General features: G+C 71.3%; 49 protein-coding genes (2 of these 49 cut by a window edge). 5 read left to right on the forward strand and 44 right to left on the reverse strand.

All coding sequences use genetic code 11. From position 1 onward, the window contains the following. The 8 genes from OEB99_RS08180 to OEB99_RS08215 form a co-directional block, all read right to left on the reverse strand. On the reverse strand, positions 1-1,746 hold the 5' portion of the coding sequence (locus tag OEB99_RS08180) for an NAD(P)/FAD-dependent oxidoreductase (protein WP_263509542.1). The gene continues 342 nt to the left of window position 1, outside the view; 1,746 of the gene's 2,088 nt are visible here — the first part of the coding sequence; its start codon is at positions 1,744-1,746; its stop codon lies beyond the left edge, outside the window. Between the two features lie 230 nt (positions 1,747-1,976). Then, positions 1,977-3,263 carry an MFS transporter gene (locus OEB99_RS08185; RefSeq protein ID WP_263509543.1) on the reverse strand — a complete coding sequence of 429 codons (1,287 nt, stop codon included), beginning with the start codon at positions 3,261-3,263 and terminating at the stop codon, positions 1,977-1,979. A gap of 50 nt (positions 3,264-3,313) precedes the next feature. Beyond that, positions 3,314-4,522, reverse strand: coding sequence for a CoA transferase (locus tag OEB99_RS08190; RefSeq protein WP_263509544.1), 1,209 nt, complete (start codon positions 4,520-4,522; stop codon positions 3,314-3,316). A gap of 20 nt (positions 4,523-4,542) precedes the next feature. Then, complete coding sequence (locus OEB99_RS08195) at positions 4,543-5,781, reverse strand: CoA transferase (RefSeq protein ID WP_263509545.1); 1,239 nt, start codon at positions 5,779-5,781, stop codon at positions 4,543-4,545. A 198-nt stretch (positions 5,782-5,979) separates the two neighbouring features. After that, positions 5,980-7,962, reverse strand: coding sequence for a S9 family peptidase (locus OEB99_RS08200; RefSeq protein WP_263509546.1), 1,983 nt, complete (start codon positions 7,960-7,962; stop codon positions 5,980-5,982). Between the two features lie 598 nt (positions 7,963-8,560). Next, on the reverse strand, positions 8,561-9,499 hold the full coding sequence (locus tag OEB99_RS08205; RefSeq protein ID WP_263509547.1) for an aldo/keto reductase: 939 nt from the start codon (positions 9,497-9,499) through the stop codon (positions 8,561-8,563). 143 nt (positions 9,500-9,642) lie between these two features. Beyond that, complete coding sequence (locus OEB99_RS08210; protein ID WP_263509548.1) at positions 9,643-10,374, reverse strand: hypothetical protein; 732 nt, start codon at positions 10,372-10,374, stop codon at positions 9,643-9,645. 116 nt (positions 10,375-10,490) lie between these two features. Further along, the gene (locus OEB99_RS08215; protein WP_263509549.1) at positions 10,491-11,249 is read right to left on the reverse strand and encodes a phosphatase PAP2 family protein; all 759 of its coding nucleotides are present in this window, start codon (positions 11,247-11,249) and stop codon (positions 10,491-10,493) included. Between the two features lie 168 nt (positions 11,250-11,417). Between OEB99_RS08215 and OEB99_RS08220 the strand changes: the two genes are divergently transcribed. After that, positions 11,418-12,086 carry a TetR/AcrR family transcriptional regulator gene (locus OEB99_RS08220; RefSeq protein WP_263509550.1) on the forward strand — a complete coding sequence of 223 codons (669 nt, stop codon included), beginning with the start codon at positions 11,418-11,420 and terminating at the stop codon, positions 12,084-12,086. Here OEB99_RS08220 and OEB99_RS08225 read toward each other — a convergent pair. From OEB99_RS08225 to buk, 13 genes are all read right to left on the reverse strand, one after another. Beyond that, positions 12,083-12,628 carry a MarR family winged helix-turn-helix transcriptional regulator gene (locus OEB99_RS08225; RefSeq protein WP_263509551.1) on the reverse strand — a complete coding sequence of 182 codons (546 nt, stop codon included), beginning with the start codon at positions 12,626-12,628 and terminating at the stop codon, positions 12,083-12,085. The genes OEB99_RS08220 and OEB99_RS08225 overlap by 4 nt on opposite strands. Positions 12,629-12,631: 3 nt before the next feature. Then, positions 12,632-15,568: a glycosyl hydrolase gene (locus tag OEB99_RS08230; RefSeq protein WP_263509552.1), complete on the reverse strand. Its 2,937-nt coding sequence runs from the start codon at positions 15,566-15,568 to the stop codon at positions 12,632-12,634. 146 nt (positions 15,569-15,714) lie between these two features. Next, entirely contained in the window at positions 15,715-16,677 is a 963-nt protein-coding gene (locus OEB99_RS08235) for a Gfo/Idh/MocA family protein (protein WP_263509553.1), read from the reverse strand. Between the two features lie 183 nt (positions 16,678-16,860). Next, entirely contained in the window at positions 16,861-18,963 is a 2,103-nt protein-coding gene (locus OEB99_RS08240; protein ID WP_263509554.1) for an oxidoreductase, read from the reverse strand. Between the two features lie 133 nt (positions 18,964-19,096). Beyond that, positions 19,097-20,137 carry a zinc-dependent alcohol dehydrogenase gene (locus OEB99_RS08245; RefSeq protein ID WP_263509555.1) on the reverse strand — a complete coding sequence of 347 codons (1,041 nt, stop codon included), beginning with the start codon at positions 20,135-20,137 and terminating at the stop codon, positions 19,097-19,099. Beyond that, the gene (locus OEB99_RS08250; protein WP_263509556.1) at positions 20,134-21,390 is read right to left on the reverse strand and encodes an L-lactate MFS transporter; all 1,257 of its coding nucleotides are present in this window, start codon (positions 21,388-21,390) and stop codon (positions 20,134-20,136) included. Before OEB99_RS08250 ends, OEB99_RS08245 begins: the two co-directional genes overlap by 4 nt. After that, the gene (locus OEB99_RS08255) at positions 21,387-22,079 is read right to left on the reverse strand and encodes a 3-oxoacid CoA-transferase subunit B (RefSeq protein ID WP_318011396.1); all 693 of its coding nucleotides are present in this window, start codon (positions 22,077-22,079) and stop codon (positions 21,387-21,389) included. Before OEB99_RS08255 ends, OEB99_RS08250 begins: the two co-directional genes overlap by 4 nt. Continuing rightward, complete coding sequence (locus OEB99_RS08260) at positions 22,069-22,764, reverse strand: CoA transferase subunit A (RefSeq protein WP_263509557.1); 696 nt, start codon at positions 22,762-22,764, stop codon at positions 22,069-22,071. The genes OEB99_RS08255 and OEB99_RS08260 overlap by 11 nt, the downstream gene beginning before the upstream one ends. A 9-nt stretch (positions 22,765-22,773) precedes the next feature. Continuing rightward, positions 22,774-24,075, reverse strand: coding sequence for an acetyl-CoA C-acyltransferase (locus OEB99_RS08265; protein WP_263509558.1), 1,302 nt, complete (start codon positions 24,073-24,075; stop codon positions 22,774-22,776). A gap of 14 nt (positions 24,076-24,089) precedes the next feature. Next, positions 24,090-25,094 (reverse strand): phosphate acyltransferase, encoded by a 1,005-nt coding sequence (locus OEB99_RS08270; RefSeq protein WP_263509559.1) that lies wholly within the window; start codon positions 25,092-25,094, stop codon positions 24,090-24,092. Next, complete coding sequence (locus tag OEB99_RS08275; protein WP_263509560.1) at positions 25,091-26,083, reverse strand: phosphotriesterase family protein; 993 nt, start codon at positions 26,081-26,083, stop codon at positions 25,091-25,093. The genes OEB99_RS08270 and OEB99_RS08275 overlap by 4 nt, the downstream gene beginning before the upstream one ends. Continuing rightward, positions 26,080-26,913: a beta-keto acid cleavage family enzyme gene (locus OEB99_RS08280; protein WP_263509561.1), complete on the reverse strand. Its 834-nt coding sequence runs from the start codon at positions 26,911-26,913 to the stop codon at positions 26,080-26,082. The genes OEB99_RS08275 and OEB99_RS08280 overlap by 4 nt, the downstream gene beginning before the upstream one ends. A 47-nt stretch (positions 26,914-26,960) precedes the next feature. Then, positions 26,961-28,085 (reverse strand): butyrate kinase, encoded by a 1,125-nt coding sequence (buk, locus tag OEB99_RS08285; protein ID WP_263509562.1) that lies wholly within the window; start codon positions 28,083-28,085, stop codon positions 26,961-26,963. A 242-nt stretch (positions 28,086-28,327) separates the two neighbouring features. On the opposite strand from buk, the gene OEB99_RS08290 reads away from it, so the two are divergent. Further along, on the forward strand, positions 28,328-29,233 hold the full coding sequence (locus OEB99_RS08290) for a LysR family transcriptional regulator (RefSeq protein ID WP_263509563.1): 906 nt from the start codon (positions 28,328-28,330) through the stop codon (positions 29,231-29,233). A gap of 424 nt (positions 29,234-29,657) precedes the next feature. On the opposite strand, the gene OEB99_RS08295 is transcribed toward OEB99_RS08290, so the two are convergent. Next, positions 29,658-30,650, reverse strand: a complete 993-nt coding sequence (locus OEB99_RS08295; RefSeq protein WP_263509564.1) for an enoyl-CoA hydratase/isomerase family protein — start codon at positions 30,648-30,650, stop codon at positions 29,658-29,660. Between the two features lie 325 nt (positions 30,651-30,975). Between OEB99_RS08295 and OEB99_RS08300 the strand changes: the two genes are divergently transcribed. Then, complete coding sequence (locus tag OEB99_RS08300) at positions 30,976-31,737, forward strand: SDR family NAD(P)-dependent oxidoreductase (RefSeq protein WP_263509565.1); 762 nt, start codon at positions 30,976-30,978, stop codon at positions 31,735-31,737. 63 nt (positions 31,738-31,800) lie between these two features. On the opposite strand, the gene OEB99_RS08305 is transcribed toward OEB99_RS08300, so the two are convergent. From OEB99_RS08305 to OEB99_RS08325, 5 genes are all read right to left on the reverse strand, one after another. After that, a complete protein-coding gene (locus OEB99_RS08305; protein WP_263509566.1) occupies positions 31,801-32,952 on the reverse strand; it encodes a thiolase family protein in 1,152 nt (383 codons plus the stop codon). Positions 32,953-33,106: 154 nt separating this feature from the next. Next, positions 33,107-34,465 (reverse strand): MFS transporter, encoded by a 1,359-nt coding sequence (locus OEB99_RS08310; RefSeq protein ID WP_263509567.1) that lies wholly within the window; start codon positions 34,463-34,465, stop codon positions 33,107-33,109. A 129-nt stretch (positions 34,466-34,594) separates the two neighbouring features. Further along, positions 34,595-36,100, reverse strand: coding sequence for an FAD-dependent oxidoreductase (locus OEB99_RS08315; protein ID WP_263509569.1), 1,506 nt, complete (start codon positions 36,098-36,100; stop codon positions 34,595-34,597). A 37-nt stretch (positions 36,101-36,137) separates the two neighbouring features. Next, entirely contained in the window at positions 36,138-36,797 is a 660-nt protein-coding gene (locus tag OEB99_RS08320; RefSeq protein ID WP_263509570.1) for an NADH-ubiquinone oxidoreductase-F iron-sulfur binding region domain-containing protein, read from the reverse strand. Continuing rightward, positions 36,794-38,872 (reverse strand): FAD-dependent oxidoreductase, encoded by a 2,079-nt coding sequence (locus OEB99_RS08325; protein ID WP_263509571.1) that lies wholly within the window; start codon positions 38,870-38,872, stop codon positions 36,794-36,796. Before OEB99_RS08325 ends, OEB99_RS08320 begins: the two co-directional genes overlap by 4 nt. Before the next feature lie 511 nt (positions 38,873-39,383). Between OEB99_RS08325 and OEB99_RS08330 the strand changes: the two genes are divergently transcribed. Further along, on the forward strand, positions 39,384-41,294 hold the full coding sequence (locus tag OEB99_RS08330) for a hypothetical protein (protein ID WP_263509572.1): 1,911 nt from the start codon (positions 39,384-39,386) through the stop codon (positions 41,292-41,294). A gap of 97 nt (positions 41,295-41,391) precedes the next feature. Here the strand turns inward: OEB99_RS08330 and OEB99_RS08335 are convergent, their stop codons facing one another. The 9 genes from OEB99_RS08335 to OEB99_RS08375 form a co-directional block, all read right to left on the reverse strand. Further along, a complete protein-coding gene (locus OEB99_RS08335) occupies positions 41,392-42,285 on the reverse strand; it encodes a glycoside hydrolase family 43 protein (RefSeq protein ID WP_263509573.1) in 894 nt (297 codons plus the stop codon). After that, a complete protein-coding gene (locus OEB99_RS08340; protein ID WP_263509575.1) occupies positions 42,282-43,589 on the reverse strand; it encodes a family 1 glycosylhydrolase in 1,308 nt (435 codons plus the stop codon). Before OEB99_RS08340 ends, OEB99_RS08335 begins: the two co-directional genes overlap by 4 nt. Further along, complete coding sequence (locus OEB99_RS08345; protein ID WP_263509576.1) at positions 43,586-44,422, reverse strand: carbohydrate ABC transporter permease; 837 nt, start codon at positions 44,420-44,422, stop codon at positions 43,586-43,588. Before OEB99_RS08345 ends, OEB99_RS08340 begins: the two co-directional genes overlap by 4 nt. Continuing rightward, positions 44,412-45,335: a carbohydrate ABC transporter permease gene (locus OEB99_RS08350; protein WP_263509578.1), complete on the reverse strand. Its 924-nt coding sequence runs from the start codon at positions 45,333-45,335 to the stop codon at positions 44,412-44,414. The genes OEB99_RS08345 and OEB99_RS08350 overlap by 11 nt, the downstream gene beginning before the upstream one ends. Positions 45,336-45,406: 71 nt before the next feature. Continuing rightward, positions 45,407-46,702 carry an ABC transporter substrate-binding protein gene (locus OEB99_RS08355; protein WP_263509579.1) on the reverse strand — a complete coding sequence of 432 codons (1,296 nt, stop codon included), beginning with the start codon at positions 46,700-46,702 and terminating at the stop codon, positions 45,407-45,409. Between the two features lie 59 nt (positions 46,703-46,761). After that, positions 46,762-47,820 (reverse strand): LacI family DNA-binding transcriptional regulator, encoded by a 1,059-nt coding sequence (locus tag OEB99_RS08360; protein WP_263509581.1) that lies wholly within the window; start codon positions 47,818-47,820, stop codon positions 46,762-46,764. Positions 47,821-48,024: 204 nt separating this feature from the next. Continuing rightward, the gene (locus OEB99_RS08365; RefSeq protein ID WP_263509582.1) at positions 48,025-49,014 is read right to left on the reverse strand and encodes a hypothetical protein; all 990 of its coding nucleotides are present in this window, start codon (positions 49,012-49,014) and stop codon (positions 48,025-48,027) included. Beyond that, positions 49,007-49,822, reverse strand: a complete 816-nt coding sequence (locus OEB99_RS08370) for a cytochrome b N-terminal domain-containing protein (RefSeq protein ID WP_263509583.1) — start codon at positions 49,820-49,822, stop codon at positions 49,007-49,009. Before OEB99_RS08370 ends, OEB99_RS08365 begins: the two co-directional genes overlap by 8 nt. Beyond that, positions 49,819-50,013, reverse strand: coding sequence for a hypothetical protein (locus OEB99_RS08375; RefSeq protein ID WP_263509585.1), 195 nt, complete (start codon positions 50,011-50,013; stop codon positions 49,819-49,821). The genes OEB99_RS08370 and OEB99_RS08375 overlap by 4 nt, the downstream gene beginning before the upstream one ends. Before the next feature lie 139 nt (positions 50,014-50,152). Between OEB99_RS08375 and OEB99_RS08380 the strand changes: the two genes are divergently transcribed. Continuing rightward, the gene (locus OEB99_RS08380) at positions 50,153-50,644 is read left to right on the forward strand and encodes a MarR family winged helix-turn-helix transcriptional regulator (protein ID WP_263509587.1); all 492 of its coding nucleotides are present in this window, start codon (positions 50,153-50,155) and stop codon (positions 50,642-50,644) included. A 72-nt stretch (positions 50,645-50,716) separates the two neighbouring features. Here the strand turns inward: OEB99_RS08380 and OEB99_RS08385 are convergent, their stop codons facing one another. The 8 genes in view from OEB99_RS08385 to OEB99_RS08420 are tightly spaced (at most 27 nt apart) and all read right to left on the reverse strand, a layout consistent with a single transcriptional unit that may run on beyond the window. Further along, positions 50,717-51,733, reverse strand: a complete 1,017-nt coding sequence (locus OEB99_RS08385) for an amidohydrolase family protein (RefSeq protein ID WP_263509588.1) — start codon at positions 51,731-51,733, stop codon at positions 50,717-50,719. Beyond that, entirely contained in the window at positions 51,730-52,632 is a 903-nt protein-coding gene (locus OEB99_RS08390; protein ID WP_263509591.1) for an NAD(P)-dependent oxidoreductase, read from the reverse strand. Before OEB99_RS08390 ends, OEB99_RS08385 begins: the two co-directional genes overlap by 4 nt. Then, on the reverse strand, positions 52,629-53,648 hold the full coding sequence (locus tag OEB99_RS08395; protein ID WP_263509592.1) for a VOC family protein: 1,020 nt from the start codon (positions 53,646-53,648) through the stop codon (positions 52,629-52,631). The genes OEB99_RS08390 and OEB99_RS08395 overlap by 4 nt, the downstream gene beginning before the upstream one ends. A 27-nt stretch (positions 53,649-53,675) precedes the next feature. After that, complete coding sequence (locus tag OEB99_RS08400) at positions 53,676-54,725, reverse strand: 4-oxalomesaconate tautomerase (RefSeq protein ID WP_263509594.1); 1,050 nt, start codon at positions 54,723-54,725, stop codon at positions 53,676-53,678. After that, positions 54,725-55,432: a 4-carboxy-4-hydroxy-2-oxoadipate aldolase/oxaloacetate decarboxylase gene (locus OEB99_RS08405; protein ID WP_263509595.1), complete on the reverse strand. Its 708-nt coding sequence runs from the start codon at positions 55,430-55,432 to the stop codon at positions 54,725-54,727. Before OEB99_RS08405 ends, OEB99_RS08400 begins: the two co-directional genes overlap by 1 nt. After that, positions 55,432-56,295: an ABC transporter ATP-binding protein gene (locus OEB99_RS08410; RefSeq protein WP_263509783.1), complete on the reverse strand. Its 864-nt coding sequence runs from the start codon at positions 56,293-56,295 to the stop codon at positions 55,432-55,434. The genes OEB99_RS08405 and OEB99_RS08410 overlap by 1 nt, the downstream gene beginning before the upstream one ends. Positions 56,296-56,302: 7 nt before the next feature. Next, positions 56,303-57,088: an ABC transporter permease gene (locus OEB99_RS08415; protein ID WP_263509597.1), complete on the reverse strand. Its 786-nt coding sequence runs from the start codon at positions 57,086-57,088 to the stop codon at positions 56,303-56,305. Beyond that, positions 57,085-57,671, reverse strand: the 3' portion of a protein-coding gene (locus OEB99_RS08420) for an ABC transporter permease (RefSeq protein WP_263509598.1). It continues 247 nt past the right edge of the window; the window shows 587 of its 834 coding nt (coding positions 248-834); the start codon falls outside the window, past its right edge; its stop codon occupies positions 57,085-57,087. The genes OEB99_RS08415 and OEB99_RS08420 overlap by 4 nt, the downstream gene beginning before the upstream one ends.

Raw genomic sequence — 57,671 nt, forward strand, 5'->3', positions numbered from 1 at the left:
GACGATCGTGGTGGTCCGCCCGGAGTGCATCGCGAGCTCGCCGAGCTCGCAGCCGGGCAGCCCGCCGCCGATGATCGCGAGCGACCGGGACAGCGGCCACGGGCTGAGCCTCGTCACTCGCCGCGCGAAGCCCGGCGTGTAGTAGAAGCGCAGGAACGTCGCCCCGGCGGTCCACAGCAGCCGGTCGAGCAGGCGCTGCTTGCGCGGCGGGGTCGAGTTGAGCATCTGCAGGAAGTCGTGCGACGTGACCACGTTCGGGCCGTCGGCGCCCGGCACGTCGATCCCCTTGGGCTCGCCGCCGATCGCCACGACCACGGCGTCCGGCTTCACCCGGCGCACCAGCTCGGGCGTCACCGGGGTGCGCAGCACGACCTTGACCTCGGGGTGCTTGGCGAGCTTGGTCCTGTAGTACCGGAGCAGCCGCTCGTGCATCGGGCTGAAGATCGCGCTCATCTTGGTCGACCCGCCGACCCGCGGGCCGGCCTCGTAGACGACCACGTCGTGCCCGCGCTCGGCGGCCGTGAACGCGGCCGAGAGCCCGGCCGGGCCGGAGCCCGCGACCAGGACCTTCTTGCGACTGGTCGTGCGCGGTACCTCGAGCTCGTCCAGCTCGGCGCCGAGGCGCGGGTTCACCGCGCAGCGCTCCAGAGGGAGCCCCTTGGAGACCACGTCGTCGATGCACCGGTTGCAGCAGATGCACATCGCGATGTCCTCGGGCCGGTCCTCCATGACCTTGCGCGGGAAGGCCGGGTCCGCGATCGAGTAGCGCAGGCCGCCGATGACGTCGGCCTTGCCCTCGCGCAGCACGCTCTCCATGACCTCCGGGTCGGTCTCCCGGTAGGCCGTGACGACCGGCTTGGTGGCGACGGTCTTGATCTTCTCGGAGATCCAGGACCAGTGGCCGTCCGCGATCTGCTTGGTGGTCAGCGGGATGCTCGTCTCGTGCCAGCCGACCGCGAGGTTGTGCAGGTCGGCACCGGCCGCCTCGAGGTAGGGCACCACCTCGAGCGCCTGCTCGATGGTGTGGCCCTCGCCGATCGGGCTCTTCACGTAGTCGACCGGGGACCAGCGCACCAGGATCGGGTAGTCCGGTCCGACCGCGGCGCGGATCTCCTCGATCACCTCGACGGTGAGCCGGACCCGGTTCTCCAGGCTGCCCCCGTACCGGTCGGTGCGGTTGTTGGTGGCCGGCGAGAGGAAGCGGTTGAGGATGCCTCCGACACCCGCCATCACCTCCACGCCGTCCCAGCCGGCGTCCTTGAGGATCACGGCGCAGTCCACGAACTGGCGCTTGAAGATCTCGATGTGCTCGAGCGTCATCGCCTTGAACGGGCCCATCATCGGCAGGATCGAGATGTCCGACGGACCCCAGTCGGTCTCCTCCTCCTGCGCGGTGGACTTCCACTCGTGGACGAAGTACGGCTGACCGACGAGCAGGCCGCCGTGGTCGTGCACGACCCGCGCCATCGACCCGAGGTGGTCCAGGCACGACTCGTCGTACGCGCCGGGCAGGCGGTGGTGACCGCGGAAGCCCTCGGGCCGCTCGTGCGGGCTGACCGTCTGGCAGATCAGGGCGGTCTGCCCGGCCGCGCGCTGCTCGAGGTAGTTGAGGAACCGCGTCGTCGGGCGGGAGTTCTCGTCGACGTAGCCAACGCCGGGCGACATCGACGTCGTCATCATCCGGTTCTTCAGGACGACGCCGCCGACCTGGATCGGGGACGACAGGATCGGGAACTGGCTGCCCATGGGTCGAGGCACCTCTCGTCGGACCCGCCGGTCGGCGCGTGCGCGGACATGACGGGGTAGGGATTCGGTAGGTCGGGGGAATCGCGGTCCCGGTGACCGGCTGTCCCGAGGAACGGCCGGTCAGCGGAGCAGCGGTTCGGGGCCGGTCGGCCCGCCCGAGCGACGGGCCGACCGGCTGGGGCGCTCGTGGGCGCCCGAACGGGGACCGGGAAGGGGTCCCCTCGTCGGCCTCAGCCGACGAGCTCCTCCTGCTTGGCCGTCGAGGTCTTCCAGACCTTGGGGCCGGCAGAGGCGATGTAGGGCACCGCGAGCGCGATGACCAGGTAGAACACGATGACCAGGATGAACGCGGGGCTGAGGGATCCGGTGATGTCGTAGATCTGCGCGTAGACCAGGGCCGCGAGGCCGGAGAACACCAGGATCGACGTGGAGACCCAGGAGTAGACCTCGGAGTAGTGCATCGTGCCGAACGCCTGGCGGGCGAGCATCGGGGTGACGATCGTCAGCGCCGCGAACGCGATGCCGAACAGGCCCATGCCGAGGTAGAACATCCCGGTGTTCGAGCCCGCCTGGAACGCGAGGGTCAGACCCGCGGCGCCCGCGACGCCGGCGATGATGCCGGTGGTCTTGGTGCCCAGCAGGTCGCTCAGCCAGCCGAGCAGGAACTTGCCGACCATCGAGCCGATCATGATGATCGACACGGCCATGGCACCGGCCGTCGCGCCGAGGTCGCCGTTGGCGGCGTACGACGGGATCTGCTGGAAGAACGCCGCGCCCATGACGAACAGGCCGCCGACGAGCATGAGCAGGTAGAACGCGGGCGACTTCTTCGCCTGGCCGAGGGTGGCACCCTCCTCGACGACCGTCGCCGTCGCTCCGTCAGTGGTCTTGGCGACCGTCTCGGCGCCCCAGGGCAGCACGCCCATCGAGGCGGGCGACTTCCGGACGAAGATGACCGTGAGCAGCGTCGCGAAGATCGTCATGACGACACCCATCCACAGACGCGCGTACTGCCAGCCGTGGTTGGCGATCAGGCTCTGGCCGATCGGGCTCGCGAGCGCCGCGGTACCCGACAGGACGCCACCTGCGATGCCCATCGCGAGGCCCGCGCCCTTGGCGAACCAGGCGCTGATCAGCGTCGGCGCCGCGAGGAACATGAAGAACGCGCAGCTGATGCCGTAGATCACGCCGTAGGCCGCCCACTGCCACGGCTGGTCCGCGTAGGCGGTCCAGATCGTCGCGAGGCCGTAGACCAGCACCGACGCGGTGAGCAGCCAGCGCGGGTTGTACTTGGCCATCAGCTTGCCCGCGAGCGGCGTGAACAGCGCGCCGACCCACGGCTGGAGCGTCATGTACAGGGTGGCCTCGGTCCGGGTCCAGCCGAACTCGTCCATGACCGGCTTGATGAAGATGCCCGAGGTGTTGCCGATGATGCCGACCGGCAGGGCGTAGAACCCGATGCAGGCCACGAGGATGAGCCAGGCGTAGCTCGACCCCTTCGATTGCTTGGTTGTCACGGTGGTTGACCCCTTGATCTCGCAGTGAAATGGCGAAACGTGGTGCTCCGTCAGGAGCCGAGAACTCCCTTGGCAGTCAGATCAGCGACCTCCTCGTCGGTGAAGCCGTGCTCAGCAAGGACGGACGTGGTGTCGAAGCCGTAGGGCGCGCCGCCCCGGACCGTCTTGCTGGGGCGCTTGGCGAACCGGGGCACGGGAGTGGCCCCCGTGATCTCCTCGCCGGACTGCAGGTCGGTCCAGGTCTCGAAGACGCCTCTCGCCCGGTAGTGCGAGTTCTCCTGCATCCGCGCGTAGTCCATGATCGGGCTGATCGCGACGCCGAGCGGAGCGAGGATCTCCTCGACCTCGGCGACCGTGCGCTCCTCGCAGAAGGCGTCGAGCTTCTCGGTGAACTTGCGGGCCCGCTCGGGCTTGTCCCGGGTGATCGACTGGATCGGCCCGTCGAAGTCGGGGTCGTCACCGAGGCCGAAGAGCTCGACCATGGCACGCACGGCGCCGGCCCCGCCGACGGCGATGAAGACCCATCCGTCCTTGCACGGCTGCGTGCCCTTGCACGCGCCGACGGTGTCCAGGTTGCCCATCCGCGGCGCCTGCTTGCCCTTGTTGAGGCCGTCGGTCAGGTACGAGGCCTGGACGCGCACGAGCGACTCGAACTGGGCCAGGTCGATGCTCTCGCCCTCGCCGGTCTCGCGGGCCCGGATGACGCCGGCCAGGGCCGCCCAGGCACCGAACAGCCCGGTGAGGAAGTCGCCCATGTAGGGCTTGGTGACGTAGGGCGGGAGTGGGTCGGGGAAGCCGTTGATCGCCATGTAGCCGCTGAACGCCTGGCCGATCGAGTCGAACGACGCACGGCGCAGGTAGGACGGGTCGCCGGTCTGCCCGAAGCCGGAGACGTGCACGATCACGAGTGCGGGGTTGACCTCCCACAGCACCTCGTCGGTCAGGCCCCACTTCGCCCACGTCCCGCCGCGGCCGGACTCGACGAGCAGGTCGGCGTCCTTGATCAGCCGGAACAGGACCTCCTTGCCCTCGGGTGTGGGGATGTTCAGCGCCATGGAGCGCTGGTTGCGCCGCTCCATGGACCAGGACTGCGGCCACAGGCGGTACATGTCCTGCACCTTGGGGCTCTCGAGCTGGATCACGTCCGCGCCCTGCTCGGCGAAGAGCTCGCACAGGAACGGGCCGGCGATCACCGACGCGGCGTTGATCACCTTGAGGTTCTGCAGGTTCCCGAACCCGTTGCCGTCGACGTCCTTCATCTGTTCCTCCTCGGACCGGCTCAGGCGCCGGTGGTCTCTTCGTAGTCGCGCCGGGTCAGGTGACCGGCCGCGTACATGCGGTCCCGGACGTCGTCGGCGACGCCCAGCTCGGCGAGCACGTCGTCGTTGTCCATGCCCACGGTGGGCGCACCGCGCCACACCTGACCAGGGCGCCCGGCGACCTCGGGCACGACCTTGACCCCGGGGATCGGGGTCGCGCCGTCCGCGGCGGTCCACTCGGTGAGCACGCCGCGCGCCACGTAGTGCGGGTGGGTGCGGGCGGCCTCGTAGTCCATCAGTCGCGAGCACGGCACCCCGGCGGAGGCGAGCTCCTCCTCGACCTGGGCGGCGGTGCGCGTCGCGATCCACTCGGCGAACCGGGTCTCGAGGACCTCGGCGGCGGGGGTGTCGACGGGCACGAACGTCGCGCCCTCGGGGAACAGCTCGCTGCCGTACTCCAGGCCGAGGACCGCGAGGGTGCGGCGCACCACACCGGCGCCGAGCACGAGGAGGTAGACCTCCTCACCGTCCGCGCACGCATAGGTGCCGTACACGGCGCAGATCCGGCTGTGGCTGCCCTCGCGCACGTAGTCCAACCCGTAGCGCAGGTAGTCGGTCGGGTAGTTCGCCTGCATCCGCATCATCAGCTCGAACTGCGCGATGTCGATGCTCTCGCCACGCCCGGTCGTGCCCCGCCGGACGAGCGCCGCGTTGGCCATGCCGAAGGCGTACATCGCGGCGGCGTAGTCGGCCGGGAACGGCATCGCCGGCATCGAGGGCAGGCCGGGCACCCCGTTCATCCGCATCGCGCAGCCGAAGGCCTGGGCGATCGGGTCGTAGCTCGCGCGGGAGACGTAGGCAGGGTCGCCGGTCTGCCCGAAGCCCGAGATGTGGGCGATGACGAGCCGAGGGTTGCGCTCCCACAGCACCTCGTCGGAGAGCCCGAGTGAACGGAACCGCCCGCCCACCGAGGCCTCGACGAGAACGTCGGTCGTCTCCATCAGACGCAGGAACACCTCACGACCGTCCGGCTCGAGGTAGTTCATGGACAGGCTGCGCATGTTGCGCCGGTCCTGCTGCCAGGCGCCCGAGCGTCGTGCGACGCGGGAGGAGTCGATCGCCTTGGGGTTCTCGATCCAGATGACGTCCGCCCCGTGCTCGGCGTACAGCTGACCGGCGAACGGTGCGGCGACCGACTGGCCGATCATCACCACCCGCAGGTCGGGCAGGAGGCCGAAGTCGGGACGGGTCGTGGTCAACGGATGCCACCTCTCGGAACGCAGGCGCGCGCCAGCGCCGGCCGGCACGGCACGCGACATGGTGAACCACGACCCGGGGTGGTCGTGGCTACTGCTCGGTGGATCCGAGAAAGAGGCTAGCGAGAGGAAAACCGGTTTAGTGGGACCTGGGTCCTCCCGACCCATGACATTGAAGAAATGGCTCGGAAGGGGACCTTCTCAGGCGAGCTGCTGCCCCCACCAGCGCAGCACGTGCTCGAACCGCGCCCGTCGGTGGCTCGGCCGGCCGGATCGACTCAGCTCGTGTCCCTCCCCCGGGAACAGCAGCAGCTCGGCGGGCACGCCGCGACGCTTGAGCTCGACGAACCAGCGCTGCCCCTGCTCCACCGGGCACCGCCAGTCCTGCTCGGAGTGGATCACCAGGGTCGGGGTTCGGACCTCGGCCACGTGCGCCATCGGCGACTGCGCCGCGACCGCCGCGGCACCGTCCTCGCTGCCGGAGTCCCCGAGGTACTCCAGCCCGAAGAACCACCCGATGTCGCTCGAGCCGACGAAGCTGACCGGGTCGAGGAAGCCGCGCTCGACGATCGCCCCCGCGAACCGGTGCGTGCGCGTGGTGAGCCACGCCGTCAGGTAGCCACCGTAGGAACCACCCATCACCCCGACCCGCTCCGCGTCCAGCGGTGCGTCGTCCGCGTCCAGCACGGCGTCGAGCAGCGCGAGCACGTCGTCGGCGTCGACGGTTCCGAAGGCACCCCGGATCGCGCGGCCGTGCTCGGCCCCGTACCCGGCCGAACCCCGCGGGTTGCCGTGCACCACCGCGTAGCCGGCCCCGACCGCCACCTGGACCTCGTCGAACACCGCCGACGTGTACTGCGCGAACGGACCGCCGTGGATCATCAGCAACGTCGGGTAGGGCCCCGGCCCGAAGGTCTCGGCGTCCGGGAGGGTCAGCCAGCCGTGCACCGGGTAGCCGTCCGGAGCGGTCGCCGTGACCGTGCGCGGGATGCGGAGCCGGTCGCGCAGCGGCGCGGACAGGTCGGTGAGCGCCGTGGACGCACCGTCGACGATCGCGACCACCTCTCCGGCGGTCGCCGGGCCGGCCACCGACGCGGCGACCACACCCGGCGCGGCCACCGCCCCCATGACCACCGCCGGGCCGTCGACCAGCACGCGCGGCTCGGACGCGCCGTCGGCCGGCACGGCCAGCAGCACGACGTCCCCGCGGCGCTGGTCCGCGACGAGCACGTCGTCGCCGTGCAGCGCGAGCACGCCCGGGGCCAGGTCCGTCACCTCCGGGTCGGTGATCCGGCGAAGCGGGCCGGGCTCACCCGCACCGGACAGCTCGAGCCGGTAGAGCGCGGTCTGGGCGGCGACGAACGCGAGCCCGTCCGGGCCGAGGTCCTGGGCGAGCAACCACACCGCGTCGGCACCCGGCTGCACCGCGACCACGCCCAGGGTCGACCCGGAGCCCGCATCGGTCAGGGGTCGCGGCTCGGCCGCGGTGTCGACGTCGACGAGGACCGCGTCGGAGCGCAGGTCGTTCTCCCGCCCCGCGTGCACGGCAGCGACCGCGACCACGTGCCGGCCGTCCGGCAGCCAGCGCGGCGCGGTGACGTCGCGGTCGCCCTCGGTGATCCGGCGCGGCGTCGGCGGCGCGGCGATCGGCGCGCCGCGGTCCAGGCCGTCGGGCAGGTCCACCACGAACAGGTGCCGGCGGCGGTCCCGCGTGAAGCCGACGCCGTCGGAGCGGTACTGGAACTCGGTGATGTGCCGGGGGGCCTCGGCCGACGGGTCACCGTCGGACACGTAGCGGCCCTCGTCAGGGACCCGGGCGACGTAGACCAGGCGGCGGCTGTCCGGCGACCACTGCGCCTCCGCCACCCCGAGCGGGGCGTCGGTCAGCCGCACGGCCTCGCCGCCCGAGGCCTCCACCACGTGCAGCTGAGGCTTGCCCTTGGCCGGCGCGCGCAGGAAGGCGATCCACCGCCCGTCCGGCGACCACACCGGCGCGGTGTCCCGATGCCCGCGGGTGAAGCGCCGGGCCGGCGCCGAGCCGTCCACAGGCACCCGCCAGAGGTGGCCGACGTACTCGTCCGCGTCGAGGTCGGGGTGGACGACGGAGACCACGACGGTGGTGCCGTCCGGGGAGATCGCAGGGGTGCCGGGCGTGTGCAGGAGCGGGAGGTCGTCAGGGTTCACGGCTCGGCACGTTACGCCTTCGCGACGCGCGGGCGGGCATCGACGGGGAGCTCGGCCGTCACGTCGGCGTGGTTGCCGGACACCAGCCCGACGCCGCGCAGGGCGGTGGTCCGCGAGGTCAGCCTCGAGCTCGAGACAGGGGCTCGCGGCCGAGACAGAGGCTCGCGGCCGAGACAGGGGCTTGCGGCCGAGACAGGGGCGCAGACACCCCTACCTGGGCACGAAGCCCCTACCTGGGCACGAAGCCCCTACCTGGGCACGAAGAGCCCCTACCTGGGCACGGAGCCCCTACCTGGGCACGGAGCCCCTAGCTGGGCACGGAGCCCCTACCTCGGCGAATAGCCCCTACCTCTACGCGCGAACGGTGCAGGCCGCGCCTCGGCGCCTCGCCGGTCTGCGCGAACGCGCCTGCACAGGGTGGGCGCCAGGTCCCGGGGTGCACTGGTCTCGCACGTGAGACCGGCACCTCCGGGCAAGGTCGTCGGGCGGCCGCCCGCTCGGCTTGTTGCCGGCTGATCACCCTGAACGGACGCACCCAGCGCGGCGGGTGCTCGACCCCATCCGCTCGATGCCAGGGACGAGCCTCGGGTCCGACGGCTCAGGTCCAGGGACGCGCCGACCGCGCCGCCCAGTAGTCCCCGGCGGGCTCGGCCCCGCCCAGCGCCTCGGCGATCAGGGCGCCGTCGGGTGCGAGCCCGGCCGCGGCCACGTGGGAGGCCAGCTGCTCCGGCGTGGCCGCCCCGGACAGCACCCGCCACGCCCACGGTCGGGCGAGCGCCGCGGCGATCGCGAGCCGGTCCAGCTCGATCCCGGCCCGCCGCGCGACCGACGCCGCATGCGGTGCACGCTCACCGGCACCGACCAGCCGCCCGTTCGCGACCGACTCCTTGACCACGACCTGCGCCCCGGCCGCGGCGGCCTCGGCGGCGGCCGCGCCGACCGACGGCTCGAGCAGGTTCCAGGTCACCTGGAACGCGGTGAACAGCGGAGCGCCGTCGACCTCGACGTCCAGCGCGGCGCGCACCGCGTCCGACTGGTGCGGGCCGGAGGTCGAGATGCCGACCCGGACGCCCTCGTCGCGCACCGCCGCGAGCGCGCGGTGCAGCCCGGGGTCCGCGAGGGCACCGGAGTCGAGCGTCGCGGAGTGCACCAGGTATCTGCCGAGGTTGCTGCCGAGCAGGTCACGGGTCAGCGGCCACTGCTCGCGGAACGCGGCGACGGAGTGGTCCTTGATCTCGTGGACCTGCGCGGCCATGTCCCAGTCGCCGACGTACCGGTACCCCCACTTCGACCCGACCTCGACGTCCCGGTGGCCACGGGCCGCCAACCAGTGCGCGGCGAACTCCTCGGCACGGCCGTAGGAGCGGGCGACGTCGACGTAACGGATCCCCGCGGCGTAGGCGGCGTCGAGCAGCTCGTGCGTGCGGGCCTCCAGCTCGGCCGGCGAGCGCTGCCCGCCGAGGTCCGCGTCACGACCGACGGTGATGTACGCCGGCCGGCCGATCGCGGCCAGGCCGAGCCCGAGTCGTGAGGTCATCGGGGACCATCCTGCCCCGGTCCGCCCCCGGGCGCGCCCCACCTCGGCCGATCTGGCACGCGTCCTGGCGCAGGACGACGCCCGACTCGCCGTGGGACCGCGAAGGGCGGCGGCCGGTCGGCCGCCGCCCCCGCCGTTGCTGCTCAGGCGTTGCCGCTGGAGACCCCGCCGTCGGTGCTCGAGCCGCTGTCGGTCGAGCCGTCGTCGGTCGAGCCCGGCCCGTGGCCACCGCGGCCGGGGCCGCCGTCGCCGTGTCCACCGCCACCGGTGTGCGCGGTCACGGTCGCCAGGTCGGCCGACACGTCGTAGAACACCGGCTCACCGCCGGAGGTCCCGATCGCGTCGTACGACCCGTCCGGGTCCTGCCGCACCTCGGTGATCTGCGCGTCGGCATCCTGCGCCTGCACCGCCGCGATCACCTTGTCCGCCTCGTCACCGGTCACCGCGGTGTCCTGCGAGGCGCCCGGGCCACCGTCGCCGTGGCCGCCACCGCCGGTGCGGGCGGTCACGGTCGCCAGGTCGGCCGACACGTCGTAGAACACCGGCTCACTGCCGGAGGTCCCGATCGCGTCGTACGACCCGTCCGGGTCCTGCCGGACCTCGGTGATCTGCGCGTCGGCATCCTGCGCCTGCACCGCGGCGATCACCTTGTCCGCCTCGTCACCGGTCACCGCGGTGTCCTGCGAGGCACCTCGCTCGGGGCGTGTCCCGTCGGTCGAGCTGTCGGTCGAGCCGTCGGCAGCGGCGTCCGACGAGGCCGTGACGGCCGCGGACGGGCTGTCGGTCTGGGCCAACGCAAGGCTGGCCCCGCCCAGGGTGATCGCCGCGGCAGCGGCAGCAGTGCCGACCGCCAGGCCGGCGCGTCGCTTGGACATGAGCTCCTCCAATTTCCCCGGCGAATGTCGCCGGAATCAGAAGGAGGTTGCGTTCCGGGTATATGCAGGGCCTGCCAGATACCTGATGTGGTGCTGTGGATCCACGCCGATGCCTGTCACGCGGTACCGGTGCGCCGGAACCGGACCGGGCGTCCGTGGTCCTCGCGGAGCCACGGCCAGAACGCCCACGTCATCAGCAGGGCCGCAGCCGCTCCGGCGACGGCGCCGAACACGGCATCGGACAGCCAGTGGGCGTTGATCAGCGTGCGCTGCCAGATCATGCCGAGCACGATCAGCCCGCCGAGGACCCCCCACAGGGTGCGCGCCGTGCGATGCGCCGCGGGGATCAGCGCGAGCACACCGATCACCAGCACCCCGGCGGACACCGCGTGCCCGGACGGGAAGGAGCCGTGGTCGACGTCGAAGAGCGGACCGAACAGCCCCAGGGCCCCGTCGGCGGCCGGGCGCGGTCGGTCGACGAGGTTCTTCATCACCTGCGAGTACACGCCCATGCCGGCCATGCAGGCCGCGACGAAGAACAGCGCCGACCGCCATCGGCCGACGATGGCCAGCCCGGCCGGCAGCAGGACGACCATGAACAACGCACCCGGGGCCTCACCGAGCGCCTGGAAGAACATCGGCAGCGGCCCGGTGTACGCCGCACTCTCGGGCGACACACCCACGAGCGCTCGCCACGCGTCGTCGATCCCCTGAGTGAAGGGGTGCCCGGGGTCGACCGCGACGGCGAGGCCCATGGCCACGAACGCGGCGGTCAGCCCGAGCGCCCACCACAGGATCGCGCGGGGGCGGCGGGTGTCGGACCGCACCGGCGACACGTCGGGACGCGCGAGGGCGGCATCGGGTGTCGATGTCATGTGACGTTCCTCCTCAGGACCGCAGGCCGGTCCGGAGCAGTACGTGAGTCACGGTGGGCTCGCCGCGCTGCGCCTCGCCGAGCAGCTCTTCGTTTCCGCCGGCGAGGCTACACGAATCTCCACCAGTTGGTTAGTATTCGAACGGCGCCGTGCTGAGAGGATTCGGGGGTGCCAGACCGACCGCAGCCCGCCTCGCGCGCCGACGGCTACGCCACCGGCCGCGCGACCAAGCGCGCGATCGTCGCGCGCGCGGCCGAGGCGTTCGCGCAGAAGGGGTTCTACGGCGCGTCGCTGCGGAGCATCGCCCGCGAGGCCGATGTCGACCACTCGACCCTGCTGCACCACTTCGGCACGAAGACCGCGCTCCTGCTGGCGGTGATCGAGTGGTACGACACCCAGAACGCCCCGCCGACTCCCCCGACCGAGATGTCCGCCGACGCCATGCTCGACGGCCTCGTGGCCACGGCGGCGCACAACGCTGCAGCACCCGGCCTGGTCCAGCTGCTCTCGACCCTGACGGCCGAGGCGGGCTCGGCGGACCACCCGGCGCGCCGCGTGCTGCAGGAGCGCCACGAGACCGTGGTCGGACTGATCGGCCGGATGATCGAGCAGCAGCGCGACGCCGGCGTGGCCCGCGACGACGGCCTCGACCCGGCCGCGCACGCCGCGCTCGTGGTCGCGACGTGGGAGGGCCTCCAGGTCTACGACGCGCTCCACCCGGGCGAGATCGATGTGCCGGACCTGCTGGCCCGGACGCTCCGGGACGCGTTCGGGCTCACCCAGGGCGGGACCGCTCCGGACGGGCTCGGGTCGGACGAGTCGGACGACCCGGCCTAGGTCGAGCCCGATCCCGGGGGGCCTGTCTCCACCCAGGGATCGAAGGTCTCGGCGCCCGCCACGTACCGCGCCAGCAGCTGCCGGAACGCCTCGACCTCGTCGGCGGACCAGGCGGCCGAGGCGCCCGCGACCACACGCTCGTCGATCTCGACCACGCGCTCGGCGATCGCCCGCCCCTCGGCGGTGAGCGCCACCAGGACGCCGCGGGAGTCGGCGGGTGCCGCGAGCCGGACGACGAGGCCCAGGGCCTCCAGCCGCTGCACGATCTTGGTGACGTTCGGCCGGCCGGTCTCCAGTCGCTCGGCGAGGACCGTCGGCCGCAGCGCGCCGTGCAGGGCCAGCTGGTTGAGCGCCAGGAAGGTCGGGATGTCGGTGCTCGGGAAGTCGACGGCGGTCATCAGGCCGCGCCGGTAGGCGTCCGAGTTGGCCACCCGGATCAGCCGCTCGACCAGCCCGACGAGGCCGTCCGGGTCGGCCCCGGCGACGGCCGAGAGGTCGACGTCGTCAGGTCGCGCGAGAGCGTCGTCGGGCGGTCGCGGCACGGCTCACCCCCCGAGCACGCGCACCGGGCCGACCAGCCCGTGCTCGCGCACCCGCGTGGCATGCACGCCCTGCCGGCCGGCGAGCTCCAGGAGGATGTCCGGGATCGCGTCGTAGTAGCCGCGCGCGATCAGCCGGTTGTTGAGCGAGCTCGAGACCCGGATCGTCACCTCGTTGCGGCCGGCGCGGACCGCGTCGGTGACGTCGACCACCGGGCGGGACGTGTCGAAGCCGCGGGCCGGCGCGTCGTTCACCACGACGGAGCCCAGACCGCCGCAGGTGGAGCCGAGGTCCAGCACGACACGCCCCTCGGGCCGGGCGTCCAGGTCGAACGCCGATCGGTACTCGCCGACGCCGGAGACCTCGGGGCCGACGCCGGGCAGCGCGGACCACGGGGCGAGCTCGTCGGTGGACGCCGCGAGGTCGGTCACCGCCGTCGTCGGGTGGACCTCGCAGGTCACGTAGCCGAGCCCGCGGTCCTCGGTGACGACCTCGGGCTCGCCCGCGTCCCAGCTCTCGACCCGGATCTCCCACCGGTCCAGGCGCGCGAGCTCGACAGCCTCGACCGGAGCCGACTCGACCGCCCCGGTCGAGCGGTCCAACGTCACCAGGGCGGTCTCCCCCGGCGCGAGCGTCAGGGCGACGACCGTGCGGCCGCCCTCGGACCGCACGCCGCCGTGGGCACTGACCGCACCGCTCCATGGGTCGACCCGCGACACCAGGCCCTTGCCTGGTAGTGCGACCTCCACGGTCGTCGGCTCACCGGACTCGTAGAGGAAGTGGTAGGCGTACAGGTGCACCAGGTCGCCGTCCTCGCGCAGGTAGGTGAGGACGTTGCGGTTCTCGGCGACGAACTCCGCCCGCCCGGTGACGCCGAGGCCGCGCAGCGCGGACACGGTGTCGGCCGGGTCGTCCACCTCCGCCACGACGGGCAGGGCACGCAGCGCGGCCATCGTCGCGACGAGCTCGGCATCACGCCCGTCCAGACCGGGGGTGCGCGCGGCGGCGCGCTCGTGAGTGGTGTGCAGCCTCGCCATGAACAGCTTGAGCTCGCGCGCTCCGTTCACCAGCAGCACCCGCAACCCCTGCCGCGCCCACTGCAGCAGGCGCGCCGCGACGTCGGCGTCGAGCGCCTCCTGGTAGACGATCAGCGCCTGGTAGCCGGGACCGCCGGGCTGCACGACTCCCTCGCCGAAGCCCACCTCGTCCCGCAGCAGCAGGCTGCCGTCGAAGAACTCGTAGCTCCATCCGGCGTCCTGCATGCCGAGGTCCTGCCACCACGGGTTCTCCCGGTTGCGCATCCACCAGTGGGCGTACGCGTCCTCGTCGGCGACCCGGGTCCCGTCCGCCTCGACCAGGCTCATGCCGAGCATGTTGTCGACGAAGTGGTCGGTGCGCAGGATCCCGACGTCGATCCGCGGCCGGCCCTGACGCAGCAGGTACTGGAACCGGCCGATCGCGTCGTTCCACAGCGGGTAGAACTCGCTCGCGGGCTGGCGAAGGTCGAACCGCTCGGAGAACATCGGCCACATGCCCTCGTGGCCCGGCCAGTGGGTCACGCCCTCGGCACCCGCGGTGCTCGCCCAGCCGTGCAGCACCGTCTTGGTCACCCCGGCGGCGAGCTGGGTCGCGATGATCTGGTCGTAGAAGCGGTGGTCGAGCATGTGGTTGCGGGTGGTCGCACCGGTCTCGGACGAGTACTGCTTGCCGAACAGGTGGGCCGGGCCGGCCAGCAGTCGGTAGGCGTCGATCTGCGCGGCGAACTCCAGCGACTCGGTCTCGATGCCGTCGACCTCGGGGCCAGGACGGGTGAGCTCGAACGGCAGCCCGTAGCTGATCTCGGACCGCAGCAGGATGCCGTTCTCGTGCAGGAACGCGGCGAACGGTCGCAGCATGTTCTCGATGTAGAGATCGGTGAGGGTCTGCACGTAGTCGTGCCGGACCTTCGCGACCACGCCGGCGTGCGCGTCGTCCGGCTCGTAGCGGTAGGCCGTGGCCGAGGCCATCAGCATGACCTCACGGGTCAGGAACGGCAGCCACGGCGCGATGTCGTAGCCGCGCCGGGTGCGGAACTCCTGCGCCACCGACGGCCCCCAGAACATCCCGCCGGCGCCCCACGTGGTGAGCTCGAGGGAGTCCATGTACATCTGCGCGCGCGGGTTGCGGGCGATCTGCTCCCGCAGCTCGGGGGTGAGCACCGTGCCGCGCCAGTAGTCGATCACCGCGTCCACACCGGCACGCTCGAGGTAGTTGACCGTGTAGTTCACGCTCACCGACGGCGACGCGGTCTGGCCGGTGCCGTGCGACCAGAACACCAGCAGCTGCCACGAGCGGTCGTCGGTCGGCTCCCAGTCGAGCGCCTCGCCGACCACCTCGCCGGTCAGGTCGACGATGCCCTCGACGTCGAGGACGACCGGCTCCGCCTCGGCGGAGACGACCGGCGCGGCCAGGACCGCGACGAGATGCTGCTGCGTCGGCGGGACCCGGTGCCCGGGCAGCTGGCTGGACACCCGGTCCTCGAGCAGGTCGACCCGGGGTAGCGCGCCGCGCCGACCCGAGCCGCGCTGCACGTGCTCGACGACGTAGTTGAGCTCCTGCGCGGCCGCGGGGTGGTCCGGGTCGATGGTCGGCAGGTTGGCGTTCGACCAGTTGGTGCCCGAGGTGAAGCTCACCGACATGTTCCTGGCCGTGGTCTCCTCGACCACGATCCCGGAGTCGTGCACCCACTCCTCCGACCCCCACCCGTACCGGCTGTGGTCGATCGCCTCCTCGTCCATCGCGAGGAACTCCATGCCGCCGAACCCGAGCCGGTGTGCCGCCTCGATCTCGGCGCGGAGCGTGGCGTCCGTGTGCAGCCCCTCGGCGAGCCACCAGCGCAGCTCGGGGCGGTACTCGATCGGGGGCTTGCGCAGGTGCGGGAGGTGCTCGTCGAGCTGGGACATGGTTCTCCTTCGAACCGCGGCGCGTGGCCGTCATGCGGAACGGGTCGACGCTGAAACGTTCCATCGATGTTTCACGCAGGAAAATACCCGTCGGGCTCGCCGACCGCAAGACCTCGCCGTCGGGCCGCACCGTGGTCGGGCACGCGTCAGAGCGACGCCCGCGCCTCGATCGCGACCTCGAGCACCAGCCGGCTGTGGTCCAGCCGACGGTCACGCTCGGCGACGTCGCGCTCGCGGATCATCCGCTCGAAGGCCCGGAACTCCTCGACCATGCGGTGCTCGTGCACGGTCCGGTCGACCCGCTCGGCCGGCCCGCCGCGCAGCCGCACGTCGAACCCGCCGCAGATGTTCGGGGCACCGTCCATGACGATCGTGCCGTCCTCGCCCTGGATCGTGGTCAGGCTGTGCCCCGCGGAGTCCTTGGCGCACACGCACACGGCGGTGCAGCCGTCGTACTCCAGGACCACGACCCCGGACGTGTCCACGCCGCGCTCGACGTTCGCGGTGTAGCGCACCGAGCGGGGCCGACCGAGCAGCCCGACCACGAGGTGCAGCGGGTAGATGCCGAGGTCCCACAGCGCCCCACCGCCGACCGCCGGGTCGAACGACGGCAGCACCTGACCGGCCCGGAAGGCGTCGTAGCGGGAGGAGTACTGCGAGTAGACGCTCTGCACGAGCCGCAGGCGGCCGAGCTCGGGCAGGCGTTCCGCGATCGCGCGGTAGTTCGCCAGGTACTGGTTCGTGATCGCCTCGACGAGCACGAGGTCACGCTCGGTCGCCAGGGCCTGCAGCTCGTCGAGCTCGTCGAGGTGGAGCACGAACGGCTTCTCGCAGATGACGTGCTTGCCGGCGAGGAGCGCACGGCGCGCGGTCTGCGCGTGCAACGCGTTCGGCAGCGCGACCCAGACCGTGTCCACCTCGGGGTCGGCGAGGCACTCGTCGAGGTCGAGGTAGGCCCGCTCGATCCCGTGCCGTTCGCGCAGCTCCTCCACGGTCTCGCGCGAGCTCGCCCGCCCGACGATCGCGCGCAGCACCATCCCGGGAACGTCACTCGCGACCGGCAGGAAGTCCCGCACGATCATCCCGGTCCCGACCACGGCCAGCTTCATGCCCGCGCCTTTCCCGCCGCGTCCGCGGCCCGCTCGGCGGCGCGCTCGCCGCGCCATCGGTCCGATGCTCCCAGACGCACGTCACCGCCCGCGGTCGAGGGCGCGACCAGGGGCGGTGACGGGCGAGCGCGCTGAACAGACCAGGCTGAACGGAGGGCAGCGCTGCTCGGTGTGCGGCGTTCCTCAGATCTCGCGGGCGACCTTCGCGCCGGCCGCGATCGCGTCGACGATCAGCTTGGGGTCCCCGGCGTCGCCGATCGTGTACACCTCGGGTGCCTTGCCGGCCAGCGCCTTCTGGATCGCGGTGTTCGGCTTGAGCGGCAGCGCCGTGACCACGGTGTCCGCCGCGAGCAGCTCCTTGCGGCCGTCCTTGTGCCGGACCACCAGGCCGTCGTGCACGACCGACTCGTACTCGACCTCGGTGACGAACCGCACGCCGTGGTCCTTGAGCCAGTAGAGCAGGTACGGCTTCATGAAGACCTCGAGCAGGCCCTCACCGATCTCGTCCTCGGAGGCGGTGTCCACGATCGTGATCCGCTTGCCCTGCTCGAGCAGGAACTCGGCGGTCTGGCAGCCGTGCAGACGGCCTCCCATGATCACGACGTCCTTGCCGATCACCAGGTTCTTCGCCACCGGCAGGCCGGACAGGGCACGCACCACGCCGGCGTCGGTGAACCGGAGCATGGTCTTGACCGTGCTCTGCAGCTTCTCCGCGGTGAGCACGTTCCGTCCGCCGATCCCGGGGATGTCCGGGACGTCGTGCAGACCGCCGGTCGCCACCACGATGGCGTCGGGCTTGAGCTGCTCGGCGGTACGGGCACTCGCCGTGATCCCGGCGTGCACCTCGACTCCGGCCTTCTTCACCTGGGTGGTCAGGTAGCTCGCGGTCCCGAGCAGGTCCTCGCGCTTGCCCTTGACCACCGCGGCGACCGGCAGCGACCCGCCGAGCTTCGGCTGCTTCTCGTACAGGTGCACCTCGTGACCGCGCAGCGCCGCGACCCGCGCGGCCTCCATGCCGGCCGGACCGCCGCCGATCACCATGATCTTCTTGCGGACCGGGGCGGGGGTGATCGCGTACTCGCGCTCCTTGCCCAGCGACGCGTTGACCCGGCACTTGACCGGCTGGAAGTGCTCGCACGCGTCGAAGCAGGTCATGCACGAGTTGCAGACGTTGATGTCCTCGGTGCGACCCTCGAAGACCTTGCGCGGCAGCTCCGGGTCGGCGAACAGCCGGCGGTTCAGGCTGATGATGTCGATCTTGCCGTCCGCGATCGCCTTCTCGCCGATGTTCTGGTCGAGCCTGCCGACCGTGATCACCGGCACGTCGACGACCTTCTTGATCTCCGCGGCCATCGGGATGTTGGCGCCCGCACCCTTGCCCTTGGCGTCCACGTACGGGTTCACCGGGCCCTCGTGCCCCGGGTAGAAGTACACGTCCGGGAAGTGCAGGCTCTGCCGGTGGTCCACGTCGTCGACCCATGTGTAGTACTCGGCGCGCACCTCGAGCGCATCGGCGCCGGCCTTGACCAGCTCCTGCGCGAAGAGCTTCGACTCCTCGATCGTGATGCCGTCGGCGAGGTCGACCTCGACCGCGTTGAACAGCGCGATGATCGGCCAGTCCGCGCCGTTGCGCCGCTTGATCTCCTTGATCACCGAGACGAACGGACGCATCCGGCTCTCCAGGGTCTGGGCGCCGTACTCGTCCTCGCGCTTGTTCCACGCCCGCGACATGAAGTTGTTCAGGAAGTGGTTGCAGGCGCCGTTGACCTCGGTGCCGTCCAGCCCGGCCCGCTTCATCCGCTCCGCGGCCTCGGCGAACATGTCGATGACGTCCTCGATCTCGGCGACGGTCGCCTCACGCGGCACCGAGAAGCCCGGCCGCGGCGACTGCTCGCGCGGGATCGACGAGGCGGAGATCCCGGGCGGCGCCGTGACGAACAGCGGCGTCATCGGGCCGAGGTGGAACAGCTGGTGGAACGCGAGCGCGCCGTGCTTCTGCACCACGCCGGCCCACTTCCGCCACCCCGGGATGTACTCGTCCGAGACCACCTTGAACCCGGGCATCGGGGCCTTGACGTCCCGGATCAGCGGTCCGGTCGCGGACGAGATCAGCCCTGCGCCGCCCTTCGCCAGGGCCTCGAAGTAGTCGAGGTACTGGTCGTTCATGAACCCGCCGGTGCTCGGGTCGTCCCAGAAGAAGCCGGTGCCGTTCTTCATGATCCGGTTCTTCGAGGTCACGGAGCCGATGTCGATCGGCTGGGCGAGGTGGGGGTAGCTCGGGGTCATCGATACCTCTGGTCAGGTCGTGATTGCGGCGACGTCGCCGGCCGCGGCGGTCACCCGTCCGGTGACTCGAGGCTAGGGCGACGGCGGTGGATGGGGAGTTGCCGATTCGGCATAGGTCGGTGCCCGGGCCCCGTCAGGGGCGCACCGCCCAGCGCACGGGTTGGCTGGTCGCGGCGAGCTCGGCGAGCGCCACGTCCGCCTCGGCCAGCGGGACGATCCGCTCGAGCATGCCGTCGGTGTGCAGCATGCCGCGCTCCATGAACCGGAACACGGTGCGGATCTCGTCGTCGGTGTAGGCGAAGGAGCCCTTGAGGTCGATCTCGAAGAGCTGCACCTGGATGCCGTTGATGGTGTCCAGCGGCTCGGGCGAGGTACCGACCACGATCACCTCACCCGCGGAGCGCACGAGCTGCATCGCGATCCCGACGGTCGCGGCGCTGCCGGCGCACTCGTAGACGATGTCCGCCCCGAGCCCGCCGTACAGGTCCTTGACGCGTGCCGCGAGGTCGTCCTCCTCGGTGGGGCTGAGCGCGAGGTCGGCGCCCATCGCGAGGGCGAGCTCACGCTTCTTCGCCGAGCGGTTCACCGCGGTGATGTGCCCGGCGCCGGCGGCCCGGAGCAGCTGGACCATCGACAGCCCGATCGCCCCGGCACCGACCACGGCGACGTTCATCCCGGCCTGGAACGACGAGCGCCGCAGGCCGTGCCACGCGGTCGAGTAGATGTCGAAGAGCACCGCCTGCTCGTCGCTCACCGCGGCCGGGACCGGCACCAGCTGGCGCTGCGGGTAGCGGGCCAGCACGTACTCCGCGAACGCGCCCTGGGTGCCGGGACCGATGCCGGGCGTCCGCTCGAACGCGTTGACGCACAGCGTCGGCCGGCCGATCCGGCAGTAGTAGCAGCCCTCGGGACAGCTTCCGGGGGCGCCGATCGCGACGCGGTCCCCCACCGCGAAGCCGGCCACGCCTGCGCCGACCTGCTCGACGACCCCGACCGACTCGTGGCCGAGCACCGTGCCGGGGAACAGGATCCCCTCCTGGCGGTAGGCGTGGACATCGGTGCCGCACATGCCGCACAGGCTGATCCGGACGAGCACCTCGCCCGGGCCCGCGGTCGGGACCGGCCGGTCGACCAGGGCGACCGCTCCGACGCCGTCGTACTGCAGTGACTTCATGCCGGTTCTCCTTCGATCGGGACGGGAGCGGCCGCGCCGCGCCGCAGCAGTGCGGCGAGGCCGAGACCGGCGGCGCTCATCACGAGCGCCACTGCGAACGCGACGGTCCAGGTGCCGTCGAGGCTCTGGGCGGCGATCACCCGGGGGCCGACGAAGGCCGCGACCGAGTACGCGACGAACATGATCGCGTAGTTCGTGCCCTGGTACCGCGGGCCGAACGTGGCCATGGTCAGCGCGGGGAACACGCCCAGCGCGCCGCCGAAGCACGAGCCGAGCCCGAGCACGCCGATCGCGAACCCGAGCGGAGAGTGGACCGTGAGCAGCACCGCGAACGAGACCGCGCCGACGGCCGCCATGAGCATGACGGCGGCCGGTGCGCCGCGCCGGTCGGCCACCACGCCCCACGCCGGGCCGCCGAGCGCATTGCACGCCGAGAACGCCGCGACGAACAGCGCGGACGCGGCCGCGGACAGGCCGTACCAGGTGCTCTGCCCGATCCCGGCGAGCTGCGAGAGCAGCATCAGCGGGCCGAACAGCACCGTGGCGAAGGCCGCGAAGATCGGGACGAACCGCGGTGAGCGGACCATCCGGTGCCACGGCACCCCGTCCGTGGCGCCGCTGTCCCCGAGGTCGGGCGACGCCGGTCCGACCGGCGCCGACCGCACGAACAGCGCGGCCGCGCACGCGACGACCCCGTACACCACACCCATCCGCACGAACGCGGCCGAGACCCCCGCGGAGGCGATGACCGCGCTGGCGACCGGCGCCCCGATCACCGTGCCGAGGCCGACCCCGGCGGTGATCAGGCCGGCCGCGAGACCCCGGCGGTCCGGGAAGAGCCGGACGGTGTTGCTCACCGCGGTGCTGTAGCAGAAGCCCAGGCCGAAGGCCGTGACCACGCCGTACCACCAGACCAGCTGACCGGGCGTGGAGGCGACGCCGCTCATCGCGAAACCGAGGCCGAACAGCACCGCGCCGACGACCATCAGCGGGCGGGCCCAGCCGCGGTCGAGCAGGACCCCGCCGACGACCATCGGGATCGGCGCGAGCGCGCCGTTGACCGAGAACGCGAGCGTGACCTGGGCGGCCGACCAGCCGTGGGCAGCCTGCAGCGGACCGGCGAACACCGAGAACGAGTAGATGACACCGGTGCAGACCACGATGAGCACCGAGGCCGCGAGCACCCGCCACCGGTGCGGCGCGCCGACGAACGCCCCCGCCGTCTGGGCCGGGGCCTGGGGAGCGGCGCTCACAGCATCGATCCGAGCGGCTCGGCGACGGTGAGCTCGGCCGCGGTGGCGGCGCATACCTCGTCGACCGTGAACACCGGGTTGATCTCGGTGAGCACGAGCCCGTGCGGGGTGACCTCGATGACACCCATCTCGGTGACGATCAGGTCCACGCAGGCGACCGCGGTCAGCGGCAGCGTGCACGCCGGCAGGATCTTCGGCGCACCCTTCTGGGTGTGCTCCATCGCGACGATCACGTGCTTGGCGCCGACCACGAGGTCCATCGCCCCGCCCATCCCGGGCACCATCTTCCCGGGGATGATCCAGTTCGCGAGGTTGCCGGCCTGGTCGACCTGGAGCGCGCCGAGCACGGTCGCGTCCATGTGCCCGCCCCGGATCAGCCCGAACGACGTGGCCGAGTCGATGAACGCGCCGCCCACCTGGCACGAGGCCGGCTGACCGCCGGCGTTCACCACGTACGGCGACTCCTCCCCCGCGCCGCAGCCACCGGCCAGCACGATGCCGTTCTCGGCCTCGAGGACCACGCGCACGCCGTCCGGCAGGTAGTCGGGGATCATCGTCGGCAGACCGATCCCGAGGTTGACGAAGTCGCCGTCCTTGAGCTCGCGCGCGACGCGGCGGGCGATGATCTCCCTGATCGTCCCCTTGTCCAGGGATGCCTTGTCGAGCACGGGTGCACGGTCAGTCGCCACCGGGAACCCCTCCTTCCACGATGTAGTCCACGAGGACGCCGGGGGTGACCACGTCCTCCGGCGGGATGGCCCCGAGCGGGACCACGTGGTCCGCCTCGGCGATCACCACGTCGGCCGCCGTGGCCATCACGACGTTGAAGTTGCGGGTCGTGCCGCGGTACCAGACGTTGCCGAGCACGTCGATCTTGTAGCCGCTGATCAGCGCGACGTCGGCGCGCAGCGGCTTCTCCAGCAGGAACGTGCGCCCGTCGATCTCGACCGTCGGCTTGCCGTCGGCCACCGGCGTACCCAGCCCGGTCGGGGTCAGCACGCCACCCAGGCCCGCACCCCCGGCACGGATCCGCTCGGCCAGCGTGCCCTGGGGGCACAGCTCGACCTCGAGCTCCCCGGCGTTCATCTGCGTCGCGACCGCCGGGTTGAGCCCGACGTGCGACGCGTACAGCTTGCGCAGCCGGTGCTGCTCGACGAGCTTGGCGACCCCGTAGCCGGGCCGCGACGTGTCGGTCGCGATCAGCGTGAGGTCGGTGACGCCCTTGGCGCACAACGCCTCGACGACCTGGTGCGGGTTCCCGCACCCCATGAAGCCGCCGATCATCACGGTCATCCCGGACTCGACGTGGGCCACCGCCTCCGCCACCGAGACCAGCTTGTGGCTCGTGACGGGTGCGTCGGTCGTGGTGGTCATGGCTCCTCCTCAGCCCTCGAGCAGCAGGGCGTCGCCCTGGCCCGTCCCGCCGCACAGCGCCGCCGCCGCCCGGCCGCCGCCGCGGCGGTGCAGCTCGTGGGCCAGGTGCACCACCAGGCGCGCGCCGGACTGCCCGATCGGGTGGCCGAGCGCGACCGCGCCGCCGTGCACGTTGACCTTCTCCAGCGGCACGCCGAGCTGGCGCACGGCGTGCACCGCGACCGCGGCGAACGCCTCGTTGATCTCCAGCAGATCGAGGTCCTCCACCGACCAGCCCTCGGCCTTGAGCGCCGCGAGGATCGCGTTGCCCGGCTGCGGCGCGAGTGCCGGGGAGGGCCCAGCGACCTGGGCGTGCGCACGCAGCGTCGCCAGGACGGTCCAGCCCTCGGCCTCGGCGCGCGCCCGCGTGGTCAGCACGACCGCGGCGCCGCCGTCGTTGATCGTCGAGGCGTTGCCGGCAGTGATCGACCCGTCGGGGGCGAACGCCGGGCGCAGGGCGCCGAGCGTCTCCGTCGTGCTCTCCGGGCGGATGCCCTCGTCGCGGGCGACCACGGTCTCGCCCTTGCGCTGCTTGACGGTCACCGGGACGACCTCGGCGTCGAACACGCCTTCGTCCCACGCCTTCGCTGCGAGCTGGTGGGACCGCGCGGCGATCACGTCCTGCTCGGCGCGGTCGGCCGGGTAGTCCGCGGTCCGGCGTTCGGTGTCCAGACCCATCGCCTCGTGCGACCACGCGTCCGAGAGCCCGTCGTTGGCCATCGAGTCGACCACGGTGACGTCACCGAAGCCGTAGCCGAAGCGCGAGCCCATCAGCACGTGCGGCGCGTTGGTCATCGACTCCATGCCGCCCGCGACGGCGACCTCGGCCTCGCCGGCCCGGATCATCCGGGCGGCGTCGATGATCGCGCTGAGGCCCGACAGGCAGACCTTGTTGACGCTGATCGCGGGCACGTCCCAGCCGAGGCCCGCGGCGACCGCGGCCTGACGCGCGGTGCACTGCCCGAGCCCGGCCTGCAGCACGTGGCCCATCACCACGTGCTGCACGGCGCTCGCCGGGCCGGCCGTGCGCGCGGGCGCGGGGCCGGGGGCGATGGCGGCCTGGGCGGCCGCCGCCCCCCCCCCGCCCCCCCCCCCGCGCCCCACCCCCCGGGGCCCCACGGCGCTCGCCGGGACGCCCGAGCGCTCGAGCGCGGCGCGGATCGCGATCGCGCCGAGCTCGACCGCGGGGACGGTCGCGAGGCCGCCCTTGAGCCTGCCGTTGGGGGTTCGGGCTGCCCCGACGACGACGACGTCGGTGGGTGCGCTGGACATCTCGGTTCTCCTGGTCATTCGGGTGATCCGGCGTCGCCGGACGGGACGGTGGCCGGCACGAGGGCCGGTTCGGAAGCCGGGTCAGCGGCCGGAACTGGGGTCGGATCGGTGGCCGACGCGCCGAGCAGGCTGCACAGCAGCAGGGAGTGGAGCTTCTCGGCGCTCGAGGCGCTGCGGGACGTGAGCGCGACCGGCACGCGGGTGCCGACCAGGCAGCCGGCCAGGATGTTGCGCTCGTCCGCGTTCCAGATCTTGCTCATCACGTTGCCGGTGACCATCTGCGGCACCAGCAGCATGTCGACGTCTCCGGCGTACGGGCTGTCGTACCCCTTGATCGCGGCGGACTCGCGGCTCGTGGCCAGGTCGTACGAGATCGGCCCGACGACGACGCAGTCGCCCAGCTCGCCGCGCTCGCTCATCTCCTGCAGCTCGCGGGCCTCGACGGTCTCCGGCAGCTTCGGGTTGACCACCTCGATCGAGGCGAGGGCCGCGACCACGGGCGTGTCGATGCCGAGCCGGCGCAGCGCCTCGGTCGTGATCCGCACGATCTTGGCCTTCGCCTCGAGGTCCGGATAGGGCACGACCGCCGCGTCGCTCATCGCGAGGAGCTTCGGGTAGCCCGCGATCTGCATCAGGCCGAGGTGGGTGACGAACCCGGCGTCGTTGATCCCGGTCTCCTTGTCCAGGACCGGGCGCAGCAGGTCGCGGGTCTCGATGCCGCCCTTGAGGATGAAGTCGACCGCACCCTCGCGGACCAGCCGCACCGCGACCGCAGCCGGGTTCTCCTCCGGCGCGCAGTCGACCAGCTCGGCGCGCTGCTCGTCGAGCCCGAGCTCGGCGAGCAGGGCCCGGGTCCGGTCCGCCGGACCGATCAGGACGGGTCGCACGAAGCCCTGGTCCGCGGCCTGGTAGACCGCCTCGAGCGCGTGCGCGTTCGCCGCGCCGGCCACGGCGCAGCGGGCGACCAGCCCGCTGCGCCGCGCCCGCTCGGCGAGCTCGGTGTAGCTCGCGTACCTCATGCGCCGGTCTTCCACAGGTGCTTGACGTTGTCGTTCAGCAGCCCGTCGACGTCGTCCTGGCTCAGGCCTCGCTCCAGCAGGCCGGGGATGATGTACTCCCCGATCCGGTGGATCCCCCAGTTCTCGGTGCCGGGCAGCTTGTGGAACCCGCTCGCGTCCCGGCCCTTCCAGTGGTTGACCGAGTCGTGCGAGAGGAAGATCCGGTCGCCGAAGCCCCGGTCCATGAGGTTGACGACCATGTCCATCCGGTCGTCGTCGGTCACGTCGTTGAACATCCGCGTTCCGCCGATCCGGTCGAACGCGATCCCGACGCCGAGCCGGAGCACGTCGAGCTGGTAGGCGATGTCGTGCGAGCGCTCGCACATGTGGCCGATCACGACCTTGGCCGGGTCGGCACCGGAGTCGAGCAGCAGACGTGCCTGCTCGGGCCCCATGGTCCCGTGCGACGTGTGGGTGAGGATCGGCGCCCCGGTGATCTGCTGCGCCGCGGCGGCCGCCTGGATGGTCGCCTTCTCGTAGTCGGTGATCGTGCCGGCGCTGGTCGCGACCTTCATCACGCCGGTGCGGATGCCGGTCCCTGCGACGCCCTCGGTGAGCTCGGTGACGTAGAGCTCGGTCAGCTCCTTGACGATGTCGCTGAACAGGCTGCGGAACTTGAAGTACGACGCCGCGCCCTCGCCCTCGTAGTAGTAGCCGGACGTGGCGACGACGTGCATGTCGTACTGCTCGGAGATGCGCTTGAGCAGCACGACGTCGCGACCGCAGTCGTTCGGCGTGAGGTCGAACATCGTGCGCACCCCGTAGGCGCGCATCTTGTCCACCACGGTGCCCGCGACGTCGACGATCTCCTGCTCGTCGTAGTGCCACATGGTCCGGTCGCCGTCGTGGCCCGGGTAGCCGAAGAAGAAGTGCTCGTGGACCAGCGTCCGACCCAGGTCGTCCGGGTCGATCGCGCCACGCACCGTCGTGACGACGCTCATGTCGCTCATCGCTTCAGGGAGAGGATCTGGCGGGCCTCGTCCGGCGTGGCCGGCTCCTTGCCGAACTCGCGCACCACACGCACGGCCCGCTCGACGAGCGACACGTTGGTCGCCTTGACGCCCTTGGAGTAGTAGACGTTGTCCTCCAGGCCGACCCGCACGTGGCCGCCGAGCGCCAGGGTGGCGAACATCATCGGCAGGTGCGCGCGGCCGATGCCGAACGCGGACCAGGTCGAGCCCTCGGGCACCATCCGGACCAGGTAGGCGAGGTTCTCCACGGTGGCCGCCATGCCGCCGCCCGCGCCGAGCACGAACTGGTAGTGCAGCGGAGCGATCAGCACGCCCTGCTTGAGGTAGTACTCCGCGATGCCCATGAAGCCGGAGTCGAAGACCTCGAGCTCGGGCTTGATGTCGAGCTCCTGCATGAGCAGGCCGAGCTTCTCCAGGAACTGCGGGGAGTTCGCGAAGATGCCGGACGGCATCCAGTTGAACGAGCCGACGTCGTAGGACGCGATCTCCGGCCGGGTCAGCGGCAGGTGCTCCATCCGCTCCTCGTCGGAGGCCCGGTGGTCGCCCGCGGTCGTGCAGTTGATCACGACGTCGCAGTCGGTGCGCGCGCGGATCAGGTCGACCGTCCTGACGAAGCGGTCCTTGTCCATCGTCCCGAGCTCGTCCTCGTCACGCATGTGCAGGTGCACGGTCGAGGCGCCGGCCTGCCAGCAGCGGTACGCGTCCTCGGCGATCTGCTCGGGGGTGACGGGGATGTGCTCGTTGAGCGCCGTCGGGGTGACGGCGCCGGTCAGCGCCGCGGAGATGATGACCTTGTTCTCGAGACCCATCGGTCTGTCCTTTCAGTGGTGGTGGTCGTTGGCCCGGCGGCGAGGCGTCAGGCGAGGAAGCTGGGACGGGTGAGGACCTCCTCGAGCGAGGAGTAGCCGGGCGGCAGGACGTCGTAGGTGTGCAGGTCCTCCTCGCCGCGCAGCACGCGCAGGCCGCCCTCGGCGAGCGCCTCCATCTCCTGCTCGCCGGGGACGACGGTGACCGGCGCGATGAACGAGACGAGCTCGCTCACCCAGCCGGTGAACAGCTCGGAGTACGCGATGCCGCCGGTGAGCAGGATCTGGTCGACCTGACCGGCCCGGACCACGGACAGCTCACCGATCGCCTTCGCGACACCGAGCGCCATGGCTCGGTAGACCAGCTCGGCCTGCTCGTCACCGGCCGCGATCATCGCCTCGACGTCGCGCACGTCCTGCGTGCCGAACCAGGCCGCGAGGCCCGCGCCGCCGGCCAGGAACATCCGCATCTGCTGGTGGGTGCGGGTGCCGTCGTAGCAGAGGTCGGTCAGGAACCGGGTCGGGATCCGGCCCGCGCGCTGCGGGGACATCGGGCCCTCGTCGTCGTAGACCCAGTCGGCGACCCGGCCGTGGTCGTGGAAGCCGAGCGAGATCCCGCCACCGAGGTGCGCGATCACCAGGTTCAGCTCGTCGTAGCGCCTGCCGATCGACGCGGCGTAGGTGTGGCCGGCCTTGCGGGTGTTCAACAGGTGCAGCACCGGCAGGTTCACCAGGTCGGGGATGCCGGTGACCTTCGCGACCGGGTCGACGCTGTCGACGCAGGTCGGGTCGTAGATGATCACCGGGACGCCGGTTCCGGCGACGAGCTCGGCGCCGATCATGGAGGACAGCGCCGAGGCGTGCTGGGCGGGCGGCGCGTAGCGCTCGGTTGCGAGCATCAGCTCGTTCACGCCGTACGCCCCCGCCTGCGGGACGTGCCAGATCGTGCCGCCGCGGCACACCACCATGTCCAGGTCACCCAGGTCCAGGCCGTGCTCGACCAGGAACTCGGTGACCTGCGCGGTGCGGTACTCGAGCTGGTCGATCACCTTGGGCATGGTCGCCAGGTCGGCGAGCGGGACGTCCAGGGACGCCTTGTGCAGCATCCGTTCGTCCTCGAACCACGCGACCTTGGTCGACGTCGACCCGCAGTTGATGGCCAGCAGCCGCTTCATCGGCCCCTCCTCGTCGTCATGCCTGGTGATGTCGTGCCTGGCGATGTCTTGCCTGGTGATGTCGAACCCGTCCTTGTCACAGCCGCCGACGACCGGCGCCGGACCTTTGTCACGGCTCGCTCCGGACCAGTCCGGCTACCGTCCCGATACAGGGGTCGCGACCCGGGTCCACGCACCCGGGGAGGACGACGCAGTCCGCGTCGCGAGAGGGCAGCCGGGACGGACCGGCCGGGAGGATCCAGGTGGACCTGCAGTCGCTGAAGTACTTCCAGTTCGTGGCGATGTACCGGAACTTCAGCAAGGCGGCCGAGCACTTCTACATCGGCCAGCCCGCGCTGAGCCGGCAGATCGCCTCGCTGGAGAAGGAGCTCGGCGTCCAGCTCTTCGACCGCGACACCCGCAACGTCTGCCTGACCGAGGCGGGCCGGGTGCTCTACGACAACGTGGACCTGCTGCTGCGCCACCACGAGCACGTGCTGAGCCTCATGGACGCGGCGAAGCGCGGGTACGAGGGCCACCTCAGCATCGCGACGGTGCGCGACTTCAGCCCGCTGTTCACGGGCTTCGTCGAGCACTTCATGGCGGCGTACCCGAACGTGCACACCCGGGTCGAGGACGTCCCGTTCGACCAGCTGACCGAGAGCATCGTGCACGGCGTGTACGACGCGGCCTTCACGCTCGACTACGCGGTGCCGAACAACGACAAGCTCGCGACGATGCCGATCGGCGAGGACCAGTTCATCGCGCTGATGCGCCACGACGTGGCGCCCGAGCTCGGCGACGAGGTGACGCTGCGCGAGCTGCTCGGGCAGAACCTGATCATCCCGCGGCACATCGATCCGCCGTTCCTCAAGCAGCTGCGGCTGACCAGCCGCGAGCGCCGGGGCACCGACGGTGGGATCGAGTTCGTCCCCAACACCACCACCGCGGTGCTCCAGGCCGGACTCGGCATGGGCATCTGCTTCGTCCCGAAGCGGATCCTCCCCACGGCCGGCGGGCACGAGCAGTGGAAGATCTGCCGCCTGGCCGACGTCGAGGCCAGGTTCTCCCTGCTGCTGGTGCGTCAGAAGGACAACGAGTCCAGGACGCTGCAGAACTTCGTCGACCTGGTCCGTGACGAACGGAGGGGGTACCGGGTGGCGCGGTGAGCCCTCCGGCCACCGTCGACCTCCTCCGCCCGCCACGGGGCCTCAGAGCCCCTGGGGCAGCCCGACGACGTCGAGCTCCCCGTCGAAGCTCGACCACGTCACGGATTCCGTGGTGGTCACGTCTGGATTCCCCATTCCTGCGTGCTGGCTGCGAATGCCGGACAACGCGGTGGAGTGCATTCCTGTGCCACCTCGACCTCGACGTGGCAACCGCTCCCGCGGCCTGCTCCCCACCGGCCCGACAATGACGCGCAAAGCCGCCGTGCCGGATCTCTGACCCTCTGATCGTCTCGGTGCCCGGAGGGATCGGGAAATGCCGGTGACGCATCAGTCGGGCCGCGTCCGGGCATGCCGGTGCCCGGCCGAGGGAAGGTCGGCCGGGCACCGGTCGTTCGTCAGCGGCGGCGGCCGCCGGCGAGTCGGGTCACTTGATCTCGTCCTCTTCCTGGCCGCCGTTCACGCGCGGGCGGACGACCTTGCCCTTCTTCTCGGCGGCTTTGACCAGCTCGGCCTCCTCGTGGGCCCACTCCCAGAAGCTCACCTCGTGCGGGGAGTGCTCGGTGGCGGTGTTCCACATCTCCGTCGCGAACGCGTTGCGGACCTCGTTCGCGATGTCCTCCTTCCACGGCTTGCGCAGCTGCTGCACCGTGAGCCGGCGGGTCTGCCGGGTCCCGGCGCGCATGATCAGCTCGGCGATCTCGTGGGCCCGGGCGTAGGCCGCCTCGGTGTCGTCGCAGATCTCGTTGACCATGCCCAGCTCGAGCGCCTTGCGCGCCGTGATGATCTCGCCGGTGAGCTCGGCGTAGGCGAAGCGCTTGCGCCCCATGAGCTCGCGCCACGCGATCTGGATGCCGTCGCCGGGCACCATGTTGACCCGGAAGTGCATCTCCGTGGTCCACGCGTCCTCGGTGCACAGCGTGATGTCGGAGAAGAGCACCAGGTCGGTGTGGAAGGCCGCGCCGTTCCACACGCCGATCGTCGGGACCTCGACGTCGAAGACCTGGCCCTCGATGTCGTTCGTGCCGTCGTAGTACTGGTACTCGTACAGCCGCCAGGCGTGCTCGGGGGCCGAGTCGAACTCGTGCGCGTAGCCCATCGAGCCGTCGTCCTGCGGCCGCCCGATGCCCTTGAACAGGTCCTTGCCGGAGCCGCCGAGGATGATGACCTCGTTCTCGGGGTCACGTCCGGCCCAGTCGAAGAAGTAGTGCAGGCCCTGGTGCGCCTGGGCGTTCCACACCAGCGAGTCGCCGTTGGTGTGCAGCCGCGCCTCGAGGATGCCGTTCTCCCGCTTCATGATGAGGAAGTCCTTGCATGCCTCCTGGTACTGCTCGAAGGTCACGTGGGGGATCGTCCCCAGCTCCTTGTGCGGGAGCTCCTTGCGCTTGTCGTGGTCCGACTCGTAGTTCCCTCTGATCATTGCGGGTTCTCTTTCCTTCCTTGGGGACGGCGCCTCATTCTTGGACGACGCGCGAGGCGGCCACCGTCGGCACGCTCGCTCGCCACGCTTTCCCTGCCAGTAACTCAGTGCGCGCGCGGGTGAGCCAATCCCGATGCTGCATAGATCACCGGCTCCGCCCCCTTTTCCGGCACGCGCGCCGGGACCACCCGCCCCGGCACGCGGGGGGCGGCCCGTTCGGCACCGCCGCCCGGACCGACTCATGCGGGTTCCGCATGCCGCGATTCACGGGCGCGCGCCTAGCGTCGGACGTCGCGAGAACGCCGCGAGAGGACGGGAACCCACCATGGGCGTGCTTCAGGACAAGGTTGCGGTGGTCACGGGGGCCAACTCCGGGATCGGGCGCGCGACGGCCGCACTGTTCGTCGCGGAGGGCGCGACCGTGGTCGTGTGCGGACGGCGCACCACGGCGAACGAGCAGGTCGTTCAGGAGCTGCGGGTGGCCGGCGGTCGCGCCCTCGCCGTGCAGGCCGACGTCTCGGCCGCGACGGACTGCCGCCGGGTGGTCGACGCCACGGTCGAGGCGTTCGGACGCATCGACGTCCTGGTCAACAACGCCGGGATCGGCGACCGGCACATGCCGATCGACGAGTGCTCGGAGGACTGGTTCGACACCGTCGTCAGGACCGACCAGTACTCCGTGTACTACATGACCAAGTACGTGCTGGAGCACATGGTCGGTGCGGGTTCCGGTTCGATCGTCAACGTCTCGTCGATCGGAGCCGGCGGGGTCGCGGGCATCGCCTACAGCGCCGCGAAGGCGGCGGTGAACGCGATGACCAAGAACGTCGCGATCCGGTACGCGGCCACCGGGATCCGCTGCAACGCGGTCGCTCCCGGACCGACCCCGACACCGCTGAACGGGCCAGAGGCGGCGGCCGCCTTCCACGCAGAGTTCGCCGAGATGTGCGCCAGGCACATCGACGTGACGCTGCCCACCGCGTCGGCACAGGACCAGGCGCAGGCGATCTGCTGGTTCGCCTCGGACGCGTCACGGTCGGTCACGGGACAGGTCCTGTACGTCGACCACGGCACGAGCCTGTACTGACCGCGGCACGAGAAGGGGCCCCGCAGCACGCGCGGGGCCCCTTCTCGTGCGGTTCTGGTGCCGTCAGACCAGCTCGAAGGTCCCGGCCGCCCCCATGCCGCCGCCGATGCACATGGTGACCAGCGCGCGCCGACCACCGGTCTCGGCGAGCTCCGCGAGCGCCTTGCAGGTGAGCACCGCGCCGGTCGCGCCCAGGGGGTGGCCCATGGCCAGGCCGCCGCCGTTGCGGTTCACCCGGGCCCAGTCGATGCCGAGCTCACGCAGCACCGCGATGGACTGCGACGCGAAGGCCTCGTTCAGCTCGATCACGTCGATGTCGTCGAGGCCCAGGCCGGTACGAGCCAGCACCTTCGGCACGGCGGCGATCGGTCCGATGCCCATCACGTCGGCGTCGACGCCGGCGACCGCGAAGCCGACGACCCGCGCGATCGGGGTCGCGCCGATCTCCTCGGCCTTGGCCCGCGACATGAGCACTGCGAAGGCGGCTCCGTCGCTGCGCTGCGAGGAGGTGCCCGCGGTGACCGAGCCGTCCTCGGCGAACACCGGCTTGAGCCCGGCCAGACCCTCCATCGAGGTGCTCGGCCGGATCCCCTCGTCGATCTCGAACGTCGTGGTCGAGCCGTCCTCGGCGACCGCGGTGACCGGGACGATCTGGCCGGCGAACCGGCCCGCCTCGCGTGCAGCGGTGGCCCGCGCGTGGGAGTCGACGGCCATCGCGTCCATCTCCTCGCGGGTGATCCCCCAGCGCCGGGCCACGTTCTCGGCGGTGATGCCCATCGGGATGTAGGCGTCGGTCTCGGCCTCGAGCACCGGGTCCTTGAACCGCTCGTCGTCGCTGAGCACCGGGGAGGACATGTGCTCGACCCCACCGGCCACCACGACGTCCGCCATCCCGGCGTCGATCGCGGCCGACGCCGCAGCGATCGTCTGCAGGCCGGAGGCGCAGAACCGGGTCACGGTCTGGCCGCTCACCGAGCTCGGCAGGCCCGCGCGCAGCACGATGTTGCGGGCTGCGTTGAGGCCCATGGTGGTCTCGGGCAGGGCGCACCCGACGATCACGTCGTCGATGTCGCCCGGGTCGAGCTGCGGCACGCGGGCGAGCACGCCGCGCAGCACCTCGGCGCCGAACGCGACCGGGTGGGTGCGCACCAGGCTGCCCTTGCCGGCCTTGGCGATGGCGGATCGGCCGTAGGCGACGATCACGGCGTCGGTCATGTCAGGAGTCCTTCTCTCGGGCGGCGATGCCGCGTACTGGTATCCAGTGCCGGATCGGCAGGATCGAACCGGCGAGGTCCGGGGGTGGAGCCCGGAAGACGACGCCGGGCGGGGCGTGCAGTCCGCGTCGCTGCACACCCCGCCCGGAGGCGGGTCAGATGCTCTCGACCGTTGCGGTCTCGGCCTCCGCGGTGACCAGGCTGGCGTGGTCGACCTTGGCCTGCTTGAGGAACAGCGCCGGGATGATGCCGAGTGCGCACACCACCGACATGATGACGATCGACAGCGTGAAGTGACCGGTCGCGCCGAGCGCGTGGGCACCGGCCCACACACCCGCCGAACCGCCGAAGATCCCCAGTCCCATCGCGTAGCCACCGAGCTTGCCGGCGCTCTGCGGGTAGGACTTGGCCAGGTAGGCGAGGGCGTTCGGGTTGATCCAGGCGAAGAAGAAGCCTGCGATGCAGACCACGATGCCCATCACCACGGCGTTGCTCGTGGCGAACGGCGCGAGCATGGCCAGGCCGAAGATCGCGCCCATCGAGAAGCCCAGGATGATGCCCGGGCGCACCCGGCCGCGCATCAGCTTCTCGGTGAAGGCACCGGCCGCGAAGGCACCGGCGAAGTTGAACGCCTGCGCGATCGCGAGCATCGTGCCACCCGCCGCGAACCCGACGCCGATGTCGCCGTTGGTCAGGTAGGTCGGGGACAGGTCGTTGAACGCCTGGTACACCCACGACAGGATGAAGACGCACGCGATGGCAGCCCAGGTCACCGGGTGCCGCAGCGCGGCGCGGAGCTGGTGCTGCACCGCCGACCGCTCGGCCGGCGTCATGTCCTCGGCGCGAACCTCGGCCTGCTTCGGACCGAACGCCACGATCAAGGCCATGACCAGCGCGACGGCCGCGATCGGCCACAGCGAGAACAGCGCGTCCTGGAACGAACCAGCGTGTGCCTCGAGCACCCCACCCATCGTGAGCTGGCCGATGCCGACGCCCGCCGCCATCGCCGCACCCTGGGTGCCCGTCACGATGGCGCGCTCGTTCACCGGGAATCTCCGGGCCGCGACCGACGCCGACGACGCCATGATCGGTCCCGTGCCCAGGCCCTGGATGACCCGGAGCAGGACCACACCTCCGACGGTCTGGCCGACGGACGGCATCAGGATCCAGCCGATCGCGATCATCGAGATGCCGAAGAAGTAGACGGCCAGGAAGCCGAACTTGTCGATGAACCAGCCGCCACCGAGCGCGCCGACGGCGACCGCGAGGTTGAAGTAGAGCATCGCGACGTTGGCGATCTCACCGATGTTCAGCGCACCGTCGGGCAGCGGCGTGTTGCCCGAGAGGATGTCGCCGGCGATCGAGGGGTCCGGCAGGAAGCTCGCGAAGATCCCCGGGATCATCGGGGCGGGGGCGATCAGCGCCACGGCCGTGGTGCCCGTGACGATGAAGAGCGTGAGGAGCACGAACCACCGGAACGGTGAGTACGTGATCTCCTTGACTGACGTGGACATGGGTGCACATCCCCTTTGATATGGACGGACTTCTCGGGTGGAGGGTTGGGTTGGGGTGCTGCACCGTGCCGAGGCCGGGGGGACCGGGGGCTCTTTCCTAGGACGGTGTTTCTACCGACGGCTCAGCCGTCAGAAGCTCTCGATGTAGGCGTTCGCGTTGTAGCCGGCCATGCGCCCGGAGTTGATCGCGAAGCCCATGGTGTTGCCGGGCAGGTAGAAGCAGTACGAGTCGCCGAAGATGCCGCAGGCGTCGGTGCCCGAGGCGTACAGGCCCTCGATCGGCAGCCCGGCCTCGTCCAGCACGTTCATCTCGTCGTTCACCGCGACGCCGCCGAGGCTGCCGTAGCCGGCCGGGAAGTGCCGGGCGACGTAGTACGTCGTGCCGGTGACCGGGCGCAGGTACTTGTACGGCTTGAAGAACTGGTCGTCGGTGGTGGCGCAGAGCTGGTTGTACTCCTCGACCGTGGCGACCAGGGACTCGTAGTCGATGCCGGTGACCTCGGCGACCTCCTTGAGCGACTCGCACACCCAGAAGTTCTTGGTGTGCTTCTGCTCGTCGTTGTGCAGGTCGGACAGGCCGGACGCCTCGACACCCGCGCCGCTGACGTAGGCCTCGACCTCCTTGTCCCACTTCTCGACCGTCTTGATGTTGTGGTGGAAGGTCACGTAGTCCAGGCCCTTGGCCCGGTAGTCGTCGATGATCGAGTCGGTGACGATCGTGAACGCCACGCGCTCGCGCTGACGCGCGATCGAGTTTCCGGTGTAGACGGTGTTGTTCATGATCTCTTCGTCGATGAACCGCTTGCCGTCGAGGTTGACCATGAGGTTCGGCTGACGCATGGTCTCCGAGATCGTCTTGTAGACGTCGGTGACACCGGGCGTGGTGTAGGTCAGCTCCATGGTCGCCTTGGTGTGACCGCCACCGGCCTCCCACAGCATCGACAGGCCGTCGCCGTCCACGCCCGGGATCCGGAACGAGTGCAGGTCCTTGCCCCACTCGAAGCCCAGGTAGTCGTGGATCATCTGCGGGCTGTTGCCGAACCCGCCGGTCGCGACGATCACCGCGTTGCACTCGGCGGTCTTCGCGACGCCGTCCTCGCCGACCAGCTCGACGGCCGAGACCGCGCCGTCGTCCATGACGATCTTGGTGGCCTTGGTGCGGTACAGGATCTGCACGCCGAGGTCCTCGGCCTGCTCGGTGAGTGCCTTGTACAGGTTCGACGCGGCGCGCTCGGCCGGCTTGTCCGAGCCCGCCGTCTTGACCACGTGCCAGGTCTGCTTGGAGGTCTCGAAGTACTTGTAGGCACCGAGGAACTCGACACCCATCTTCTCCAGCCAGGTGATCGTGTCGGCCGACTGCGCGATGTACTTGCGCACCAGCCGGGCGTCCACGCTCCAGTGGGTGTACTCCATGAGGAACTTGAAGGCCGCCTCCTGGGTCAGGTCGACCATCTGTGCCTTCTGCTGCTTGGACTCGACGGCGAAGAAGCCCATGCCCATGTTGGCGGCGCCGCCGGTCGTGCTGCCCTTCTCGAGCACGATCACGCTGGCGCCCTTCTCGGCGGCCGCAACCGCCGCGGTGATGCCGGAGGCGCCGCCGCCGATGATGATGACGTCAGCTTCCATGTCGCTCATGACAACCTCTTCGTTGCTCGGTGGGTTGGGTTCGGGCTCAGCTGGGACGTGGCCGACGACGGCGCATGCCGCCACCGGCCGGGACGGGTGCCGCGGCGAACGACCCGACCGGGATCGGCTCGTCGGGCACCTTGGGCTTGATCGGACCGGCCTTGGCGATCGCCGAGACCGGGCAGACGCTCAGGCACGCACCGCAGCGCGTGCACACGTCGTTGTCGACCACGTGGACGAGGTCGGGGCCGCCCGCGATCGCGTCGACCGGGCACACCGGCCGGCACTCCTCGCAGCCGGTGCAGGTGGTCGGGTCGACGTGCACGGTGAAGCTCATCGCGCAGGTCAGGCTCGTGCACCGGCTGCGCCGCACGTGCCGGTCCCACTCCTCGGCGTGGTCACGCAGCGAGTCGAGCACCGAGCGCGCGGCGAGGCCGGCCATCGCGCACGGCACCAGGTCGGCCATCAGCCCGCACAGCTCGTCGACCAGGGCCAGGTCGGCGCTCGAGCCCTTTCCGACCGTGATGTCGGTCAGGATGGTGGCGACCTGGCGGGTGCCCTCGCGGCAGTACACCTCGCGCCCGCAGGTCGCGCCGGCGGCCTGCCACATGAGCGTGGTCGCCATGGCGACCGGGCACGCCACGCCGGCGGCCACCGCCTCGACGTCGATCGGGGTCAGGTTCGCGGCGGTCGTCTCGCACCTCATGCCCGGACCCCCTGCTGCGCGCCGGACTGGTAGACCGCGTCGGTCCAGTACTTCACGGTGCTCAGGTCGGGCCGCAGCTCGCAGTGCAGGCACCGGGACGTCTCCGTGGCGACTGCCTCGGCGGTCCGGCAGTCGGTCCGGGTGAGCTGGGAGAAGTTCGGGATCGTGCCGATCGCCGGGTCGTGCTCGGGACGCTCGTAGTACGTGTCCTCGATGTCGCCGTCTCCGCCGAGGTACCGGTCGAGGCTCGACGCCGCGGCACGCGCCAGGGCGATCGCGTTGATGACGGTCGAGGTGCCGGTGACCGAGTCGCCGGCGGCGAAGACGCCCTCGACCGAGGTCCTGGCGTCGGCCCCGGTGACCACCAGGTTGTTCCGGCCGAGCTCCACGCCGAACTCCGGCGTGAGGTCCGACTGCTGCCCGGTGGCGACGATCACCGTGTCGGCGACCAGCTCACGCGTGGTCCCCTCGACCAGGTCGAGCTGCAGCCCGTCGGCGGTGAACGCGAAGCTCCGCACGTCGGTCACGTCGAGACCGGTCACCCGCTGGTCGGCCACCGTCGGGGTCAGGGTGACGGATGCGTGCACCGTGATGCCCTCGGCGAGCGCCTCGCGGACCTCCTCGGGGTCGGCGAGCATCTTGTCGAACGGCTCGAGGCACAGCACGTGCACGTCGGTCGCGCCGAACCTCTTGGCCGAGCGCGCGCAGTCGAACGCGACGTTGCCGCCGCCGAGCACGGCGATCGTGGCACCCAGCCGGGGCCGCTCGCCGTCGTTCCAGCGACGGCACGCGTCCACGCCGTCGACGACGTTGCTCAGCGCGGGGTCGTACCCGGGCGGGCGCTTGCCGGCCTGCGCTCCGGTGGCGACCAGGACCGCGTCGAACTGCTCGCGCAGCGGGGCGAGGTCGGTGACCCGCACGTTCGTCTCGATCGTGAACGGCGCGATCTCCTGCAGGGTCGCGATCTCGGAGTCGATGACCTCCTGCGGCAGCCGGTACCGCGGGATGCCCCAGGTCATCATCCCGCCGGGCCGCGAGCGCCGTTCCAGCACCGTGACCTCGTGACCCTTGCGGGTCAGGTAGTACGCGGCGGTCAGGCCGGCCGGTCCGCCGCCGACGACGGCGACCCGCTTGCCCGTCGGCTCGGCGACCCAGGTCCGCTCGCGCCAGGTCTGCTCGGCGTCGTTCTCGACCGCGAACCGCTTGACCGCACGGATCGAGATCGGCGCGTCCATCGTCCCGCGCTTGCACTCGGACTCGCAGTTGTGGCTGCACACGTAGCCGAGGCTGAGCGGGAAGGTCAGCTTCTCGCGGAACACCGAGACCGACTCGGCGTAGCGCCCCTCCCCCGCGAGCTGCAGGTACAGCGGGATGTCGGTGTGGGCCGGGCACCCGTTCCGGCACGGCACCAGAGCCTGCGCCCGCGGGACGTCCTCGCGGAACAGCCCGGGCGGGTCCATCAGGGTCCCGGTCGGGCACACCTCGACGCACGCGCTGCAGAACCGGCAGTCGGTCTGGTCGTGCGGCAGGTCGTCGACGGTGCCGACGTACGCCTCGCCGTCGCGGTGGCGGATCTCCAGGATGCTCACGCCGCGCAGGTCGCCGCACGCGCGGATGCACCGCGTGCACTGGATGCAGCGGAACATCTCCTTGGAGATGATCGAGTTCGACGCCCCGATCCGGGCGGTCTCCTTCTCGATCTCGCGCAGCCGCGAGTGCGCGACGCCGGTGTACTGCATGAGCGCCTGGAGCTCGCAGTTCAGGTACGCGCGGCAGGACGTGCAGTCCTTCGGGTGCGGCGCGAGCATCAGCTCGAGCGCCACGTTGCGGATGTGCTCGACCCGCTCGGTCTTGGTGCGCACGACCATGCCGTCGGCGACGGTCACCTCACAGGCCTGGACCGGTCGGTCGTGACCGTCGACCTCGACCGTGCACATCCGGCAGCCGCCCTCGGCCGGCAGATCCGGGTGCGAGCACAGGTGCGGCACGTAGATCCCCGCGGCGAGGCACGCCGCAAGAAGGTCCTGGCCGGGGAGCGCCTCCACGGCGACCCCGTCGACCTCGATCCGCACCATCCGTCGGCGCACCTCCTCGTGTCGTCGTCGCGACGTCAGTCCCACTGAGTTCCATGTCGCACCGGTCTCCGACCGCTCGTGCCGGTCGCAGATCCGCTGCCGCAACGGAGACTAGGGCGGCTCCGGTGGATGGTGACATTCAGTATTCGCATAGGACGACGGCTCCCGGAGGCCAATAGTCCTGACCCCGCCGGTGGCAATTACCAGAGCCTTCCCGGGCCCCGGCGCACCAAGGTCCCGGACAACCTGTGAGTTCACGACGCCGCAGGTCAGCCCCCCGTGACCGGCCCCGATCCGGAGTCGCTGCCGGCCGCCGGAACCGATCTATGCCGAAACGGGATGAGTTCATTCCGGCATCACCCACCAATGTCATACCCGCCACATCGACGTGGCAGGGGGTGTCCCGCGCGCAGCGCGGCGCGCGGGCTGAGCTCGAGGCACGGAGGCCTGCGGCTCGGCGCCACGGACGGCGCCGGAGTCGCACAGCCCCATCACGGGAGAGGTATCCACGATGAGAGCGAAGCCACTGCCGACGATCCTCGCGATCGGCACCCTGGCACTCACCATGGCGGCACCGGCCGCCGCGGCCGGCCACGGCTGCGAGCGGGTGACCGTCGCCGCCGGCGAGACCTGGTCGGTGACGAGCACGACCCGGCTGTGCGCCCTGACCCTCGCCGACGGCGGCACGATCGACGCACCCGACGGCAAGGACGTCGTCCTCGTGGTCGACGGCGCGCAGACCGGCACCGCGATCGAGGAGACCGGTGGCACCCGGACCGTGATCGAGCCCGGCTCGTGGCGCGGCGACGTGGTGCTCGAGGTGGTCGACGAGCGGGACGTCGAGTGGCAGGGCCTGGTCTTCCCGATGTCCCAGGCGCTGTACGTGGGCGCCGACGGGCCGGTCGCCGGGCTGTCCGCGACCGAGGCGCTGCGCGGACGGGTCGGCGGCACCACGGCGGCCAACCTCCGGGTGACCTCGACCGGTGAGAACTTCGGCGGCGTCGTCGTGTCCGGAGGTGACTACACGGTCACCGCGGCGACCATCCGGCTGACCGGGAACGGGCGCTCGGACTTCATCGGGTCCGGTGCCGGGCTCGCAGTCACCGACGGGGCGACGGTCGTGGTGGACCACGCCCGGATCGACAACGAGGGCGTGGCCCGGGTCGGTGTGTGGGCCTCGGGCGGGTCCAACCTCGTCGTCAAGAACTCGACGATCGCCACGCATGACGGCGTGCTGCCCGATGACTACCGGTCCACCGTCGACCTGGCGAGCATGCAGGCCGCGCCGTGGATGCTCGGCATCGTCGGCAACGTCCGGGCGACCAACCTGATGGGCGACGGGACGCAGGCCACCTACATCGGCTCGCGCATCTCGTCGACCGGGTGGGGCGTGCTGTCGACCGACACCGGCAGCAACGTCCGGCTCACCGCGATCAACTCGACCCTGACCCTCACCGGGGACGACGGCTACGGCTCGTACGCGATCGGCGACGCCGTCGAGGAGTTCCTCGGTACGACGTTCGACGTGGCCGACTACGTGTCGATCGTGCGCGGCGGGACCCTGCACTTCGGCGACAGCGACCCGGCGAGCGTCGCGGCGCTGGACGACTCGCTGGGCCTGGGCCTGACCGGCCTCGAGCTGCGCCGGCTGCGCGAGCGCGCGACGGTGCTCGACTCCGACCGGTTCGGCGTGATGTTCCACGGCGCCGGCGACGTGACGATCGACGGTGCGACCCGGATGACCACCGGCGAGACGGCGTTCCTCGACAAGGGCCAGGCTGTCGACCTCGTGGTCGACGGCTCGCAGGGCGCGAGCGTGGCGGCGGGCAACGGCGTGATCTTCCAGCTCATGGAGGACGACGACCCGGGCCCCGTGATGACCGACGACGGTCTGCTCAACGTCGGCGTCTACACCGAGCCGACCGACCCGGCGACCAAGGTGGACACCTGGGACCTGGCCGCCGTGCACGACGACGACGCGGTCGCGACGTTCGTCGACACGACGCTCGTGGGCGACTTCTACAACGCCTACCGCGGCGGCGGCGGGTCGGGCATGTCCGGTCCGCTGCCGGACGGCAAGAACCTGGTGCTGACCTTCGACGGCACCGACGTGACCGGCGTGCTCTCCGCGTCGGTGAGCCGGCACCCGCAGGACACCATCACCGCCGAGGACTACGAGCTGATGGGCGTCGTCACGAACACCGCGCAGCCCGCGGTGAACAACGGCGTCGTCGTCACGCTGTCCGGCGACTCGGTCTGGCGGGTCACCGGCACCTCGTACCTGACGTCGCTGACGGTCGGGGCGGCCGCGAACGTGCTCGGCGCCGGCGGCGCCCCGGTCTCGATGACCGTGGACGGCGTCGCGACGCCGGTCGTCGCGGGTGCCACCTACACCGGTGCGATCGTGGTCACCGTCGGCTGACCGGACCGACCGGACCTCGGTGGCCGGTCGTCGCAAGGCGGTCGGCCACCGAGTCCGCCGCGGTACCCTCCGCCGGCCGGAGGCCGCACCCGGCCGACTAGACCAGCTGCGGCCCGGAGTCCGAGACCTCGATGCGGCGCAGGTGCATCTGCCGCTTGGCACCTGCGTGGTCCCAGGCGTGGAACGCGATGACGTCGGAACCCTCCGGGCCGACGGTGATCGAGTTGTGGCCCGGACCGATGAGGTCTCCGTCGCTCGCGAGCAGCCTCTCGCCGTCGGCCGCGGGTTCCCAGGGCCCGAGTGGGTGCTCGGCCCGCGCCCACGACACGGCATACCGCTCGCCGGTCCACGCGCCGCCGGAGTAGGTGAGCCAGTACGCGCCCCTGCGGTGCACGACGGTGGGGCCTTCGAGGGTGTACCAGTCGAGCCGGCGGCCGTACATCTCCCTGGACCGCTGGTAGAGCTGCCAGTCGGCCGTCGGCGCGAGGACCTCGGTCGCCGGTCCGAGCTGCGTCGGGCTCGCGAGCCGTGCGACGGCGAGGTGGGTGCCCGGCCGGGCCGAGTCGAGCACGTCCCGCGCGTAGAAGAGGTACCGGGTCCCGTCCACGTCGGTGAACGGGTGCGGGTCGATGGCGAACCGCTCCAGTGGGGTGAGGTTGGCTCCCACGTCTCGGTAGGGCCCGGTCGGAGCGTCGGCGACCGCCACGCGGAGGTGGTGCCCTTCGATCCCGTGGCCGGTCGAGTAGTACATCCACCAGCGACCTGCGGCGGGAGCGATCTCCGGCGCCCAGTACTCGTCGTAGTAGACGTCGTCCAGCCGCTCGAGGACTGCGCCGTGCGACGTCCAACGGACGAGATCGGGCGAGGTGAGGCACTCGAAGACCGCGCCGTCCGGCGGCGCCGTGGGGTCGGTCCCGAACGCCACGTAGGTGCCGTCGGCGAGTCGCAGGACGAACGGGTCGGCGAAGTAGCCGGCGTACGCGGGCATCATCGGGGCACGGCCAGGGTGCGGAAGAGCTCGCTCGCCGCCGTCGGCACCCGGACCAGTCGCCCCTCGTCGGACTCGAGCCGGAGCAGGCCCATCCGCCTCAGGTACGCCTCGGGGCCCGATCCCGCGGGTGCCATCGGCGGAAGTGGTGCGTAGGTCCGCCCGGCGCCGTCGGACCGGGGAACCAGGAACTCCTCGACGCTCTGGCCGCCCGAGGCGTAGGACCAGTCGACGAAGTCGAACAGGGGCCACCAGGTGAACCCGCGCAGGTCGAGGCCGGCGGAGCGGAGTCGCGCCACGGACTCGACCGCCGCCCGCAACCACTCGGTTCGCACGGCATCGTCACCCTCGATGCTCGTCTCGGTGATCACCAGCGGAAGCCCGTAGTCCTCGGCGAACCCGCGCAGCACTGACTCCAGCCCGGCGGCACCGCGGTCGACCGCGATCTGCGTGGCCCGGCCCTCGTGCATCACGACGTCGCGCGGCGTGAGGTCGGGGTAGTAGTTGACGCCGAGGATGTCGGGCGAGGCGGGTCGGCGCGCCAGCTCGTCCAGGGCATGCGGGTCGGCCCCGTGCTCGACGAGCCAGCCGGCCATCGGGTGCCGACGACCGACCCGGCCGAGCGCGAGCTCGAGGGGCAGCCGGGCGACCTGCTGGAGGAGCTCCACCTCACCCCGGAGGCAGTCCTCGCCGGTCTCGTACAGCGCGGAGGCCTCCACGTGGACCACCACTGCGTCCGGGTTCGCCCGGCGGATCGCCCGTTCTGCCGCGGCCACGCCGAGGGCGACCGCGACGGTCACCGCGGTCCACCCGCGCCACCCCGTCGCGTGGGGCGGCCAGATGCCACGAAGCCCGGAGAACGATGCCGTCGTCAGCGGCTCGTTCAGCGGCGTGAAGTGGTGGACCCGGCCCCGGTAGCGCTCGGCGAGCGCTCCCGCGAACTCCGCCAGGGCCGCCGGGAACCGCGCGTCGGTGAAGGAGCCCCCGAGCCACGGCGGGCAGCCGTAGTGCACCAGGTCGAGGACCAGCTCCAGGTGGAGTACCTCGGCGGCCTCGACGACGTCGTCCAGGTGGGCCCAGTCGAACGCGCCCGGTGCCCGGTGCACGAGCGGCCACGACGCTCCGTAGCGCAGCGTGGTGGCGCCCAGCTCGGCTGCCCTCGCGAGGTCCTCGCGCCAGTGCTCGTCGTGCTGGGTCAGTACGTGCTCGTCGAGGACCGTGCCGTCGCCCGGCGGGTACACGCAGGTGTCCTCGATGCCCAGCACCCAGGTCAGGGCGCCGGCCTCGAAGCGTCGACGGGCACTCACTTGAGCCCCGTGGTCGCGACGCCGCGGACGAAGTACTTCTGCGCGAGGAAGAAGGCGACCGCCAGCGGCAGCAGCGAGATCGTGGCGCCCGCGAGCAGGACGGCGTGGTCGGTGACGTGCTGACCGCCGAAGAGCGTGAGGCCCGCCGGCAGCGTCCGCATCTCCATCGAGCTGGTCATCACCAGCGGCCACAACAGGTCGTTCCACAGGTTCATGAAGTGCAGCACCGCCAGGGTTGCCAGGGCCGGCTTCGCCAGCGGAAGGATGATGCGCGCGTAGATGCGCAGATGGCCGGCTCCGTCGATGCGCGCCGCCTCGTCGAGCTCGCGCGGGATGGACTGGAAGAACTGCCGGAGCATGAAGATGCCGAAGGCGCTGGTCGCTCTCGGGATGATGAGTCCCTGGTAGGTGTCGAGCCAGCCCAGGTCGAACAGGGTCATGAAGACCGGGACCAGGGTGATCTGCACCGGCACCATCAGGGTGGCGATGACCAGCCAGAACGCGAGGTTCTGGCCTCGGAACCGCAGCCGTGACAGCGCGTAGGCGGCCATCGAGTCGAAGAGCAGGCACAGGATGGTCGTGACGCCCGCGAAGATGAACGTGTTGGCGACCAGGCGCAGGAAGGGCAGCTCGCGCCAGATCTCCTGGTAGCCGTGCAGCGTCCAGGTCTCGGGCCAGATCCGCGCCGGGTTGGCGAACAGGTCCGCCTCCGGCCGGAAGCTCCCCCCGAGCATCCACAGGAACGGGACGATCGCGACGACGGCGCCGAAGACGACCGCGATCCAGATCAGACCTCGGCCGAGCCGGACGCCGGCTGAGCGGTCAGTCGACATCGTTGTACCTGAAGAGTCGGAGCTGCAACGCAGAGATGATCATGATGACGATGAACAGGGCCCAGGCGATCGCCGAGCCGTAGCCGAAGTCGAAGTTCTGGAACGACTGCCGGTACATGAAGGTGACGAGCGTCTCGGTCGAGAACAGCGGGCCACCGGCGGTCATGGCGTAGATCAGGTCGAAGGCCTGGAGGGACTGGATCGTGAGGATCACGGCCGCGAAGAGCAGCGCGGGGCGGATGGAGGGAAGCGTGACGTGGCGGACCTGTTGCCAGGGCCCCGCGCCGTCCAGCTTGGCCGCCTCGTAGAGGTGCTCGGGCACCCCCTGGAGCCCGGCGAGGAGCAGGATCATCGTGAAGCCGAGGCTCTTCCAGATGCCCACCGCGATCACGGTGGGCAGCGCGAGCTCAGGGCTGCGCAACCAGGCGACCGGCTCGAGGCCGAACGTCTTCCAGATGCCGGCGACCAGCCCGATGTCCGGGTCGAGCATGAACCGCCACACGATGCCGATCACCGACAGCGCGACCACCGTCGGGAAGAAGTAGGCCGAGCGCAGGATCTTGCTGAACCGGGTCGTGCGCTGGAGCCAGTAGGCCACCAGGAACCCGAGGACGAGCAGCACCACGACGGACACGAGCGTGAACACCAGCGTGACGCGCAGCGCGTTGGCGAACTGCGGGTCGGCCAGCAGCCGCCGGTAGTTGTCCAGACCGACCCAGGGCTGGCTCTGCGCCCCGATGCGCCAGGCGTGCAGGCTCATCCATAGCGACTGGAAGATCGGGAAGATGATGAAGACCCCGAGGATCAGGCCGCTGGGCAGGAGGAAGGCGACGGCGGGCTGGAACCGTCGCCGGCGTCGCCCGGGCGGACGTCGGATCCCGGCAGCGGGTGGCGCCGCGATCTTGACGCTCATGGTGCTCCGATCGGTTGGGTGCTCGGGGCCGGGGCCACGGCGGGACGCGGCCCCGAGCGGTGGTGCGAGGGTCAGTTGGTGCAGCCGGTCAGGGCGTTGATGGCCTCAGCCGCGGCCGCTGCCTTGGTCGCGACGTCAGCGCCACGCGTGATCTCACCGATCAGCGGGACATAGACGTCGGAGTCGACCTGGGTCGCGTTCGGCACGCCCGGCAGGTACAGCCGAGCGCTCGGGAGCGCCGCGGCGAACGACTGGACGACCTCGTTGGCGGCGAGCTCGGGGTCGTCGGCCATGTCGGTGCGGACCGGCGGGAAGCCGGACGCGAGCGCGAACTGACGCTGGGCGTCGGCGCTGGTCCACCAGGCCAGGAAGGCTGCGGCCTCGTCCGGGTGCTCGGTGCCGTTGGCGATCATCATGGGGACGGTCGAGGCGAGCGTGACCGGGCCGGCGGACCCCACCGGGATCGATGCCACGCCGAAGTTCACGCCCGCCTCGGTGTACGAGCCGGCGGCCCAGGGGCCGTTGATCTCCATCGCGGCCTTGCCGGCGGCGAAGAGCGAGTCGGCCTCGGCACCGGTCAGGCCGACCGGGCTGATGCCGTCGTCGATCACCAGGTTCGCCCACTGCGTGAGGGTGGCCACGCTGGCGTCGGAGTCGATCGCGGCGCAGTTGTCGTCACCCACGATGTCGCCGCCGTCCATCCACTGCAGGACGGGCCACATCTGGATCGTCTCGTGGTCGGCGAGCGCGAGTCCGTAGATGCCGTTCGCGGCGTCGGTCAGGGCGACGGCGTCGGCCCGGAAGTCGTCAGCCGTCGTCGGCGGCTCGGCGATCCCCGCCGCTTCGAACAGGTCCTTGTTGTAGTAGAGCTGGAGCGTCGCGACGTTGGCCGGGATGGCGTAGAGAGCGTCGTCGACGGTGAAGACCTTGATCGCCGCGGGCGCCAGGCTGTCGGCGTCGATCTGGTCGGCTCCGGAGCCGACGTACGAGTCGAGCGGGAGCACCGAACCGTTCTGCACGTACTCCGCAGCGACGTTCGGGTCGAAGTTCGGCGTGGCCACGTCGGGCGCCTGCCCCGTGCCCCACGCGGCCGGCAGGGTCTGCGCGATCGAGTCCCACGGCTGGACGTCCATCGTCACCTGGATGTCGGGATGGGTGTCGTTGAACGTCTGGACGAGGCCCTCGTAGGCGGATCGGTCGCCACCGGTGAACCCCGTCTCGAGGGTGAGCTCGACCACCTCGCCGGAGGCTGCGGTGCCGCCGTCCGAGGACGCGTCGGTCGAGGATCCGTCCGAGGACGAACCACAGGCGGCGAGGGCGAGGACGCCGGCAGCTGCCAGCGCCGCACCGGAGCGGCGGAATCTCATGATCTCTCTCTCCTTCGAGGTTGGGGCCGTGCTTGGGGGCCGTGCAGGGGTCGTGGTCGTCAGTCGTGCTGCGCCGGGGTCGGGCAGCCGCACGAGCCGCGAGCGATGAGCTCGACGGGCAGGAGCACGTGGCGGTGGGCCGGCTCGCGCCCGTCGAGGAGTCCGAAGAGCTCCGAGGCCGCGCGACGCCCGATGAGCTCGGCGGGCACCCGGATGGTCGAGATCCCCGGCGTGGTCACGCGGGCGAGGCCGAAGTCGTCGTACCCGATCAGTCCGAGGTCGTCCGGGACGCTCACGCCGGCGGCGCCGAGCTCTCGCATGAGTCCGTAGGCCATCTCGTCGTTCGCCGCGACGATCGCGTCCGCGCCGTCGAGACCGTCGGCCAGCAGGGTGCGGCCGGCCGCGACGCCCGACGCCTCGCTGAAGTCGCCCTGGATCACGCGAGGTTCCGGGAGTCCGGCGGCCGCCGACGCGCGCCGACACCCTTCGAGCCGATCGATCGCGCTCTGGTGGTCCAACGGACCGCTGACGTGCACGATCCGCCGCGCGCCGTGCTGCTCGATCATGTGCCGCGCGGCCAGCTCTCCACCGGCCTCGTCGTCGACGCCGACCCACACCGCGTCGGGCAGCGTGACGCTGCGTCCGATCAGCACGACGGGCAGGCCGGACGCGACCAGGCTCTCCAGGTCCCGATCCTGGGCGGCGGCCGACGCCACGATCGCACCGTCTGCGACCTGCGAGCGCAGGATCCGCTCGTAGGCGTTGATGCCGTGCTCCGCGACGACGCTCGTGGAGATGATCACCGGCGCCCCTCGCGAGTCGCCGACCTCGCTCACCCCCACGAGCAGGTGCATGAAGTACGAGTGGCCGAACACGTGCTGGCTGGTGTTCGGGACCACGAGTGCGATCGAGCCGGAGCGCTGGGCGCGCAGCGCCCTTCCGGCGGAGTTCGTCACGTAGCCGAGCTCACGCGCCGCGGCCCGGATCCGCTCGGTGGTCTCCTTGCCGATCCGGCTGCTGCCCCGCAGTGCCATCGACACCGCGGCCGGCGTCACTCCCACGACGTCCGCGACGTCGCGCAGGGTCACCCTGCCGGACGTGGGCTTGGCCTCGGCCACGAGCGTCTCCCTGCTTCATCGTTGAAGCAATCGCCTCGTCACGCTGAACGATCTCCGTGCCGGATGGATTGCTTAATCGATATAGCATCGATCTGGATCGACTATCGCACGGCGCGCCGGGAACCGTCAAGCCTCAGGTACGACGACGGCGCGGGCCGGGCCCCGAGTCGGCAGGTGCCCCGGCCCGCGCCGAACGCCCGGTCGCTAGGCCCTCTCCTTGGCCCCCGCGTAGTACCTCCGCCAGATCACCCGGTGCAGCCCGATCGCACGCGGCAGGTCGCGCAGGCCCGGGATGAACGGCAGCAGCATGACCACCAGGGTGAACACCACCACGATCACCATGATCACGATGTCCGCGTTCGCGGTGAGGTTCGCGGCGAACCCGCTGTCGGCCTCGGAGTTGAAGATCGGCAGCTGGTACCAGAAGGAGAACGGGGCGAGCCACTGCTGACCCGGGTAGGCACCCGTCTCGTTCATCATGCCCCACTGGTTGCCCTGCAGCTCGTTCGCGCTGGCGGCCGCGTCCAGGTACCCGCCGTCACCCATGAAGAGGATCTGCTTGGTGTTGTCCGTCGAGTAGAACGAGCCAGGCGCGGCGAGCACCCCGTCGAGCGCGCCGGACGCGGCCATCTGCTCGAGCCCGGATGCCAGCACCGGGACGGGGCCGTAGTCGCCGTCGCCGACCGCGGTGGGGTCGCCGTCTGCGGCACCGAGAGCAGTCTCGTAGGTCGAGGCCCAGAGCGACTGCTGCTCGGCGGTCGCACCGGTCCACTGGTCCAGTGCTGCGACGACGTCGGCGGGCTGCTGCTGGGTCTGCAGCGGCTGGATGACGAAGTCGTTGGCGGGGTCCACCGGGATCCGGATGCCGGCGAGGGCCTGCAGGTTGATCGGGCCCAGGGTCTGGCCGGTCCCGCCGTCGTTGTACGGCGGGCCGTACGTCGCCGACTCGGACGTCCCGGCGAGCTCGGAGACGGTCGTGTCGTAGAAGTCGTTCGGCATGGCCGTCGCCCAGCCCTGGAAGGTCAGGGCCGGTTCGTCGGGCGAACCGAGGAACGACGACAGCCCGACCACGACGACCGCGACCACCGCGAAGGCGATGACGCCCTCCTTGACGATGTCGTAGCGCCGTACCGGTCCGCGCCAGTGCGTGGTCTCGAGCTCGTGCTGCGCCGCTCGCAGCGATGCGTCACGCATGCCGCCCTCCCGTCCGCTCGTGCTCGTGGACGGGCATCACGTCACCGCCGCTTGCGGTCTGGTCGTGCCGCGCGCCGCGCTCCGCCGCCTCAGCCGTCGCCGGTGCGGTGACGGACGCGGCGGCCCGCCCCTGCTCCACGGCTGCGGCGTCGATCGGCGGCACGACGCCGTGCAGGCGCACGAGCACCACGTGCACCGCGACGATCACGCCGATGATCAGCGGCAGCAGGAACACGTGCACCAGCGCGACCTGACCCAGGTTGGCGACGTTGAACCACGCGCCCACGCCGGCGGCGTTCAGACCGTCCTTGGCCTCGAACGAGATCCACTGCGAGTCGAAGTTCGTCTGCAGCACGTAGCCGGTGAGCCCGGTGACGATGGAGACCAGGAAGGCCAGCATCCCGGTGATCCAGGTCCGCGCCCGGTGCCCGCGCCATGCGGCCATCGAGAACTTGCCGACCAGGTGGACCAGCATGAAGACGAAGAAGAGCTGCACCGACCAGAAGTGCAGGCTGTTGAACCAGTGCCCGACGTTGGACGTGTGGTACCAGGACGGCCCTTCGAACGCGAGCACGATCCCGGAGACCACGATCATCCCGAGCGCCGCGAGCGTCAGGACACCGAACACGTAGATCCAGGACGCCACGTACGCGGGCTGCGTCTCGGGCAGGAGCTTCTCGTACGGGAGGTCGTCCTCGAGCCGGCGCCGGATCCGCCCGATCCAGCTCGTCGGCGGCTCGGCGTCGCCGGCGGGCACGGCGTCCTGCCCGGCACGGCCGGCCGGGAGCGCGCCCTGCTCGGCGCTCACCTCCGGACCTCGTGCTCGCGCGCCGCGCTCGGCCGGACGTCGTCGTGCCGCCCGGGGAACGGCAGGACGAGCGCGAGGACGAAGATGCCGACCGTGATCAGCACCATGATCAGGTTGGGTACGGAGATCGACAACCAGCCCCAGGTGAGGTAGGTCGAGGGATCCACCGGGATCGCGGCGAGCGCGTGCATGCTGAGCTCCCTCCAGACGCCGTTTCCTGCGTCGTCCACTCAACGCCTGCAGACTGCAGACGCCCTGCACGAAACCTGGAAGTTCGCGGGGAACGGCCCAGGCGTGCCCCGTGGGCCACGCACGTGGCACAGTGACGACGTGACACCGCCCTCGCCCGGCCCCTCGGCCCTGTCGATCCGGGCGCTCGCCGAGCAGTGGGCGCGGTTCGGCAAGGATCCCGACGCCGTCGAGCTGATCGGCCTGATCCGCGCCGCGGCACTTCGGGTCACCGACGAGAGCGACGAGCTGCTCGCTGAGCACGGCCTGAACCGCGGGCGGTTCGACGTCCTCGCGGCGCTCTACCGGGCCGGTGTCCCGCTCACCCAGGCGGAGCTCGCGGCCCAGATGCTCGTCACGCCGGCCGGGATGAAGAAGCGGCTGGACGCCCTGGTGGCCGACGGTCTCGTGTCACGCCGGACCGACGTGTCCGACGCCCGCCGCCAGCCCCTGAGCCTGACCGCGGCCGGCAGCGCTCGGCTCGAGGAGGCGCTCGACGAGGTGTTCACGATCGAGGCGACCGCCGTCGCGGCCCTCGGGGAGCCCGGACGTCGGCGCCTCGCCGAGCTGCTGCGCACGCTGCTCGCGGACTGACGCGGCGGACGGCGCCGCCGGGTCGTCGCCCGCCCGTGGTCGGGCCGACGGGCCGCCGCGGTCCGCGCTCGTTCAGCGGCCCTGAGCTCGCAGCCGGGCGTCCAGCCCCGGGTAGACCCGCCGGGCGTTCCGCTCGTAGATCGCCGCCCGGTCCGCGGGCGTGAGGTCCGCGGCCTCGACGTAGCGGCGGGTGTCGTCGAAGTACTGCCCGGTGGTCGGGTCGACCCCCCGCACGGCGCCGACCATCTCCGAGCCGAACAGGACGTTCGCGTGGTCGATCACCTCGAGCAGCAGGTCGATCCCGGGCTGGTGGTACACGCAGGTGTCGACGAACACGTTGTGCATCAGGTGCTCGTCGAGCGGCGGCTTGCCGAGCATGTCGGCCAGGCCGCGATACCGGCCCCAGTGGAACGGCACCGCGCCGCCGCCGTGCGGGATGACCAGCCGCAGCGTCGGGAAGTCCGCGAACAGGTCGCCCTGGAGCAGCTGCATGAACACCGTGGTGTCCGCGTTGAGGTAGTGCGCGCCGGTCGCGTGGAAGGCCGGGTTGTCGCTCGCCGACACGTGGATCATCGCGGGCACGTCGAGCTCGACCATGCGCTCGTAGAGCGGGTACCAGTAGCGGTCGGTCAGCGGCGGCGCGGTCCAGTGGCCACCGCTCGGGTCGGGGTTGAGGTTGCACCCGACGAAGCCGTCCGCCACGCACCGGTCGAGCTCGGCGACCGCGGCGTCGATCGGCGCGCCGGGCGACTGGGGCAGCTGGCACACCCCGACGAACGTCTCCGGGTAGAGGTCGACGACCCGTCCGATCAGGTCGTTGCACGCGTGCGCCCAGGCGATCCCGGTCTCGAGGTCGCCCAGGTGGTGCGCCATCGCCGACGCGCGCGGGGAGAAGATCGTCAGGTCCGCACCGCGCTCGGCCAGCAGCCGCAGCTGGTTGGCCTCGAGCGTCTCGCGGATCTCGTCGTCGGAGATCGCGGGGTACGCCGGCGCAGCGGTACCGGCGGCGTGCGCGCGCAGCTGCTCGGCCCGCCAGCGGGTGTGCGCCTCGGGCGCGGTCGTGTAGTGCCCGTGGCAGTCGATGATCACTGCGGCTCCCCCAGGTCCAGGCCTGCGGCGCGACGCATGGCGTCGATCAGCGGGACGAGGTCCTGCATCGGCGTGACGCCGAGCCCGGCGGCCCAGCGCTGGCGCTGCACGGCGGCCAGGGACATCCACGGGTCGACGCCGGCTTCCTCGACGGTCGCGGCCGCCTCGGCCATCTCCTCGGCGCGCCGGACTCCGTGCTCGACCGACCGCGAGACGAAGTACCCGGCGATCCGCTCCCAGTCGGCCTCGGGCAGGATGTTCGACAACGACCCGATCACGTCCGCCTCGACGCCGTAGTGCCGGGCCGCGAGCATCGACTCGCCGAACAGCGACTCGAGCCCCTTGACGATCACCGACCGGCACAGCTTGGTCGCTGCGGCCCGGCCCACCACGTCGGAGGCGACCTGCACGCCGGACAGGCCGAACCTCGGCGCGTGCTCGGCGAACGTCCCCGCGTGCGGCCCGCCGAGCAGGAACGGCGAGGCCGACCGCCGTGGGCCGATCGGCGACATCAGCGCCGCTTCGACGTACCGCGCGCCACTCGCCTCGACGACCTGCGCCGCGGCGGCCTTGTGTCCCGGCGACGCCGAGTTGAGGTCGACGAACCACGCGCCGGGTGCGAGCGCGGGCGCAGCCGCCTCCGCGGCGGCGACGCAGCTGGCCGCGGTGACCGCGCTGACCACCAGCTCGGCGCCCTCGACCGCCGACCCGCTCGACGGGGACGGCTCGAGGCCGAGACCGGCGGCGTTGCGGCTCGCCCGGCTGCCGGGGTCGGCGAACGCGGTGTCCCACGCCGCGAGGGGTCCGAGGCCCGCGGCCGGCAGGTCCTCGGCGAGGATGCGACCCACCTCGCCGAGGCCCACGAGCGCCACCCGCCCCGGGCTCACCGGACTCGTCATCGCCGCGCGTCCCCGCTCGGGCGCTTGCCCAGCATGCCGGTCGGTCGGTAGACCCGGGTGTCCTGGCCCTCGGTCGGCGGGGTGCCGTGCGTGTGGAACGTCTCGATCGTGCCCAGCCCCCACGCCTGCCCACGCGCACGCTCCGGCTCGGTCCAGGTGACCACGGGCCAGTCGGGTGCCAGCACCAGGCGGGTCAGCGGGTTGCAGATCTCGATCCGGTTCCCGCCGGGCTCGAACAGGTACAGGAAGAACGTCTGCTGGATCGCGTGCTTGTGCGGCCCGGTCTCGATGTGGACGCCGAGGTCGAGTGCCAGGTCGGCCGCCCGCAGGATGTCCTCGCGGGTGTCCGCGGCGAACGCGAGATGGTGCAGGCGGCCGTTGCCTCCGGTCCAGTCCTCGGTGAAGACCACGTCGTAGGACTTGTCGGTGAACGTGACCCAGGCCGCGGCGATCCGGCCGTCGTTCATCCGGATCTGCTCGGTGCGCCGACCGCCCAGCACGTCGACCATGAAGTCCGCGTCGGTCGCCGGGTGGGCGGCGAGGAAGTTCACGTGGTCGAACCGGCGCACTCCGACGCCACGGTTCGGCTTGGCCTGAGCCTGGTTCTTCAGCCCGGCCGCGAGGTGCTCGGGCGCCACGTACCAGTCGGTGTCGTAGTACAGCGCGAGCTCGTGGGTGTCGGGTCCGGTGAACACGAAGGTTCGGCCGCGTCCGGCGATCCCGTCCTCCCAGTGGCCCTCGCGGCCGGCGTCGAGCAGCGCGATGACCCGGCTCTCGAGCTCGGCCTCGCTCGAGGTGCGGAACGCGACGCGGCCGATCCCCGAGGTGGGCGCCTGGCGCGCGATGACGCTGCACTCCTCGTAGTCGTCGTAGGCGCGCAGCAGCGACATCCCGTCGACCCGGCGGACCTCGGTCATCCCGAGGATGTTCTCGAAGAACCACGCGGTGGCCGCGAGGTCCGGCGTGTCGAGGATGGCGTATCCGAGATGGGCGATGTGCCCACGGGGCGGTGTCAACGCTGACTCCTTCGGTGGTTCGGCCCGCTAGCGCGGGAAGACATAGCCGTCCATCAGCAGCCGTGCGGTGCGGACCACCCGGGTGCTGCGGATCACGGTCGGGTCGGCCGGGTCGGGGTCGACGTACAGGTCCAGGTACCCGGTGGGGTGCTCGACCCGAACCGGCTCACCTGGACCGGGGAGGCTCGCGAGCGCGGTGGCGACCCCACCGGGCAGGCGTGACGCGGCGGCCACGCTCGCCGCACCGAGCACGCCGATGGCCTGGTGCACGCGGCGCGGGATGAAGCTGCGCGTCGCGAGCGTGCCGCCGTCGCGGGGCTCGGAGACCAGGACGATCTTGGGGGTCGTGGTCTGCTCGAGGTCGCCGTCGAGGCCCATCAGCGGGTATGCGGCGGCCCGGATCTCGCGGATCCGCTGCACCAGGTCCTGGTCGGCCTCGAGCGCGGCCGGGGCCTCGGTACCGGTCAGTCCGAGGTCGGCCGCGCGGACCACCACGGACGGCATGCCGTTGTCGACGCACGTCGCGGGGACGCCGGCCAGCACGTCCAGCGGCGAGCCGGTCGGGAGCAGGGCGCCGTCACTGGCGTCGAGCTCGACCTCCACGGGCGCGGCGGTGCCGGGGACCCCGGAGATCGCCGCGTCGCCGCGGTAGGTGACCACCCCGCCGGGCGTGCGCACGGTGAGCGCCGCGACCGCACCCGTGTTGACCATGCGGACCCGCACCACGGTGCGCCCGTCCTGGGCCGGCACCAGCCCGCGCTCGATCGCGAACGGCGCGACCCCGGCGAGCATGTTGCCGCAGGTCTGCGACGTCGAGACCACCGGTTCGTCGACCACGACCTGGCAGAACAGGTAGTCGACGTCGACGCCCGGGAGCTCCGAACGGCTCACCACGGCGACCTTGCTGGTCAGCGGGTGCGCGCCGCCCACCCCGTCGATCTGGCGGACGTCCGGGCTGCCCATCACGCGCAGCAGCACGTCGTCCCGCTCGGCCGGCGCTGACGGCAGGTCGTCGGCGAGGAAGAAGGCGCCCTTCGACGTCCCGCCCCGCATCAGCGCGCAGCGGATCCTGTCCATCACGACACCTCGGAGGCATGCTCGGCGTGGGTCCGGGTGACCACGCCGAGCTCGAGCAGGCGCTCGCGCAGGCCGTACCGGTCCAGCCCCAGCTGCCCGCCGGCGAACGCTGCGCGCGAGGCCTCCTCCTTCGCGATCCGCGCGCGGGAGGCCTCGAGCACCTGGTCCACGCCGTCCCGCGGGACCCGGACCACGCCGTCGTCGTCCGCGATCACCACGTCGCCGGCGTCGATCACCTGACCGGCGATGGTCACCGGGACGTTCACCGACCCGGGGTTCGCCTTCACGGTGCCCTGGACGCAGACGTAGCGCGACCACACCGGGAAGCCCATCTCGCGCAGCTCGGCGGTGTCCCGGACCCCGGAGTCGATCACCAGGCCCACGACGCCGCGCCGGGCCAGCGCCGTCGCGAACAGCTCGCCGAACATCCCGTACGGCTCCGCCGGACCACTGAGCGCGACGACGAGCAGGTCACCGGGCCCGCACTGCTCGACGGCGGCGTGGATCATCAGGTTGTCGCCCGGGGCGCACAGCGCGGTCACCGCGGTACCGGCGATCCGGACGCCACGCTGGATAGGGGTGAGCGCGGCACCGAGGCTGCCGGTCTTGCCCATCGCCTCGTGGACGGTCGCGACGCCGAGTCCGGCGAGCTCGGCCACGGCGTCGTGGGACGCGCGCGGCGGTTCGGTGAGGATGACGCCGTTCATCACGGCTCCTCGACGTCGCCGCCCGGACGCTGCCCGAGCTTGGCTGCCTGCACGAGCTCGTACACGTGCCCGCGCAGCTCGCCGAAGCGGGGGGCGGACCGCGTGCTGAGCTGGTCGCGCTCGGGTGGCAGGTCGACCGCGACGTCCTCGAGGAGCACGGTCGGCCGGTTGGAGAGCACCAGCACGCGCTCGCCCAGGTAGACCGCCTCGTCGATGTCGTGCGTCACGAAGATCACTGTGACCCCCAGCCGCTTCCACAGCGACCGGACGAGGTCCTCGAGCTCGGCGCGCGTCTGCGCGTCGACCGCCGCGAACGGCTCGTCCATGAGCAGGACGCTCGGCTCGTAGGCGACCGCCCGGGCGATCGCGACGCGCTGCTGCATGCCGCCGGACAGCTGCCACGGGTGCGCATCGGCCGACTCGAGCAGACCCACCGCGGCGAGCGCGGCGTCGACCGCCTCGCGACGGGCGGCCTTGCCCAGGCCCTTCTCCTTGAGCGGCAGCTCGATGTTCTGCCGCACGGTCATCCAGGGGAACAACGAGCGGCCGTACTCCTGGAACACGACGGCCATGCCGTCGGGCGGTCCGGTGACGGGCCGGCCGTCGAGCACGACCTCGCCGCCGGAGAGCTCGAGCAGGCCCGCCATGCAGCGCAGCAGCGTGGTCTTGCCGGCGCCGGACGGACCGACGATGCAGACCAGCTGCCCCGGCCCGACCTCGAAGGTCAGCTCGCGGATCGCCTCGACCGTGCGCCCCTGGCCCTCGTAGGTCTTCTGCACGCTGCGGACGTCGAGCGCAGCCTTCGTCTCCGCGGTGAGGGTCGCGGTCTCGGTCGCCTCGTCGGCGAGCCGGGCGGTCTTCATGGGCATGTCAGGCACCTCGCTCGATGTCGCGCTGGCCCACGTACCAGGCCAGCACACGCTTCTCGAAGAACTGGAAGGTCACGGAGAGCAGCACGCCGATCAGACCGAGCAGGATGATCCCGGTCCACATCTCCGGCACGGCGAAGCTGCGCTGGAACTGCACGATCGCCGCACCCAGTCCGCGGTTCGCCCCGAAGAGCTCGCTGATCACCATGAGGATCACGCCGATGGACAGCGCCTGGCGGGCGCCGGTGGCCATCCGCGGGCTCGCGCCCGGCAGGACGACGTAGAGCATCCGGCGCCACAGGCTGAGCCGGTAGCTGCGGGCGGTGTCGATCAGCACCGGTTCGAGACCGCGCACGCCCTCGACGGTGTTCAGCAGGAGCGGCCACAGGCACCCGAGGGCGATCGTGACGACCTTGCCGACCGACCCGGTGTAGCCGGTGAACAGGGCGATCACCGGCACCAGCACGGGGGGGGGCAGCGCACGGAAGAACTCCATCACCGGCTCGGTGAGGGCCCGCAGCAGCGGGAAGAGCCCGATGATCGTGCCGCCGGCGATGCCCACGACGAACGCGAGCGCGAAGCCGACCCCGAGGCGGGCCAGGCTCGGCAGCACGTCCTGGACCATCCGCCCGTTGAACCAGGTCTCCGGGAAGGTCGCGAGGATCTCGCTGAGCGGCGGCCAGAAGAAGCTCGTGCTGTTGGCGGTCGCGACCCACCACGCGGTCAGCAGCAGGAGGGGCAGGGCGAGCGCGAAGAAGGCCTTGCGGATCACGGGGTGGCGGGTCATCCGAGGCTCCTTCGGACCGACGGGTGCCAGTGCAGGACCCGCTTCTCCACGGCTCGGGCGGCGACGTTGACCGCGAGCCCGAGCAGTCCGACGAGGATCACCAGCGCGTAGGTCTCGGTCACCGCTCCGGAGCTCTGCGCGATGCCGATCGAGCGGCCGAGGCCGGGCACCCCGATCACGAGCTCGGCGGTGATCTCGAGGATCAGCGCGACCGCGGCGGCGAGCCGGAAGCCGGTGACCACGTAGGGCAGCGCGGACGGCCAGATCACGGTGCGCGCGATGCGCCACGCGGAGAACTGGTAGGAGCGCGCCGTGTCGCGGGCGACCGGGTCGATGTCCGCGACGCCGTACAGCACCTGCACGAGCACCTGCCAGGTGGCCGCGTACACGACGAGCGTGATCGCGGACAGCGGCCGGGTGCCGAACAGCAGCACGACGAGCGGGATCAGCGCGACCGACGGGATCGGCCGGAGGAACTCGATCGTCGACGCCGTGAACGCCCGCAGGAACGGGACGCTGCCGATCACCACGCCGGCCACGACGCCGATCGCCATCGCGATCGCCAGGCCGATGGCCCAGCCGG

Origin of the sequence: Actinotalea endophytica (assembly GCF_025717005.1) — a bacterium.
Lineage (GTDB): Bacteria > Actinomycetota > Actinomycetes > Actinomycetales > Cellulomonadaceae > Actinotalea.

Coding starts and splice junctions, on each gene's coding strand:
- OEB99_RS08295 (WP_263509564.1), bottom strand. CDS start 30,650: ATGATCAGAGGGAACTACGAGTCGGACCACGACAAGCGCAAGGAGCTC.
- OEB99_RS08405 (WP_263509595.1), bottom strand. CDS start 55,432: ATGAACGGCGTCATCCTCACCGAACCGCCGCGCGCGTCCCACGACGCC.
- OEB99_RS08275 (WP_263509560.1), bottom strand. CDS start 26,083: ATGAGCGACATGAGCGTCGTCACGACGGTGCGTGGCGCGATCGACCCG.
- OEB99_RS08240 (WP_263509554.1), bottom strand. CDS start 18,963: ATGACCCCGAGCTACCCCCACCTCGCCCAGCCGATCGACATCGGCTCC.
- OEB99_RS08260 (WP_263509557.1), bottom strand. CDS start 22,764: ATGACCACCACGACCGACGCACCCGTCACGAGCCACAAGCTGGTCTCG.
- buk (WP_263509562.1), bottom strand. CDS start 28,085: ATGAAGCGGCTGCTGGCCATCAACTGCGGGTCGACGTCGACCAAGGTC.
- OEB99_RS08315 (WP_263509569.1), bottom strand. CDS start 36,100: ATGAGCGACATGGAAGCTGACGTCATCATCATCGGCGGCGGCGCCTCC.
- OEB99_RS08355 (WP_263509579.1), bottom strand. CDS start 46,702: ATGAGATTCCGCCGCTCCGGTGCGGCGCTGGCAGCTGCCGGCGTCCTC.
- OEB99_RS08320 (WP_263509570.1), bottom strand. CDS start 36,797: ATGAGGTGCGAGACGACCGCCGCGAACCTGACCCCGATCGACGTCGAG.
- OEB99_RS08300 (WP_263509565.1), top strand. CDS start 30,976: ATGGGCGTGCTTCAGGACAAGGTTGCGGTGGTCACGGGGGCCAACTCC.
- OEB99_RS08210 (WP_263509548.1), bottom strand. CDS start 10,374: ATGTCCAAGCGACGCGCCGGCCTGGCGGTCGGCACTGCTGCCGCTGCC.
- OEB99_RS08335 (WP_263509573.1), bottom strand. CDS start 42,285: ATGATGCCCGCGTACGCCGGCTACTTCGCCGACCCGTTCGTCCTGCGA.
- OEB99_RS08280 (WP_263509561.1), bottom strand. CDS start 26,913: ATGGGTCTCGAGAACAAGGTCATCATCTCCGCGGCGCTGACCGGCGCC.
- OEB99_RS08350 (WP_263509578.1), bottom strand. CDS start 45,335: ATGAGCGTCAAGATCGCGGCGCCACCCGCTGCCGGGATCCGACGTCCG.
- OEB99_RS08400 (WP_263509594.1), bottom strand. CDS start 54,725: ATGGACAGGATCCGCTGCGCGCTGATGCGGGGCGGGACGTCGAAGGGC.
- OEB99_RS08265 (WP_263509558.1), bottom strand. CDS start 24,075: ATGTCCAGCGCACCCACCGACGTCGTCGTCGTCGGGGCAGCCCGAACC.
- OEB99_RS08215 (WP_263509549.1), bottom strand. CDS start 11,249: ATGACATCGACACCCGATGCCGCCCTCGCGCGTCCCGACGTGTCGCCG.
- OEB99_RS08330 (WP_263509572.1), top strand. CDS start 39,384: ATGAGAGCGAAGCCACTGCCGACGATCCTCGCGATCGGCACCCTGGCA.
- OEB99_RS08415 (WP_263509597.1), bottom strand. CDS start 57,088: ATGACCCGCCACCCCGTGATCCGCAAGGCCTTCTTCGCGCTCGCCCTG.
- OEB99_RS08305 (WP_263509566.1), bottom strand. CDS start 32,952: ATGACCGACGCCGTGATCGTCGCCTACGGCCGATCCGCCATCGCCAAG.
- OEB99_RS08310 (WP_263509567.1), bottom strand. CDS start 34,465: ATGTCCACGTCAGTCAAGGAGATCACGTACTCACCGTTCCGGTGGTTC.
- OEB99_RS08245 (WP_263509555.1), bottom strand. CDS start 20,137: ATGAAGTCACTGCAGTACGACGGCGTCGGAGCGGTCGCCCTGGTCGAC.
- OEB99_RS08205 (WP_263509547.1), bottom strand. CDS start 9,499: ATGACCTCACGACTCGGGCTCGGCCTGGCCGCGATCGGCCGGCCGGCG.
- OEB99_RS08190 (WP_263509544.1), bottom strand. CDS start 4,522: ATGAAGGACGTCGACGGCAACGGGTTCGGGAACCTGCAGAACCTCAAG.
- OEB99_RS08365 (WP_263509582.1), bottom strand. CDS start 49,014: ATGCGTGACGCATCGCTGCGAGCGGCGCAGCACGAGCTCGAGACCACG.
- OEB99_RS08375 (WP_263509585.1), bottom strand. CDS start 50,013: ATGCACGCGCTCGCCGCGATCCCGGTGGATCCCTCGACCTACCTCACC.
- OEB99_RS08390 (WP_263509591.1), bottom strand. CDS start 52,632: ATGACGAGTCCGGTGAGCCCGGGGCGGGTGGCGCTCGTGGGCCTCGGC.
- OEB99_RS08270 (WP_263509559.1), bottom strand. CDS start 25,094: ATGAGGTACGCGAGCTACACCGAGCTCGCCGAGCGGGCGCGGCGCAGC.
- OEB99_RS08345 (WP_263509576.1), bottom strand. CDS start 44,422: ATGTCGACTGACCGCTCAGCCGGCGTCCGGCTCGGCCGAGGTCTGATC.
- OEB99_RS08235 (WP_263509553.1), bottom strand. CDS start 16,677: ATGAAGCTGGCCGTGGTCGGGACCGGGATGATCGTGCGGGACTTCCTG.
- OEB99_RS08325 (WP_263509571.1), bottom strand. CDS start 38,872: ATGGTGCGGATCGAGGTCGACGGGGTCGCCGTGGAGGCGCTCCCCGGC.
- OEB99_RS08410 (WP_263509783.1), bottom strand. CDS start 56,295: ATGAAGACCGCCCGGCTCGCCGACGAGGCGACCGAGACCGCGACCCTC.
- OEB99_RS08230 (WP_263509552.1), bottom strand. CDS start 15,568: ATGTCCCAGCTCGACGAGCACCTCCCGCACCTGCGCAAGCCCCCGATC.